This window comes from Vreelandella zhuhanensis, assembly GCF_009793355.1.
GTDB lineage: Bacteria > Pseudomonadota > Gammaproteobacteria > Pseudomonadales > Halomonadaceae > Vreelandella > Vreelandella zhuhanensis.
In genome coordinates this window covers 284,597-340,920 of sequence record NZ_WTKP01000004.1, presented here as the reverse complement: position 1 = coordinate 340,920, position 56,324 = coordinate 284,597, and the positions used below count along the sequence as shown (strand labels likewise).

The 56,324-nt window shown below is 58.5% G+C and carries 55 protein-coding genes (2 of these 55 running past the window's edge); 28 read left to right on the top strand and 27 right to left on the bottom strand.

Going from position 1 to position 56,324, the window contains the following annotated elements; translation table 11 throughout:
• Positions 1-620 carry the 5' portion of a DNA helicase Rep gene (gene rep, locus GPM19_RS07825; RefSeq protein ID WP_160418473.1) on the bottom strand. The gene continues 1,450 nt to the left of window position 1, outside the view, so 620 of the gene's 2,070 nt are visible here — the first part of the coding sequence; the start codon lies at positions 618-620; its stop codon lies off the left edge, out of view.
• A gap of 73 nt (positions 621-693) precedes the next feature.
• Here rep and GPM19_RS07820 point away from each other — a divergent pair, with 73 nt between their 5' ends.
• Complete coding sequence (locus tag GPM19_RS07820) at positions 694-1,173, top strand: tRNA (cytidine(34)-2'-O)-methyltransferase (protein WP_160418472.1); 480 nt, start codon at positions 694-696, stop codon at positions 1,171-1,173.
• Here GPM19_RS07820 and pyrE read toward each other — a convergent pair.
• Complete coding sequence (pyrE, locus tag GPM19_RS07815) at positions 1,158-1,835, bottom strand: orotate phosphoribosyltransferase (RefSeq protein WP_160418471.1); 678 nt, start codon at positions 1,833-1,835, stop codon at positions 1,158-1,160. The genes GPM19_RS07820 and pyrE overlap by 16 nt on opposite strands.
• A 144-nt stretch (positions 1,836-1,979) precedes the next feature.
• On the opposite strand from pyrE, the gene GPM19_RS07810 reads away from it, so the two are divergent.
• A complete protein-coding gene (locus tag GPM19_RS07810; RefSeq protein WP_160418470.1) occupies positions 1,980-2,747 on the top strand; it encodes an exodeoxyribonuclease III in 768 nt (255 codons plus the stop codon).
• Positions 2,748-2,837: 90 nt separating this feature from the next.
• Here GPM19_RS07810 and rph read toward each other — a convergent pair whose 3' ends face one another.
• Positions 2,838-3,575, bottom strand: a complete 738-nt coding sequence (gene rph / locus GPM19_RS07805; protein WP_160418469.1) for a ribonuclease PH — start codon at positions 3,573-3,575, stop codon at positions 2,838-2,840.
• A 117-nt stretch (positions 3,576-3,692) separates the two neighbouring features.
• On the opposite strand from rph, the gene GPM19_RS07800 reads away from it, so the two are divergent.
• Positions 3,693-4,571, top strand: a complete 879-nt coding sequence (locus GPM19_RS07800) for a YicC/YloC family endoribonuclease (RefSeq protein WP_160418468.1) — start codon at positions 3,693-3,695, stop codon at positions 4,569-4,571.
• Positions 4,572-4,876: 305 nt separating this feature from the next.
• Here the strand turns inward: GPM19_RS07800 and GPM19_RS07795 are convergent, their stop codons facing one another.
• The 4 genes from GPM19_RS07795 to GPM19_RS07780 form a co-directional block, all read right to left on the bottom strand.
• Positions 4,877-5,170, bottom strand: coding sequence for a hypothetical protein (locus GPM19_RS07795; RefSeq protein ID WP_160418467.1), 294 nt, complete (start codon positions 5,168-5,170; stop codon positions 4,877-4,879).
• Positions 5,171-5,189: 19 nt separating this feature from the next.
• Positions 5,190-6,275 (bottom strand): DMT family transporter, encoded by a 1,086-nt coding sequence (locus tag GPM19_RS07790; RefSeq protein ID WP_160418466.1) that lies wholly within the window; start codon positions 6,273-6,275, stop codon positions 5,190-5,192.
• A 73-nt stretch (positions 6,276-6,348) separates the two neighbouring features.
• Positions 6,349-7,728 (bottom strand): trimethylamine monooxygenase, encoded by a 1,380-nt coding sequence (locus GPM19_RS07785; RefSeq protein WP_160418465.1) that lies wholly within the window; start codon positions 7,726-7,728, stop codon positions 6,349-6,351.
• Between the two features lie 542 nt (positions 7,729-8,270).
• Positions 8,271-8,882, bottom strand: coding sequence for a DNA-3-methyladenine glycosylase family protein (locus tag GPM19_RS07780; RefSeq protein WP_160418464.1), 612 nt, complete (start codon positions 8,880-8,882; stop codon positions 8,271-8,273).
• A gap of 199 nt (positions 8,883-9,081) precedes the next feature.
• Here GPM19_RS07780 and gmk point away from each other — a divergent pair, with 199 nt between their 5' ends.
• From gmk to thpR, 5 genes are all read left to right on the top strand, one after another.
• Complete coding sequence (gene gmk / locus GPM19_RS07775; protein WP_160418463.1) at positions 9,082-9,714, top strand: guanylate kinase; 633 nt, start codon at positions 9,082-9,084, stop codon at positions 9,712-9,714.
• Between the two features lie 79 nt (positions 9,715-9,793).
• Entirely contained in the window at positions 9,794-10,054 is a 261-nt protein-coding gene (gene rpoZ, locus GPM19_RS07770) for a DNA-directed RNA polymerase subunit omega (RefSeq protein ID WP_114485411.1), read from the top strand.
• A 22-nt stretch (positions 10,055-10,076) separates the two neighbouring features.
• Positions 10,077-12,212 carry a RelA/SpoT family protein gene (locus tag GPM19_RS07765; RefSeq protein WP_160418462.1) on the top strand — a complete coding sequence of 712 codons (2,136 nt, stop codon included), beginning with the start codon at positions 10,077-10,079 and terminating at the stop codon, positions 12,210-12,212.
• 43 nt (positions 12,213-12,255) lie between these two features.
• On the top strand, positions 12,256-12,645 hold the full coding sequence (locus tag GPM19_RS07760; RefSeq protein ID WP_160418461.1) for a RidA family protein: 390 nt from the start codon (positions 12,256-12,258) through the stop codon (positions 12,643-12,645).
• A 5-nt stretch (positions 12,646-12,650) separates the two neighbouring features.
• Positions 12,651-13,172 carry an RNA 2',3'-cyclic phosphodiesterase gene (gene thpR, locus GPM19_RS07755; protein WP_160418460.1) on the top strand — a complete coding sequence of 174 codons (522 nt, stop codon included), beginning with the start codon at positions 12,651-12,653 and terminating at the stop codon, positions 13,170-13,172.
• Positions 13,173-13,189: 17 nt separating this feature from the next.
• Here thpR and GPM19_RS07750 read toward each other — a convergent pair whose 3' ends face one another.
• On the bottom strand, positions 13,190-14,071 hold the full coding sequence (locus GPM19_RS07750) for an SDR family oxidoreductase (RefSeq protein WP_160418459.1): 882 nt from the start codon (positions 14,069-14,071) through the stop codon (positions 13,190-13,192).
• A gap of 124 nt (positions 14,072-14,195) precedes the next feature.
• Here GPM19_RS07750 and GPM19_RS07745 point away from each other — a divergent pair, with 124 nt between their 5' ends.
• Positions 14,196-15,128, top strand: coding sequence for a hydrogen peroxide-inducible genes activator (locus GPM19_RS07745; RefSeq protein ID WP_160418458.1), 933 nt, complete (start codon positions 14,196-14,198; stop codon positions 15,126-15,128).
• Positions 15,125-17,206, top strand: a complete 2,082-nt coding sequence (recG, locus tag GPM19_RS07740; RefSeq protein ID WP_160418457.1) for an ATP-dependent DNA helicase RecG — start codon at positions 15,125-15,127, stop codon at positions 17,204-17,206. Before GPM19_RS07745 ends, recG begins: the two co-directional genes overlap by 4 nt.
• On the opposite strand, the gene yccS is transcribed toward recG, so the two are convergent.
• The 4 genes from yccS to GPM19_RS07720 all read right to left on the bottom strand — a co-directional run bounded on the left by yccS (position 17,197) and on the right by GPM19_RS07720 (position 21,441).
• Positions 17,197-19,431, bottom strand: a complete 2,235-nt coding sequence (yccS, locus tag GPM19_RS07735; RefSeq protein ID WP_202114740.1) for a YccS family putative transporter — start codon at positions 19,429-19,431, stop codon at positions 17,197-17,199. The two genes, recG and yccS, sit on opposite strands and share 10 nt — an antisense overlap.
• A gap of 76 nt (positions 19,432-19,507) precedes the next feature.
• Positions 19,508-19,864: a hypothetical protein gene (locus GPM19_RS07730; protein ID WP_160418456.1), complete on the bottom strand. Its 357-nt coding sequence runs from the start codon at positions 19,862-19,864 to the stop codon at positions 19,508-19,510.
• Complete coding sequence (locus GPM19_RS07725) at positions 19,864-20,136, bottom strand: HU family DNA-binding protein (RefSeq protein ID WP_114485402.1); 273 nt, start codon at positions 20,134-20,136, stop codon at positions 19,864-19,866. The genes GPM19_RS07730 and GPM19_RS07725 overlap by 1 nt, the downstream gene beginning before the upstream one ends.
• A gap of 132 nt (positions 20,137-20,268) precedes the next feature.
• Positions 20,269-21,441, bottom strand: a complete 1,173-nt coding sequence (locus GPM19_RS07720) for an NAD(P)/FAD-dependent oxidoreductase (protein ID WP_160418455.1) — start codon at positions 21,439-21,441, stop codon at positions 20,269-20,271.
• Positions 21,442-21,569: 128 nt separating this feature from the next.
• Here GPM19_RS07720 and GPM19_RS07715 point away from each other — a divergent pair, with 128 nt between their 5' ends.
• The gene (locus GPM19_RS07715; protein WP_160418502.1) at positions 21,570-22,061 is read left to right on the top strand and encodes a chorismate--pyruvate lyase family protein; all 492 of its coding nucleotides are present in this window, start codon (positions 21,570-21,572) and stop codon (positions 22,059-22,061) included.
• Between the two features lie 59 nt (positions 22,062-22,120).
• Positions 22,121-23,011 (top strand): 4-hydroxybenzoate octaprenyltransferase, encoded by an 891-nt coding sequence (gene ubiA, locus GPM19_RS07710; protein WP_160418454.1) that lies wholly within the window; start codon positions 22,121-22,123, stop codon positions 23,009-23,011.
• Positions 23,012-23,034: 23 nt separating this feature from the next.
• Here ubiA and GPM19_RS07705 read toward each other — a convergent pair whose 3' ends face one another.
• A complete protein-coding gene (locus GPM19_RS07705; protein ID WP_227842248.1) occupies positions 23,035-23,520 on the bottom strand; it encodes a copper chaperone PCu(A)C in 486 nt (161 codons plus the stop codon).
• 83 nt (positions 23,521-23,603) lie between these two features.
• Positions 23,604-24,335: a sulfate transporter CysZ gene (gene cysZ / locus GPM19_RS07700; RefSeq protein WP_160418453.1), complete on the bottom strand. Its 732-nt coding sequence runs from the start codon at positions 24,333-24,335 to the stop codon at positions 23,604-23,606.
• Between the two features lie 246 nt (positions 24,336-24,581).
• Here cysZ and GPM19_RS07695 point away from each other — a divergent pair, with 246 nt between their 5' ends.
• A complete protein-coding gene (locus GPM19_RS07695; protein WP_160418452.1) occupies positions 24,582-25,004 on the top strand; it encodes an acyl-CoA thioesterase in 423 nt (140 codons plus the stop codon).
• 77 nt (positions 25,005-25,081) lie between these two features.
• Here GPM19_RS07695 and GPM19_RS07690 read toward each other — a convergent pair whose 3' ends face one another.
• The 4 genes from GPM19_RS07690 to GPM19_RS07675 all read right to left on the bottom strand — a co-directional run bounded on the left by GPM19_RS07690 (position 25,082) and on the right by GPM19_RS07675 (position 31,085).
• The gene (locus tag GPM19_RS07690; protein WP_160418500.1) at positions 25,082-26,170 is read right to left on the bottom strand and encodes a TRAP transporter substrate-binding protein; all 1,089 of its coding nucleotides are present in this window, start codon (positions 26,168-26,170) and stop codon (positions 25,082-25,084) included.
• A gap of 119 nt (positions 26,171-26,289) precedes the next feature.
• A complete protein-coding gene (gene uvrD, locus GPM19_RS07685) occupies positions 26,290-28,491 on the bottom strand; it encodes a DNA helicase II (protein WP_160418451.1) in 2,202 nt (733 codons plus the stop codon).
• Between the two features lie 64 nt (positions 28,492-28,555).
• Positions 28,556-29,410 carry a transcriptional regulator HexR gene (hexR, locus tag GPM19_RS07680; protein ID WP_160418450.1) on the bottom strand — a complete coding sequence of 285 codons (855 nt, stop codon included), beginning with the start codon at positions 29,408-29,410 and terminating at the stop codon, positions 28,556-28,558.
• Between the two features lie 208 nt (positions 29,411-29,618).
• Positions 29,619-31,085 carry a dihydrolipoyl dehydrogenase gene (locus tag GPM19_RS07675; protein WP_160418449.1) on the bottom strand — a complete coding sequence of 489 codons (1,467 nt, stop codon included), beginning with the start codon at positions 31,083-31,085 and terminating at the stop codon, positions 29,619-29,621.
• A 244-nt stretch (positions 31,086-31,329) separates the two neighbouring features.
• Here GPM19_RS07675 and GPM19_RS07670 point away from each other — a divergent pair, with 244 nt between their 5' ends.
• Positions 31,330-31,551: a PA3496 family putative envelope integrity protein gene (locus GPM19_RS07670; protein WP_160418448.1), complete on the top strand. Its 222-nt coding sequence runs from the start codon at positions 31,330-31,332 to the stop codon at positions 31,549-31,551.
• An 83-nt stretch (positions 31,552-31,634) separates the two neighbouring features.
• Here GPM19_RS07670 and GPM19_RS07665 read toward each other — a convergent pair whose 3' ends face one another.
• Entirely contained in the window at positions 31,635-32,978 is a 1,344-nt protein-coding gene (locus tag GPM19_RS07665) for a sodium-dependent transporter (RefSeq protein ID WP_160418447.1), read from the bottom strand.
• Between the two features lie 192 nt (positions 32,979-33,170).
• Positions 33,171-33,632: a DUF72 domain-containing protein gene (locus GPM19_RS07660; RefSeq protein ID WP_371829352.1), complete on the bottom strand. Its 462-nt coding sequence runs from the start codon at positions 33,630-33,632 to the stop codon at positions 33,171-33,173.
• 132 nt (positions 33,633-33,764) lie between these two features.
• Here GPM19_RS07660 and GPM19_RS07655 point away from each other — a divergent pair, with 132 nt between their 5' ends.
• The 6 genes from GPM19_RS07655 to GPM19_RS15225 all read left to right on the top strand — a co-directional run bounded on the left by GPM19_RS07655 (position 33,765) and on the right by GPM19_RS15225 (position 40,877).
• Complete coding sequence (locus tag GPM19_RS07655) at positions 33,765-34,157, top strand: fluoride efflux transporter FluC (RefSeq protein ID WP_319928103.1); 393 nt, start codon at positions 33,765-33,767, stop codon at positions 34,155-34,157.
• The gene (locus GPM19_RS07650) at positions 34,151-34,564 is read left to right on the top strand and encodes a fluoride efflux transporter FluC (protein ID WP_227842246.1); all 414 of its coding nucleotides are present in this window, start codon (positions 34,151-34,153) and stop codon (positions 34,562-34,564) included. Before GPM19_RS07655 ends, GPM19_RS07650 begins: the two co-directional genes overlap by 7 nt.
• A 20-nt stretch (positions 34,565-34,584) precedes the next feature.
• Positions 34,585-35,031 (top strand): type II 3-dehydroquinate dehydratase, encoded by a 447-nt coding sequence (gene aroQ / locus GPM19_RS07645; protein WP_160418445.1) that lies wholly within the window; start codon positions 34,585-34,587, stop codon positions 35,029-35,031.
• Positions 35,032-35,629: 598 nt separating this feature from the next.
• Positions 35,630-37,306, top strand: coding sequence for a ShlB/FhaC/HecB family hemolysin secretion/activation protein (locus tag GPM19_RS07640; protein WP_160418444.1), 1,677 nt, complete (start codon positions 35,630-35,632; stop codon positions 37,304-37,306).
• Between the two features lie 65 nt (positions 37,307-37,371).
• Complete coding sequence (locus GPM19_RS07635) at positions 37,372-40,032, top strand: two-partner secretion domain-containing protein (RefSeq protein WP_160418443.1); 2,661 nt, start codon at positions 37,372-37,374, stop codon at positions 40,030-40,032.
• Between the two features lie 101 nt (positions 40,033-40,133).
• On the top strand, positions 40,134-40,877 hold the full coding sequence (locus tag GPM19_RS15225) for a hypothetical protein (RefSeq protein WP_202114739.1): 744 nt from the start codon (positions 40,134-40,136) through the stop codon (positions 40,875-40,877).
• Between the two features lie 115 nt (positions 40,878-40,992).
• On the opposite strand, the gene GPM19_RS07625 is transcribed toward GPM19_RS15225, so the two are convergent.
• From GPM19_RS07625 to hemC, 4 genes are read right to left on the bottom strand one after another with little or no spacing between them, the layout of a single operon-like run.
• Positions 40,993-42,279, bottom strand: a complete 1,287-nt coding sequence (locus GPM19_RS07625; RefSeq protein WP_160418442.1) for a heme biosynthesis HemY N-terminal domain-containing protein — start codon at positions 42,277-42,279, stop codon at positions 40,993-40,995.
• Complete coding sequence (locus tag GPM19_RS07620) at positions 42,276-43,784, bottom strand: uroporphyrinogen-III C-methyltransferase (protein WP_160418441.1); 1,509 nt, start codon at positions 43,782-43,784, stop codon at positions 42,276-42,278. Before GPM19_RS07620 ends, GPM19_RS07625 begins: the two co-directional genes overlap by 4 nt.
• A gap of 17 nt (positions 43,785-43,801) precedes the next feature.
• On the bottom strand, positions 43,802-44,581 hold the full coding sequence (locus GPM19_RS07615) for a uroporphyrinogen-III synthase (protein ID WP_160418440.1): 780 nt from the start codon (positions 44,579-44,581) through the stop codon (positions 43,802-43,804).
• Complete coding sequence (gene hemC, locus GPM19_RS07610; protein WP_160418439.1) at positions 44,578-45,522, bottom strand: hydroxymethylbilane synthase; 945 nt, start codon at positions 45,520-45,522, stop codon at positions 44,578-44,580. The genes GPM19_RS07615 and hemC overlap by 4 nt, the downstream gene beginning before the upstream one ends.
• Before the next feature lie 255 nt (positions 45,523-45,777).
• Between hemC and argH the strand changes: the two genes are divergently transcribed.
• The 8 genes from argH to phoR all read left to right on the top strand — a co-directional run bounded on the left by argH (position 45,778) and on the right by phoR (position 53,281).
• On the top strand, positions 45,778-47,181 hold the full coding sequence (gene argH, locus GPM19_RS07605) for an argininosuccinate lyase (protein ID WP_160418438.1): 1,404 nt from the start codon (positions 45,778-45,780) through the stop codon (positions 47,179-47,181).
• A complete protein-coding gene (gene lptM / locus GPM19_RS07600; RefSeq protein WP_160418437.1) occupies positions 47,181-47,387 on the top strand; it encodes an LPS translocon maturation chaperone LptM in 207 nt (68 codons plus the stop codon). Before argH ends, lptM begins: the two co-directional genes overlap by 1 nt.
• Entirely contained in the window at positions 47,388-48,659 is a 1,272-nt protein-coding gene (lysA, locus tag GPM19_RS07595) for a diaminopimelate decarboxylase (RefSeq protein ID WP_160418436.1), read from the top strand.
• Positions 48,659-49,492, top strand: a complete 834-nt coding sequence (gene dapF, locus GPM19_RS07590; protein WP_160418435.1) for a diaminopimelate epimerase — start codon at positions 48,659-48,661, stop codon at positions 49,490-49,492. The genes lysA and dapF overlap by 1 nt, the downstream gene beginning before the upstream one ends.
• Positions 49,493-49,539: 47 nt before the next feature.
• On the top strand, positions 49,540-50,250 hold the full coding sequence (locus GPM19_RS07585) for a DUF484 family protein (protein WP_160418434.1): 711 nt from the start codon (positions 49,540-49,542) through the stop codon (positions 50,248-50,250).
• 23 nt (positions 50,251-50,273) lie between these two features.
• The gene (locus GPM19_RS07580) at positions 50,274-51,200 is read left to right on the top strand and encodes a tyrosine recombinase XerC (protein ID WP_227842244.1); all 927 of its coding nucleotides are present in this window, start codon (positions 50,274-50,276) and stop codon (positions 51,198-51,200) included.
• Between the two features lie 97 nt (positions 51,201-51,297).
• Positions 51,298-51,987 (top strand): phosphate regulon transcriptional regulator PhoB, encoded by a 690-nt coding sequence (gene phoB, locus GPM19_RS07575; RefSeq protein WP_160418432.1) that lies wholly within the window; start codon positions 51,298-51,300, stop codon positions 51,985-51,987.
• A gap of 1 nt (position 51,988) precedes the next feature.
• Positions 51,989-53,281: a phosphate regulon sensor histidine kinase PhoR gene (gene phoR, locus GPM19_RS07570; RefSeq protein WP_160418431.1), complete on the top strand. Its 1,293-nt coding sequence runs from the start codon at positions 51,989-51,991 to the stop codon at positions 53,279-53,281.
• A gap of 82 nt (positions 53,282-53,363) precedes the next feature.
• Here phoR and phoU read toward each other — a convergent pair whose 3' ends face one another.
• The 3 genes in view from phoU to pstA are tightly spaced (at most 40 nt apart) and all read right to left on the bottom strand, a layout consistent with a single transcriptional unit that may run on beyond the window.
• On the bottom strand, positions 53,364-54,089 hold the full coding sequence (phoU, locus tag GPM19_RS07565; RefSeq protein ID WP_160418430.1) for a phosphate signaling complex protein PhoU: 726 nt from the start codon (positions 54,087-54,089) through the stop codon (positions 53,364-53,366).
• Positions 54,090-54,129: 40 nt separating this feature from the next.
• Positions 54,130-54,945 (bottom strand): phosphate ABC transporter ATP-binding protein PstB, encoded by an 816-nt coding sequence (pstB, locus tag GPM19_RS07560; RefSeq protein ID WP_160418429.1) that lies wholly within the window; start codon positions 54,943-54,945, stop codon positions 54,130-54,132.
• Positions 54,945-56,324: the 3' portion of a phosphate ABC transporter permease PstA gene (pstA, locus tag GPM19_RS07555; RefSeq protein ID WP_160418428.1), read on the bottom strand. It continues 57 nt past the right edge of the window; only the last 1,380 of its 1,437 coding nucleotides appear in the window; its start codon lies off the right edge, out of view; it ends in the stop codon at positions 54,945-54,947. Before pstA ends, pstB begins: the two co-directional genes overlap by 1 nt.

The following is a 56,324-nucleotide window of genomic DNA, read 5'->3' as shown; positions in this document are numbered from 1 at the left end:
GGGTCGCGTTGCAATAACACCACCGGCAGCAGAATCAGGTCATCGAAGTCCACGGCATTATAGGCCTTCAGATGCCGCACATAGGCTTCATAGACCCGGGCGGCAAAGTGGCTGGCGTCATCTTCGGCATGCGAAAGGGCGTCAGCCGGCAATATCAGGTCGTTCTTCCACTGAGAAATCTGGTGCTGTACGGCGTTGATCTGTTCAGCGTCGACCTGGGCGTCCTTGTTCATCAGGTCGCGCAGCAGCGCCTTGGCGTCTTCAGGGTCGAACAACGAAAACCCCGGCTTGTAGCCCAGCGCCTTCAATTCACCGCGGATGATATTGAGCCCCAGGGTATGGAAGGTGGAAACGGTCAGGCCGTGACCTTCCTTGCCCTTGAGCAGCTGTCCCACCCGCTCTTTCATTTCTCGAGCGGCCTTGTTGGTGAAGGTTACCGCGGTGATCCGCCGGGCACTCATGCCGCATTCCTGCACCAGGTAGGCGATCTTGGTGGTGATCACGCTGGTCTTTCCCGAGCCCGCGCCGGCCAATACCAGGCAAGGGCCGTCGATATAGCGCACCGCTTGTTGCTGGCGGGGATTGAGTCCCTTGATTCGCTGGTTGATGCTGAGCGTCATGGCGGCGGTTTTCCTCTACAATCGACGGCGATTAATGCGAAAGCCCAAGGGCTTATTGACACAGGCGAGTGGCATGTTCGAGATAGCGTTGTTTGAACCCCGGGTTGCGCCCAATACCGGCAACATCATGCGCCTGGTGGCCAATAATGGCTGCCGTTTGCATCTGATTGAACCCCTGGGTTTCGACCTGGAAGAAAAGAAGCTGCGCCGCGCCGGCCTGGACTATCGTGATCTGGACAATGTGACACGTCATTTAGATTATGCGAGTTTTATCGAGGCAATGGCCGGGCGGCGTATCCTGGCGCTGACCACCCATGGCACCCGGGCGTATAGCGACTGTCGGTTCGAAGCCGGGGATGTGTTGCTGTTCGGCTCGGAAACCGCCGGGTTGCCGGCGCATGTGCATCAAAGCCTGCCGGAGCAGCAGCGTCTGCGCATCCCCATGCAGCCCAATAATCGTAGCCTGAACTTGTCCAATGCGGTGGCCATCGTCAGTTATGAAGCTTGGCGCCAGCAAGGGTTTGCCGGCGCGATGGATCACTCGATGCCGTAACGCTCGCGATAAGCGCGGATGGCCTCGGCGTGGGGTTGCATGTCACTCCCGCCCTGGCTTTCCAGATAAGCCAACACCTGCGCCAGGGTGACGATGCTGACCACCGGCATGGCATAAGTGGCTTCGACTTCCTGAATGGCACTACGCTGAAGAAGGCCTTCATTGCCCTGAGCGCGTTCCTGGCGATCCAGGGCGATCACCACCCCGGCCGCGCGTGCGCCGCTTGTCTTGATCAGGTGCATGACTTCGCCGATCGCGGTACCGGCGGTGATTACATCGTCGATAATCAGGATATCGCCTTCAAGCGGTGCGCCGACGATATTGCCGCCCTCGCCATGAGTCTTGGCTTCCTTGCGATTGAAGGCATAAGGCATATCGTGGGCGTGATGGTCGGCCAGGGCGATCGCTGTCGTGGCAGCGAGGGGGATGCCCTTATAGGCCGGGCCGAACAGAACATCGGCCTGAATGCCGCTCTCGATGATAGCCTGGGCATAAAAGCGTCCCAGGCGCGCCAGGGCGGAACCGGTCTGAAACAGGCCGGCATTGAAGAAATACGGGCTGACACGCCCGGATTTCAAGGTAAATTCGCCAAATGAGAGTACGCCCTGTGCAATGGCGAACTCGATGAACTCACGCTGATAAGGCTGTAACGGCTTGACCACGGCTGTCCTCACTGATGGCTGTCCTCACTGATGAGGAGGGCTGGAAATAATAAGGGCTGGAGACTGGGCAAGTTTTGCGGCGGGCGTTTACCCAAACGTCTAAACGTCGGGTATCATACAGCAGCGACGCAAAAGGGACGATCTATGAAAATTGCCAGTATCAACGTCAATGGTATTCGTGACGCCGTCGAGCGAGGCTTCCTGGACTGGCTGGCTCAGCAGGATGCCGACGTGATCTGCGTGCAGAACATCAAGGCCAAGAGCTTCGAACTGGAAGACTATATTCTCTATCCAGAAGGCTACGAAGGTTACTTTCTGGATGCCGAGAAAGACGGCTTCTCCGGAGTGGCACTGTATTGCCGCAAGATCCCCAAGGCCATCATGTACGGCCTGGGATTTTCTCAGTGTGACCATGAAGGCCGCTTTCTGCAGGCCGATTACGACCGTTTCAGCATCGCCACTTTCCTGATGCCCGACGGTAGCGATCAAAAAGCCAAGCAGGCGTTCATGGAGCAGTACCAGGAATATTTGAGCAAGATGGCCAGAAAACGTCGCGAGTACATTATCTGCGGCACCTGGCATGTGGCTCACAAGACCATTGACCTGGCCAACTGGTCCGATAACCAGTTGACCTCGGGCTTTCGTCCGGAAGAGCGTGCCTGGATGGATCAGGTGCTCGGCCCTACCGGTTTCATCGACACCTTTCGCGAGATCAATCGCGATGCCGATGAATATACCTGGTGGCCGAAGCTGGATCAGGAAGTACCGCGCGAACGCCAGGAAGGCTGGCGGATCGATTATCAAATGGTCGGCCCCAATTTCCGCCGCCATGTGGTGGATGCCTGGATCGACTACGACGCCACTTTCTCGGAATATGCTCCGCTGATCGTCGAGTACGACCTGAGCCTTTGAGCTTGTAAAGGCACGAAACACCTTGCGTCGCTCTGCACGCCGGCTGACAGCCGGCGTGCAGCATGATAGGCACAACAGTGGGGTGGTGTTCTAGTGGCGAATGCCCAGGGCTTCCCGCTGATGGTCGCGTAGCTGGCTGCCTGTCTGCTCGGCCAGGTCAAGCATGGCGTTGAGTTCCGCCCGCGAGAAGGTACCCGCCTCGGCAGTACCCTGGACCTCGATCAACGAGCCGTCTTCCGCCATTACCACGTTCATGTCGGTACCCGCGCTGCTGTCTTCCGGGTAGTCGAGATCGACCACCGGCACGCCCTTGTAGATACCCACGGAGACCGAGCTGATCAGCTGCTTGAAGGGGTCGCTCTTGATCTTCTTTTCGCGCTGCAGATAGCGCAGGGCATCCACCAGTGCCACGCAGCCACCGGTAATCGCCGCGGTACGGGTACCGCCATCGGCCTGGATCACGTCACAATCGATGGTAATGGTGAACTCGCCCAGCTTCTTCAGGTTCACCGCTGCGCGCAGCGAGCGTCCGATCAGCCGCTGGATTTCCAGGGTGCGCCCGCCTTGCTTGCCACGTGTGGCTTCACGCCCGCTTCTGGAGTGCGTCGCGCGCGGCAGCATGCCGTATTCGGCGGTTACCCACCCCTGGTTCTTGCCGCGCAACCAGCGCGGTACTCCGGCTTCCACGCTGGCATTGCACAGCACTTTGGTATCACCGAACTCCACCAGCACCGAGCCTTCGGCATGACGGGTGTATTCGCGGATCAGGGTAATTTCACGAGCCTGGTCGGGCTGGCGCCCACTGGGGCGTACAACGTCAGAGCGCATGGAACCTCTCATGATTTGCAGGGAGAATAGCGGAAAACAAAGGAGCGCCATTCTACACACCTTGGGCCGGCCTTATCGGATAGACTGGCGCAAACCGTTGACTGAACAAGGAACCACATGAAGCACACCTTCCCAGTACACAGCATGACGGCATTTTCCCGCACCGAGCAGGCGGCACCGTGGGGCACCCTGCAAGTCGAGCTACGCTCGGTCAACCAGCGCTATCTGGAGCCGCATTTTCGTCTTCACGAAAGCCTGCGTGACCTGGAACCCACGCTGCGCGAAGCACTACGTACTCGCCTGGCGCGCGGCAAGCTGGAATGCAGCCTGCGCTTCGAGCCCGCCGAGACCGCCCAAGCCCCAGCGGTCAACCAAGCGCGGCTGGCGGCGCTGGCTGATGCCCTGAGCGCCGTGCAAGCGCAGGTGCCCAGTGCCGTGGCGCCCACCACCCTTGAGCTGTTAAACCAGCCTGGTGTCATGGAAAGCCAGCATCTTGATCAAGAAGCCATCAAAGCCGCTGCAAAAACGCAGTTTGACCAGGCGCTGAACGAACTGCTCGACGCCCGTGCCCGCGAAGGTGAAAAGCTCGCCGAGATGATTCATGCCCGCCTGAAGGGGGTGCGTGAGCAAGTGGTTGTCGTGCGCCGGTTGCTGCCGGAGATTCTCGAGCGTCAGCGTGCCCAGCTGCTGGAGCGCCTAGAGGTCGCCAAGACCGAACTCGACCCTCAGCGCCTGGAAGCCGAGTTGGTACTGGTCGCCCAGAAAGCCGACGTGGACGAAGAACTCGACCGCCTGGAAGCGCATGCCATCGAGGTGGAGCATCAACTTGGTCAGAAGGGCCCCAAGGGTCGTCGACTGGATTTTCTGATGCAGGAACTCAACCGCGAAGCCAACACCCTCTCGTCAAAATCCGTGGTTGCCGACACCACCCGCTGCGCAGTGGAGCTCAAGGTGCTGATCGAGCAGATGCGCGAGCAGATTCAAAATATTGAGTGACTCCCAATGGTGTCCAGGATTATTCATTAGTTAATGTTTTTATTTATTTTTTTGATATAAATTGCCTGCGTGCTTTCGCCCGCTTATTACTGAATAGGCGGTGCATGGTCAGCAGTGCCATCCGGCTGAAGTGAATGCCCCGGTTAATACTTTAGATCTTGGTGACGAAAGTGCGGGCCTGGTATAAAGCTAGGCCACTCAAAGCAATGATTACCGCCACTGCCAGGATATCGGCACCCGGAAATCCCCAGAACTCAGACATATTATTTCCTCATGAAGTTGAATAATTAGGTAAAGCCCAGTCGTCAGGCCAGTTCGGTGTCCAGCATACGCTGTCGGCCAAAGGCATTGAGCCGGAACTTGAACAGGACCCGGCCTACCCCGAAGTAGCCCTGATCGTCCAGTTGCTCTTCAACGCTTTCGATAATGCCGGTGGAAAATAGGTCCGTCAGGGTCACCCGCGTATTGCCTCTCCAGTAACGACCGGTGAGACCGTACTCACTCATCAGGGCGTCAGTCAGTTCCCAATCCCAGATGCCTTCATCGCGTCTGGCGTTGATTAGCTGGAGAATTCGGCCTTTCATGTGCAATCTTTTCATCTGTTGGCACTCCAGTTGATCAATGGGTGGGAGAGGGGGCCGTCTCGGTGTCGGCGTTTTTCGAGACGGCACGAACGACTTCAAGAACCTCGTCGTTCTCGGTAAACATCACGAAGCCGCCGATCACGAACAGCGCCAGCCCAGCCAGAAAATTCCACTCTGGAAGCTGCAGGGTAAAGGCCGCCAGGAAGATCACGGCGAAAAGACCGTATAACGAGGCAATCGCCTGTCCGCGACCCACCCCGATGAGCGGGAAGGACTTGTACCAGGAGACATAGCAGAAAGCGAAGGTGATCCCGGCCAACATAAGCCAGCCAATGGCGGCCCAATTGAATGTGGCGACGACCAACTCGACAACGGGCTGGTCGGTGAACAGGTAGATAGCGGGCAGAATGAGCGCTACCCAGTAGAATACCTCGGCGGAAAAGCGCACGGTGATGCCCACATCCGGGTCGGCAACATCCAGGCCCCGTCCGGCAATGGCTCCCTCAACGCCCCAACCCAGGGCTGCCATGGCGCCGCCGACGTAGCCGAGCCAGCCGCTCTGACCGGTACCGGTCAGTTCGCCTATGATGCCCGGCGCATAGACTGTTACACCGCCGGCGAGAATAATGAAGATACCGATGGCGGCCCGCTTGGTAATTTTTTCCTGATACCAGAGGCGTGCCAGAGTGGCACCGATGATTGGATACATCAGCGCGGCGATAGCAGCGAAGGCCCCGCCAATGTAACCGATGGCCAGATAGGAGCCGAATATGGCCATAGGACCACCAAAGATGGCGCCGATAAAGAACCACTTGGAGATGTTGCGCATCTGCCGAATGGTGCGGCCGTATTCGCCCCATTTACCCAGTACCCCATTCCAGACAAAGAGAAAGAACAGGACGGCGATGGCATTGAACGTCGTAAGCACCGCTGCCGCCAGCAGAAACTCTGCATTGGTGTCATAGCTCAGGTTGACGTAAGGCGCTTCAAACCAGACGGCGGAACCGGGAATGTACCAGGCGCCCCAGAGCACGGCGCACCAGAGGGCCCACATAAAGCCCCATCGGATGCTGCTGGCGGTAAAGCGTGAACGAGCCTGAGTCAGGCTTGTATCCGTCATGGACGTTTCCTTTCAATAACATTAAATGGCGTGCGCGACAGAAACTACAGCGCTGCGGTGGCGAACGGCCTTCCTAGCGCACCGCGTCCAGGGCCAGATTCTCGACTTCCGGCTCTTCGCTGAGGAAGGTTTCCAGGGAATCGTCCATCGCCTGCATCCACGGTGTGTGGTGGACCGGGGCCAGGGTGCCAGTGAGGGTTGAGCGGTAGCTTTTATTGCGATAACCCAGAATGTCAGCTTCTTTATCGTGCTCCCATTGCTTGAAGATTTCTGCCACGCCCTCGACATCGAAGGCGGGGTAATCGGTAGGCTGCAACAGATCACGGATATAGGCGGCCTGGAAGTCGATTGCCTGGAATGGATTGTCGACTTTCTGTTCCCGGCTGATCCAGTCCGTGCTGTCGGCGGCCATGGCGGTTTCATCCGGCAAGATGATGCGGTCCAGCATGACGTCCCGCGCGTACCAGGCCTGGGCATCGAACATATTGAAGGTGTAGTACTGGTCCTGCATGCCCAGGAATACCAGCTTTGGGTTTTTCTCCAGAAAGATGCCCTTGTACAGGCCTTCTGGATAGAGCCGGTTATGGGTGTTCAGGGTTAGTTCGTCCGGCAGGAACGGGAAGTGGTGTTGGTAGCCGGTGCAGAGAATGATGGCATCCACCTCTTGGCTACTGCCGTCCTTGAAATAGGCCGTCTTGCCGACCACTTTAATGAGCAGTGGCTTTTCGGTAAAAGAGTCTGGCCAGTCGAAGCCCATAGCCTGGCTGCGGTAGCTGAAGGTGACCGATTCCGCGCCGTATTTGTGGCACTGGGTGCCGATGTCCTCGGCGGAGTAGCTGCTACCGATCAGCAGCAGGTCCTTGCCGGCGAATTCGCAGGCGTCGCGAAAGTCATGGGCATGCATGACGCGGCCCGGAAACTGGTTGAGCCCTTCAAAATAAGGTGCGTTAGGCGTAGAGAAATGGCCAGTGGCCACCACCACATAATCGAACTCTTCGGTACATAGCTCATCCTGCTTGAGGTCCCTTACGGTGACCGCAAACTTTCCGGTTTCTTCCGCGTAATCTACCCAGTGCACCGCGGTGTTGAAGCGAATGTACTGTCGCGCACCACTCTTCTCGACTCGCCCCATGATGTAGTCACGGAGCACCGCCCGGGGCGGGTAGGAGGGAATGGGCCGGCCGAAATGCTCTTCGAAGCTGTAGTCGGCAAATTCCAGGCATTCTTTGGGTCCATTGGACCAGAGGTAGCGATACATGCTGCCGTGCACGGGCTCACCGTAGGCATCAAGGCCGGTGCGCCAGGTGTAGTTCCACATTCCTCCTAGGTCACTCTGTTTTTCATAACAGACGATCTCGGGAATCTCGGTGCCGGCGAGGCGTGCCGCTTCAAAGGCACGGAGTTGGGCAAGTCCGCTGGGGCCGGCCCCAAGGATGGCAATTCGAAAACTCATAGTGTTTCTCTGTTGATCGTCTGAACGAGCGAGCGCTTGGCTGGTTCGACGAAAAAATAGTCGTGGCTGGTCACCGCCTTGCTAAGAACAGGACCCGATAACCCCTTGAAAGAGGTCCACGCAAAAGAGGTCCACGCAGGCGCGCGCCAAATACAGGATTAACTGCGGGCGTAAAAATAAACCAGAGGCTCCGTTTGCCAAGAAATTCAGGCAATTCGCTTCAGGGTAGAAAATCATCGTTCTAGCCGTGTTGGCTGTACTGCAAGATGTCGAAGCGTCGCCAGTAGGGGAAGCGCTCGAAGTCGTCGGGAAAGGCAGCGCGTTGCTGCTTTTTGATATGCTTCAGTAATTCAGAGCAGCTACCCTAACACAGAACTGATGTTCTTATGGGTTGTGAGTCAGCATCCGGCGGATCCTTGGCTGCAACGCCAGCAGGGCATTCGGACTGTTTAGGTCCAATCGGTCAGACCAATGACAGTCCGGGTTTTCAGATACTGAAACAGAGGTGTGGGGCACAAGGCTTCACGAAATGCTATTGATCCTTACAGCGGCTCACCGCGGTAGTAGTGCCACAGAAACAGCGAGCCCACGCTGCGCCAGGGGGCCCAGTGTTCCACCAGCTGGCGTGCCTGTTGGGGGGTGGGTTTATCGTCCATGCCTTTCAGGCGGCCCAGCGCCACTCGCAGGGCAAGGTCATCGGCGGGGAAGATATCGGTGCGCCTGAGCGAGAACATCAGGTAGATTTCCGCACTCCAGCGACCGAAGCCGCGTAGCTGGGTAATGGCCGCAATCACCTCGTCATCATTCAGTATGTCCAGTCCCTCGGCATCAAACACCTTTGTATGCACGGCGTCGGCCAGGCCTTTGACGTATTCCACCTTGCGCCAGGATAACCCCGCATCACGCAGGGCTTGACCGTCGACTTCGAGCACTGCTGAGGTAGTTATTTCCGGGATCAGCAGTTTTACGCGGCCCATGATGGCACGGGCGGCTTGCGTGGAAATCTGCTGGCTGACGATAGTCGAGAAAAACGTCGCAAAGCCTGGGTCGCGCTGGCGAGGTGACGGTGCGCCCACCAGCGGATAGGCGCGGGCGATATCCGGGTCGGCGAGTACCAGCGCCTGCATGCCGCGTTCGATAGCTACTGTGTGCATAACCTTTCCGGTTTGAAAAATGAAGGAGAATGAACGTTACGCATCGTTTATCCTTGGACGGTATGGAGGTATCACGGGAAAGACAAGCCCTACAGCTTGAGGGGAATAATGTGCGATACTGCGGGCTTTCCCGCAGCTGATCTGCTTTTCGTCGCCAATATTTTCACAAATACCTTCGCCAATACCAGGGAAGCGCTTCATGTCTCAAGGTACGCTTTTTATCGTTTCAGCCCCTTCGGGTGCCGGCAAGACCAGCCTGGTACGTGAATTGATCGAAAGCCTGGACGGGATACAGGTTTCCGTGTCCCATACCACCCGTGCGCAACGGCAAGGCGAAGTGAACGGGGTGAATTATCATTTCGTTGACGTGCCAGGCTTTGAGGCGATGATCGAGCGCGGTGAGTTTTTCGAGTATGCCAAGGTGTTCGACAACTATTACGGCACCTCGCGCCGCGCCGTGCAGACCATCCTGGATGCCGGTCAGGATGTGATTCTGGAAATCGACTGGCAGGGAGCACGCCAGGTACGTGCCCAGATGCCCGAAGCGGTGTCCATCTTTATTCTGCCGCCTTCGCGCAGTGAGTTGGAACGCCGCTTGGCCAGCCGGGGCACCGACGAGCACGCGGTGATTGCCCAGCGCATGCGTGAAGCCGTCAATGAAATGGCGCACTATGATGAGTACGCCTATCTGGTGGTTAACGATGACTTCACCACGGCACTGCAAGAACTTCAGTCCTTGGTGATCAGCCGCCGCTTGACGCTGGCGTGCATGCAATGTCATCACGCTCCTTTACTGGCTGCGCTCTTGTCACCCGAGCCCGGGGTCGAGTAATCTAGTCAGTTAACTACCCCATTGTTTACTGGGCTGGCCTATCGGGCCAGCCCGGTTTCGTCATTACAGGAAGGTCCCCATGGCACGTGTTACCGTCGAAGATTGTCTTGAGAACGTTGAAAACCGCTTTAAACTGGTGATGATTTCCACTCACCGTGCCCGTCAACTGGCGCGTGGCTCACGCGATGCCATGCTGCCTTGGGAAAACGACAAGGCCACGGTGATGGCTCTGCGCGAAATCGCAGCGGGACTGGTGAATCACACTATTCTCGACGAACCCGTCGAAGCACCGGTACGTACACGCCCGGCGTTGGCCCCCAGCGCGCACATCGACGAGTAACCTTACGACAGAGGCGCGGTGAATGTTTACCATTGATGACCTGGGTGATCGTCTCGGTGGCTATCTTCCCCAGGAAGAGATCCAGCAGGTCAAGCGCGCCTTCTATTACGCCGAGCAGGCTCATGATGGCCAGCGCAGGCGCTCGGGTGAGCCCTATGTCACCCATCCCCTGGCAGTCGCCAACATCCTCGCCAACATGCACATGGACCATCAGAGCCTGATGGCTGCCATGCTGCATGACGTGATTGAAGATACCGGGATTTCCAAGGAGGCCTTGGCCGAACAATTCGGCAAGCCAGTGGCGGAGCTGGTCGACGGCGTTTCCAAGCTGACCCAGATCACCTTCGAGGACAAGGCCGTCGCCCAGGCAGAAAATTTTCAGAAAATGGTACTGGCGATGTCTCGCGATATTCGCGTGATCATCGTCAAGCTTGCCGACCGCCTACACAACATGCGCACCCTGGGCGCCTTGCGCCCCGACAAAAAACGCCGCATTGCCCGGGAAACGCTGGAAATCTATGCACGTATCGCCGGGCGATTGGGCATCAATACCATTCGCGTGGAACTGGAAGACCTGTCGTTCCAGGCCATTCACCCGATGCGTGCCGAGCGCATCAAGCGGGCGGTATCCAGTGCGCGTGGCAACCGTCGCAGCGCCATTCGCGAAGTACAGAGCACCTTGCAGAAAAGCCTGGATGACGAACAGCTTGCGGGGACCGTGATCGGGCGGCAGAAGCATCTGTTGTCGATCTACAAGAAGATGCGCGACCAACGCAAGCCGTTCGCCGAGATCATGGATGTGTTCGGCTTTCGTATCATTACCCAAGACGTGGCCAGCTGTTATCGCATTCTCGGCATCGTGCACAATCGTTACAAGCCGGTGCCGGGGCGGTTCAAGGATTATATCGCCATTCCCAAGGCCAACGGCTATCAGAGCCTGCATACCACTCTGTTCGGCTCAGGCGGCATGCCTATCGAGGTACAGATACGCACCCGTGAAATGGAAGCCATGGCCAACAATGGGATTGCTGCGCATTGGCTCTACAAAGCCGGACAGACCACCCATCCTATCGCCGAAGGCAGCCGCGCCCGGGCGCGGGCCTGGGTCAAGGGGCTGTTGGAAATGCAGCGCCATGCGGGGGATTCGCTGGAGTTCATCGAGCACGTCAAGAACGATCTTTTCCCAGACGATATCTACGTATTCACGCCTAAGGGCGACATCATGGAACTGCCTCAGGGCGCCACGGTGATCGACTTCGCCTACAGCGTGCATACCGATATCGGCAACAACTGCATTGCTTGTCGTATCGACCGCCACCTGGCACCGCTTTCCACGCGTCTGGAAAGCGGCCAGACACTGGAAATCATTACCGCGCCCGGGGCACGGCCTAACCTGGCCTGGCTTAATTTCGTCACCACCGCCAAGGCGCGTTCCGCCATCCGTCATGCGCTCAAGCACCAACGCCAGGCAGAAGCCGGGCAACTGGGCCGCCGTTTGCTCAACAAGGCGTTGGCGGAGTTTGATACCAGTCTGGAAGAGCTGAGCGATGACGTCGTGCCCCGGCTTCTGGCCGAGCTGGAGCTTCCCAACGAAGAGGCGTTGCTGGAGTCGATCGGCCTCGGTACTCGTGTGTCTAAGGTGGTGGCCAGACGCCTGTTGAATATGGAGCAAGGCATGCCTTCCGGACAGGGTTCGGATATGCGTGAAGGACTGCGACCGTTCGTCATCAGTGGCAGTGAAGGCATGGTGATCAACTTCGCGCGTTGTTGTCATCCGTTGCCGGGCGATCCTGTGGTCGGCCATCTTTCGGTGGGTAAGGGAATCGTCGTTCACCGTGCGGAATGCCGCAATATTGCCGAGCACAAGAATGATCCCGACAAGCTGTTTACTCTTGAATGGTCCGATGAGATCAATGAGGACTTCCCGGTAGGGCTGCGCATTGAAATCGAGAGTCGTCGCGGCCTGGTGGCTGAACTGGCGGGGCTGGTGACCGATGCCGATGCCAATATCGAGCATATCGGTATCGAGGAACGCGACGTGCGCTTGTCCACGGTTCATCTTACCTTGGCAGTAAAAGGTCGTGTGCATTTGGCGAGGATCATCAAGCGTATCCGTAATATGCCTAACGTGGAAAAGATTACTCGCGTTGTGAATTAGGCGCTATTTCAAAGACCTTCTCAAAGACTTTCAAGGAGTTAACATGAGCAACAAGGCTGTTATCAATACTGCCAAAGCCCCTGCGGCCATTGGTCCTTATTCTCAGGCCATCAAGGCCGGTAACACCGTCTATCTGTCTGGCCAGATTCCGCTTGATCCCGCCACGATGGAACTGGTTTCCGAGGACTTCGAAGCTCAGGCACGTCAAGTGTTCATGAATATGCAGGCGGTCTGTGAAGAAGCCGCCGGTTCATTGAGTGACATCGTCAAGCTCAACCTCTATCTGGTCGATCTGGACAACTTCGCCATCGTCAATCGCGTTATGGAGGAGTTTTTCTCCTCACCTTTTCCGGCGCGTGCGGCGGTGGGCATCAAGGCACTGCCCAAGGGCAGCCAGGTTGAGGCGGAAGCCGTCATGGTCATCGGTGACTAATCAGGATGCGACTGTTTCTGGCCTTGGTGCCTCCGCCCGAGCTGCGTAAGCGGTTCAAGCAACTTGCCGGTATCGCCCACGCCCGTTGCGGCGGGCGGCGTATTCCTGAGCCGAGTATGCACCTTACGCTGGCTTTTATCGGTGAGGTGGAAAAGGCACGCGCTGTGGAACTTGGGTTCTGGGTTCAGGGACTTTCGATTGAACCGGGCCGCTGGCGTCTGGACAGTTGGGGCAGCTTTCGAGGGCCTCGCATTGTTTGGGTGGGTGGCCAACGCCCTGATTCTGCGTTGACACACTTGCACCAACGGCTATGGGATGCGCTTGAAAGCCGCGGTATCCAAGGACGTCCCGTCGACTATCTACCGCATGTCACACTGTTGCGGCGAGCCAACTCTCTGGAAACCACGCCACTGCCCGAATTCGAGCTTGAGTGGCACTATCACCGGCTTGAGCTTGTGCACTCGGTTACCGATGAACGGGGCGCTTGCTATTCGACCCTGGCCCACTCGAAATCGACTATTGATTGAGTGGCGTTGGGCTGTCGTCAGGCTTTTTCGGAAGTCAGGAAATCGCCTTTCTCAAGCACCTGGCGATAGCCTTCGCGAAACGTCGGGTAGCTGAATGTATAACCGGATTCACGAATACGGCGGTTGTCACAGCGCTTGCTGACTCGCCGACGCAAGGGCGACTGCATGGTGTCGGACGCTTCCACCTTGAGTTGTTGCGCCAGCCAGAGCATGACGTTGTGCAGGGTAACGGGCTCGTTGTCACTGCCCAGATAAAGCGAGGCCACATCCTGGTGGTTTTCCTGGCGCTCGATCAAGTGCGCGAGAATACCGGCGCAGTCGTCGCGATGAATACGGTTGGAGTAGATCACCGGCGTGACCGGCGAGAGCCGGCCTTCCGCTACCTGATGAATCAAACGGTCACGACCCGGCCCGTAAATCCCGGAAAAGCGCACCACCGTGCCGGGCAACGAATGGTTCAACAAGGCCTGCTCGGCCTGACACATCAAGTTGCCGGAAAAGCTGGTGGGGTCCGTGGGGCTCTCCTCGTTGACCACTTCGCCTTCCTGCTGGCCGTAAACACTGGTCGAGGAGACGAAGAACACGCGCTTAGGTGGCGTAGCCTGTTGCTCGAGGATGGAGAGGACGCGTTTCAACCCTTCTGGATAGGCGCTCTGATAAGCGCTTTCCTCGAAGCGGTCGGCACTCACGGCGTAAATCACATAATCGGCGTGGGGCAAGGCGGTGGGCTTGCTGGTATCCAGCGCATCGAGATCCAGCGCTAGGGGCTTGATCCCGGTCTTCTGCAAGGCTTGGGTATTACGGCGTACCCCGATGACGCGATGGCCTTGCGCCACCAGTTGTTTACCCAAGTGGGTACCGATATCGCCACAGCCGATAATTAATGTGGTTAGCTTCACCTTACTTGCTCCCTTGATAAATATTCCCTATCAGATGCAAAGTCTGTATCAGACATCATGTCTTCATCAGGCTTGACCTGCTAACGTCGGTGCTTGCTAAGCGAGGACGCCATTTGGCACTGCTATGACTCTAACAGAACTCCGCTATATCGTAACCTTAGCTCAAGAACAGCATTTCGGCCGTGCGGCGGAACGTTGTCATGTCTCGCAGCCTACCCTGTCGGTGGCGGTGAAAAAGCTTGAAGAAGAGCTGGGCACCCCGCTTTTTGAGCGTTCCAAGTCCACGGTGCAAGTCACCCCTTTGGGTGAAAAAATCATTATTCAGGCGCAACGGGTGCTGGAGGAAAGCAGCGCCATCTATGAGCTGGCCAGTGCGGGCAAGGACCAACTGGCCAACCCGCTGCGCATCGGTGCGATTTATACCATCGGCCCGTATCTTTTCCCCCATTTGATCCCGGCGCTGGCCAGAGCCGCTCCGCAAATGCCGCTTTACATCGAAGAAGGCATGACCGGAAACCTGCGGCGCAAGCTGAGAAGTGGCGAGCTGGATGTGATCATCATTGCCTTGCCGTTCACCGAGACCGATGTGGTGACCAAGCCGATTTACGATGAAACTTTCGAAGTGCTGATGCCTGCCAATCATCGCTGGGTGGAACGCCAGACCATTAACAAGGAAAACCTGCTGGAAGATCGCCTGTTGTTGCTGGGAGAGGGTCATTGCTTTCGCGATCAGATACTCGAGGCCTGTCCGGCGATTACCCAAAAGCTCAATAGCCCCACCAACACCCTGATTGCCGAAGGGGGATCGCTTGAAACCATTCGCCATATGGTGGCCTCCGGTCTGGGTATTACCGTGCTGCCGCAATCGGCATTGGGCACCGAGCAGTATGAAAACGCCATGCTGGTGAGCCGGCCGTTTGCCGAGCCTTCACCGTCGCGTACCGTGGCGATCGCCTGGCGAGCGAGCTTTCCCCGGCCCAAGGCCATTGATGCCTTGGCCAATGCGATTGCGCATTGTCGTCAACCCAAAAAGACCACCACCTCGGCGCTGGCATGAATTCCCTTCAGGCGCCGGTCACCTCACTCAAGGGCGTTGGTGACGCCCTGGCGCTGAAACTGGCGCGCCTGCGCCTGGAAACGGTCGCCGACCTGCTGTTTCATCTGCCGCTGCGTTATCAGGACCGTACGCGTATTACGCCAATCGGTATGTTGAAGGCCGGGCAGGAGGCGGTGGTGGAAGGGGAGGTGACCGCCTGCGATGTGGTCAAGGGGCGCAGGCGCAGCCTCCTGGTGCGCCTGCGCGATGGCGCCGGTATTCTCAGTCTGCGGTTCTTTCACTTTTCCCCCGCCCAGCAGCAGCAGTTGCGCCCGGGTGCTCAGGTGCGGGCCTTCGGTGAAGCCCGCGCCGGTGCCACGGGGCTGGAAATGTATCACCCGGAATATCGCCTGACGGGCAATGCCGAACCGCCGGTGGAGGAATATTTCACGCCGGTCTATCCCACCACCGAAGGATTGAATCAACCACGGTTGCGGGCCTTGGTTCAACAAGCATTGGCACTGCTGGAAGCTGAGCCTCAGGCCTTGCCGGACATGATTCCCGAGCCGCTTCGCGAGCGTTTTCGCCTGCCTGAACTGCAGCGATGTTTGCATCTTCTGCATCAGCCGCCGCCGGATACCGACCTTTCGAGACTCGCCAGCGGCCATCACCCCGCGACCCGGCGCCTGGCACTGGAAGAGTTGCTGGCCCATCAACTCAGCCTGCGAGAGGTAAGGCGGCGTATCCAGGCGGATGGCGCCCCGGTATTGCCGTCGGGGCGTAATCTTCAGGCGCGCTTTCTGACGCAATTGCCTTTTTCGCTGACCGGTGCCCAGCGTCGCGTCCTGGATGAAATCGCCCATGACCTGGCATGTCCTGCGCCCATGCTGCGCCTGGTGCAAGGCGATGTGGGGTCGGGCAAGACCGTGGTGGCGGCGATGGCGGCGCTTTCCGCGCTGTCAGGCAACTGCCAGGCGGCGATCATGGCCCCCACGGAAATTCTCGCCGAGCAGCATTACCGCAACTTTTGTGCCTGGTTCGAGCCCCTGGGGATCGACGTTGCCTGGCTTGCCGGCAAGCTCAAGGGCAAGGCGCGGCTGGACGCCAAGGCGGCGATTGCCGACGGGCGCGCCCGAATGGTGGTGGGCACCCATGCGTTGTTTCAGGGCGATGTGCATTTCCACCGTCTGGGTCTGGCGATTATCGACGAGCAACACCGCTTCGGCGTTCACCAGCGCCTGGCGTTGCGCGAAAAGGGTGAAGCCGGGGGGCTGACGCCGCATCAATTGATCATGACCGCCACGCCCATTCCGCGCACCCTGGCGATGAGCGCCTACGCCGATCTGGATGTCTCGGTGATCGATGAACTACCGCCGGGGCGTACCCCGGTCAAAACCGTGGTGGTGCCGGATGAACGCCGCCCTGACGTGGTCGAGCGCATTCGCAACGCTTGCAGCGAAGGTCGCCAGGCGTACTGGGTGTGTACCCTGATCGAAGAATCCGAGGTTCTGCAATGCCAGGCTGCGGAAGCCACGCTTGAGGAACTGACCCAGGGCCTTCCCGAGCTTGTCATCGGCTTGGTGCATGGGCGCATGAAGGCGGCCGAAAAAGCCGCGGTGATGGAAGCGTTCAAGGTGGGCGAGGTGGATCTGCTGGTGGCGACCACCGTGATCGAAGTGGGGGTGGACGTGCCCAATGCCAGCTTGATGATCATCGAAAATCCCGAGCGGCTGGGGCTTTCCCAGCTGCATCAGTTGCGTGGCCGAGTGGGCCGGGGAAGTACCGAAAGCTTCTGTGTGCTGCTTTATCATCCGCCCCTCACCAACGGTACCCGCAAGCGGCTAGGGGTGATGCGCGAAACCACCGATGGTTTTCGTATCGCCGAAAAGGACCTGGAAATACGCGGCCCCGGCGAAGTGCTGGGTACCCGTCAGACAGGCCTTGCCCAGATGAAAGTCGCCGACCTGGAACGCGATGCTGACCTCCTGGATCAGGTGAGCGCGCTGGCCCGGGCAATGCAGGCGCAGGCGCCGGAGGCTGCCCCGGTGCTGATTCGCCGCTGGCTGGGAGAGGAAGCAGGGCGCTACGGTCAGGTGTGAGAGGTGTCGAGGTCGGGTGAGGGGTTGGCTTCTGGCTTGAGAATCAAGCGATTTGCCGCATCGCTTAGCGGGATCAGTTGGCGGCAAATCAAGCGGAGTTGGCTCTGCACCGGTCGATAGGCGACAACTGCCTGGTTCTTGTCTGGAGAAGGCGTCCGGGGCGGCTCGCCATCCAGCTGTACCAGCAACGTTTCCACATCTCCTTCCAGCGTTCTGATGGGTTGACGATGCAACAGCTGATCGGCGCAGTACGCCAGTAGCTCGTCGATGCGCCGTGCCACCGGTATCAGGGTGGCCTTGTCTTCCTCTTGGGTAAGACGATGACGGTGGGCGCCCAGCGCTGAGAGATAACTCAGCAGGGTATGATCCAACACCAGAAAACGAAGGCCGTCGTCGGCATCGTGTTTACGATAATGCCCGGGTTCATGCAGCATATTGGTGAGCATGGTAGACAGGGCGGCATCGGCGTTATGGGCGTCACGTCGCGCCAACCGATAGGCCAGATCATCCTGCTTGCCGGCTTCGTATTGATGAATGATCTCTTCCAGATAACGCCGGTTGGCGTTCAAGGCATCCGCCGCCTGACGATACAGGCGCCGCCCCTGCCAATCGGGAAGGATGAAGAACACCGCAAGACCAGCGATCGCGGCGCCCAGCAGGGTGTCGAACAAACGCGGCCAGATCAGATCGAAACCGCTGCCTACCTGATTGAAACTGCACAGTACCAGCAGGGTGATCGAAGCCGTCGCGATGATGTAGTGTTCCTCGCGGTTGGCGAAAAACGCGACACCGGCGATCAATGCAATCAAGCTCTGGGCCAGCGGATGGGGAAACAGCGTGATCGAGGCCCAGCCGGCGACCAGCCCGAGCACGGTGCCGATGATGCGTTGAGTGAAAAAACGCCGGGTGGCGGCGAAATTAGGTCGGCACACGAACAGGGTGGTCAGCAGTATCCAGAAGCCTTGTTCGGGATCGATCAGGCGCATCAAGCCGTAGCCTGCCAACAGAGCGATTGAAAGGCGCAGCGCGTGGCGGAAGGTCGGCGAACTCAGCGTCAGGTTCAGCCGAATGCGCTCCCAAGCATCGCTCAGGCTGGAAGGTGAACGGTCGAACAGGCCCTCATTACGTCGGGTGTCGCTGACATCGGGGTTATGCGCGGTGGCCAGCTGTTCTTCGAGGGTGGCGAGGTTATCGGCCAGTGCCTCCAGCGGAAACAGCAGCTCGCGCCAGCGTGGCTCACGCATGGCATGCAGATTGTCGATCGAAGCGCGCAGATCCAGGAGGGCTTGTTCGCTCTGGCGATGATCGAAAGGGCGGTTGAGCAGCAGCGCCTTGCCCAGACGCTTGCAGGCCAGCCCTTGTTGGTCGAGCAGCCGCTGGCAGCGAAACAGAACGTCGTGATGAAAAAAGGCTTCGGTCAGGGCGGCGTAAGGGTAGTGGGTTGAGCTTGCCCGTTCGTGAATGTCCTGGGCGGCGAAGTAAATGCGCAGATAACGGTTGAGCTTGTGGTCACCGCGCTGGCCTTCGAGACGGCGAAAGATCATCTCCTTGGCCTGGTTGAGTGCCTCGACCACCTGGCCGTTCTGGCGCGCCAGGGCCAGGCGTCGCCCTTCGATATCCACATCGCGGAGTGGTTCGAGCAGCGCCGATTTGAGGATCAGATACTTGCCCAGTTCCTTATAGACCCGCGCCATGCTTTGCTTGAGGGGCTGGCGTTCGAACAGCGCACACCACACTACCGAAATCACGCCATACCAGGCCGCGCCGGCAAGCAGCAGCAATGGCTGACGCCAGGGAGTTTCCTCGGGCACGCCGCCATGATGTTCGATATTGATCATCGAATAGATGGAGAGAATCAGGGTGCCGGCGGCGATGGTGGCGAAGCGTTGCCCAATCGCCCCCAGCATGATCAGAGTGAACGTTGCCGCTCCCAACCCAAGGGCGAATAACCAGGGCCAAGGGTAGAGCCATTGCACGCTTAGCGAGGCAATCGCAAAGCATCCAAGTGTCACCAATAATGCCTGGAGCCGCCCTTGCCAGCTGTCGTCAGTTTCCGAAAGGGCACTGGCGCTGATCCCCAGAAATAGTGGAATCACCAGTGCTGCCTCGTCCAACGCCCAGCCCAGCGTGATGATACCGCTAAACGCCAGGAAAACCCGCAGGCTGTAGGCGAACTTGTCGAGCGTCCAGAGACGCCGCAAGGACAATGAGAGCGAAATCGACATGCTAGTTAAGTGGCACTTACGTATAGCCCTTGAGGACGGGTATGGACGACTCGAGCATTCACAACTGCTTGAACGTTCACAAGTGCTTGAGTAGTTTCTGTAGCTTGGTCATGTCGGATGAATCGCCGACTAGGCGGACCTTGCCTGTCATCATGCCATCGAGAAAGGCTTTTTGGGTGGGTTTCTTGAGAATTTCTAGTGCGGTGTCCTGGTCATCGAAGCGTAGCTCGAGATCAAGATCCACCGGCAGTCCTTTGCCGGTGATAATACCTCTGGGCGTCATGCGGTAATAACGGGCGATCGTCAGATCTTCCGTAGCAATGCCCCAATCCAGGCCGCGCATGCGCTCAAGTTGCTCGCGAAAGCGCGGCTTGCGGCGCAGGGCTCGCTTGAGCAGAAAGCCCAGGAACCACAGCGTCAGTTTCAGCTTCATCAGGAAACCGCGTCCTTGAGCGCTTTGCCGGGCTTGAACGCTACGTTCTTGCTGGCGGGGATCTGCAATGGCTCGCCGGTTTGCGGATTCTTGCCGGTACGAGCGGCACGTTCACGCACGGTGAAAGTACCAAAGCCGATCAAGGCCACGTCATCGCCCTGGGCGACACTGTTGGTGATTTCGTCGAGGATCACGTTAAGTACCTGGCCGGCTTTATCCTTGGACAGATCGGCACCTTCGGCAATGGCAGCAGCGAGTTCGGGTTTGCGCATGGGGGACTCCGTTGTAGCGATGGCAGTGGTTAAATAAAATGCTTGTTGCTAACGAGGCGTTGGAACGACAACCCGGTAACAGCAAGTCGAGCGTAACAGGCTTACCCAGCCTAGCCTTGAATGTAACGAAAATCAGCCTAGCAGTGCTGGTGCCGCTCTGGAAAGCTCCACTTTCCTTCTCACGCAGCTGCCTGTCAACGCAAAACCAATCAAACGTCCGTCTTTGTCTTCGGCCAAGGCACTGAAATTGCGTTCTTCGCCTTCGATTCGCCAGTGCGCAGGCGTCTGAAGTGGTGGCAAGGCAACTACCGGTAGCAGCGGCGTTTTCACGATGACCGGCCAGGCGCCGAAACTTACCTCGGTGGGCGTGCCGCTCAGGGTGGCTGCCAGTGCCTTGGCGCTGGCTTGTAGCGGCTGAACGTACATGGCATTGAGGCTATCCACGCAGGCTGCATCGCCTAACGCATAAATCCCGGGCTGGGAGGTTTGTAGAGTACGATCCACGTGAATGCCGCTGGTATCGGCATGGATGCCGGCACGTTGCGCAAGCTCGCTGCGCGGTGCAAGGCCGGTGGCCATGAGCACGATATCCGCCGTAACGATGGCCGCATTATCCAGGTGAATGCTGACGTCGTTGCCGGAGAGGGCCAGCTCGGTGATGGTGCGTCCCAATTCAAGATGAATACCGGCCTCGACGAAGGCACTGCCCAGTGCCTTGCCTAACGGAGGTGGCAATAAACGAGGTAAGGGCGCGGCCTCCGGGGCGATAATACGTACCTGATGCCCACCGGCATGCAAGTCGTTGGCGAATTCACAGCCCACCAAGCCGGCCCCGATGATCGCCACCCGCACTGAACCGTTGATTTGGCTCAGGGCTGTGTGAAATCGATGGTAGTCGTCAAGGTCGTTGATCGTGAACAGGCGCGAGGTTAGCGTTTCAGGAATCACAAAAGGCACCCGCGGTGCGGCACCGGTGGCCAGCACCAGGTCGCTATAGGCTTGGTGCGTATTATCGGCGAAAAGCAGTTCACGCCGCGCAACATCGATCGCGCTGACCGAGGTATGGGTGAGTACGTTGATATCGAGTTGTGCCGCGAGGTCGGTGGCTGAACGTACTGCGAGGCTTTCAGGCGAAAGCCCTTTGGCGAAACCGGTAGAGAGCAGCGGTTTGGAATATTCGCTGCCGCTGTCCCGGCTGACCAAAGTGATCGGACGCTGGGTATCCAGTTTCCTGAGGGCGCGTACCAGGCCGACACCGGCCATACCACTGCCGACTATCACCACGGGGTGGTTGGAAGCGTGCATAGTTTCACCTGAAAAACCTGTTTGGCCACCATGTTACACTAGGCGCACGGCTATTTTTTGCGGAGAGCGCAGTGACGCTTGATGTTATTTTTCCTGTCTGGCGTCCGGTGGCAGCGGCGCGACCGGCCATGAGTCATGCTTGGTGGCAGTGGGTTGCATCCACCGATTCGCTGACCACACGCTTGACCCGAGCGGGCAAAGAACGAGCTTTTCGCGTCAAGCTGCTGCGCCAGGAAGTGGGGCGCCCTTTACCCGATGAGGCTCGGGCGCTGGGAATTCCCCTGGGCCGGCATGCCTGGTTGCGTGAAGTGGCGCTGTGCCTGGACGAGACGCCTTGGGTGGTGGCTCGCTCGGTGGCGCCGCTTTCCCAATTGCGCGGGCAACGCCTGGAGCGGCTTGGGGAGCGTTCGCTGGGCAGCTGGTTGTTCCAGCAGCCGGATCTGGTGCGCGGCCCCCTGGAGGTCAGCAATCACTCGGCCCGCTTTGCTCAGGCGGAGCTTGTTCAGGCAAAAGGCCCTTGGGCACGGCGTTCGGTGTTTCGCCATGGCGCTCTGTCGTTACTGGTGCAGGAATATTTTTTGACCGAAATGGCGGATGAACTGGCGCTGCCTTCGCGCTAGGCTACTCTCTCGATGGGTTTTTCTATTCACGCTCAATGGTTTTTATTCACGAGGTAATCATGGATCGTTCCCTGCTGCGGCCTTTGGGACTGGCGCGCGTGCCCGATTTCTTGCACCTGATGCGCCTGGATCGCCCGATCGGCACCTGGCTTTTGATGTGGCCGACGCTCTGGGCGCTGTGGGTGGCCGCCGAGGGGATTCCAGGTCGCGATGTATTGCTGATCTTTATCGTTGGGGTTTATCTGATGCGTGCCGCCGGTTGCGTGATCAATGATTACGCCGACCGACACTTCGATGGCCACGTCAAACGCACCAAGCATCGCCCCCTGGCGACCGGGCGTATCGGAGAAGGTGAGGCGCAGGCATTGTTCGTCATGCTGGTGCTGGCGGCCTTCGTGCTGGTGTGGTTCACCAACCTGTTTACCGTCATGCTGTCGCTGGTAGGGGTGGTGCTGGCGTTCATCTACCCGTTCATGAAGCGCTATACGCATTTTCCTCAGGCATTTCTGGGGGCGGCGTTCTCCTGGGCGATTCCCATGGCCTTCGGCGCCGTTCTGGGGCACGTGCCTCTTGAAGCCTGGCTGTTGTTTGCCGCCAACGTCGCCTGGACGGTGGCTTACGATACCCAGTACGCCATGGTCGATCGTGAGGACGACCTGAAAATCGGCATCAAGTCGACGGCGGTACTGTTCGGCCGGGCCGATCGCTTGATGATCGGCGTACTGCAGTTAGTCACCTTGCTATTGCTGGGTTGGGTGGGTGTTCGCCTGGCGCTGGGCGGTTTCTTCTGGCTGGGGCTGGCCGCCATGGCGGCGACCTTTGTCTATCAGCAGTACCTGATTCGTGATCGTCAGCGCGACCATTGCTTTCAGGCGTTCTTGAACAACCACTGGTCGGGTCTGCTGGTCTTTGCCGGCATCGCTCTGAGCCTGTGGCCGAGCGGCGCATAACAACCGCTCGGGCCTGGTATGCCTCAGTGCTGAGCGTGTTCCATACTCATTGAGCTATCTTCCGGTGGGGCCTGTACGTCAACCTCCACTTCAATATCGCCGCGGTGAGCAAACTCAAGCGTCAGCGGAAAGCGCTCGCCTGCCTGGAGTGGGCTGACCAGGTTCATCAACATCAGATGATAGCCGCCGCCGGGGCGCATAACTTGGGTCGTGCCGGGTTCCACTTCGAGCTGCTCGATACGGCGCATGCGCATGATGCCATCGTCCATGCTCATGTCGTGTATTTCCACGCTCTCACTGACGGGGGTACGGGCACCGACGAGGACCGCCGGGGTATCGTCTTCCACGCTAATGGACAGGTACGCCGCACCATGAGGCACGCTGGGTGGCGTAGGGGTGGCAAACGGGTGCAACAGATGTAGCCCTTCAGGGCTTACATCCTGAGCCTGCGCGCCACCCGCGGCGAGCAGGCCTGCGGTGACAAGAGTCACAAGAGAAAAGCGCATCATGAATTGTCCTGGGTAAGTGAGCTTGAGCAAGTGAGCAGTGAATTGCCAGACGACATCATAGCGCTGCCATCCAGAAAAAGGCGTTACTGGGTCACCATGTCGCGTTGCTCACGATAATGGCGATCCCACATCAATACCGCACCAGCCACGGCGCCGGGAATCAGAAAGAGGTTGGCCAAGGGTAGCCAGGTAATCAGGATGACCAGCCCGCCGTAGCTTAGGCTCTGCCACCAATGGGCGTTTAAACGTTTGCGCATCTCGGCGAAGGTAACCTTGTTGTTATCCATCGGATAGTCAAGGTAGGTGATCGCCATGACCCAGGCGGAAAACAGTGCCCAGAGCAAGGGGGCGAACAGGTTGAGGCCGGGAATCCAGCTAATAATGAACAGCAGGACGGCCCTTGGTAAAATATACGCCAGCTTGACCAGTTCGCGCCCCAAGGCATCCACGGCCGTTCTGGCTAGACCGCGATCATCCAGAGGCTGACGCCCGGTCGCCTGAATTTCTACCTTGGCGGCCAGGAAACCGTAAAAAGGGGCGGCGATAAAATGCGTGACCAAGGTAAAGGTGAAGAACACCACCACCACCAGGCTCAGCATGAATAACGGCCAGATCAGCCAGGATAGCCAGTCGAGCCAAGCGGGCACCATGGCCATCCATCCTTCGAGCCAGCCGCTGAAGTGAGTGATGACATAGTGCAGCATACTCACGTAGACCAGCAGATTGACCAGGATGGGAATGAAGACGTAACGGCGTAGCCCCCGACTATAGACCAGGCGGGTTCCCCTAAGCAGGGCGGTGGAAGCATTCAGCATGGGTGGTGTCCCAGAAGATGAGCAATATAAATACATCGAGCACTAGCCGTGTGGGATGGAAGGTCTTCACCACATCTGGATCCTGTGCTTTACTGAAGACTCAGCTTACTGCAATGCAGCAAATCGAGCCAAGAGGCGTCTCGCCACACTTTTACGCCATGTTGCCAGAGGTTGTGATAGTCTCGCGCCCGATTTGGATTACCCTTTTTCTCTTTTATAACAATAACCTTGTAAAGCGAAGCGACCATGAACGTTCTTGAAACCGATCTGGATGATGCACCGGCTCCCCAAGGGCAGCTCACCTTGAAGCTTCTGGCAGCGCGCCAGGATACCAATTTATACGGCGATATTTCCGGGGGCTGGCTTGTCAGCCACATGGATCAGGCCGCAGAGCTTGCCGCGGGACGCAAAGCCGGTGGGCGTACCGCAACGGTGGCTATCGAAGCCATGGATTTCCTGAGCCCGGTGCGGGCAGGGTCAATGGTAAGTGTTTATACGGCAGTACGTGAGATTGGCCGCAGTTCAATCAAGATAGACGTAGAAGTGTGGGTGCGTCCGCCTCATGGATGCAGCCTGGACGAACGCCAGAAAGTCACCGAAGCCCGCTTCGTGATGGTGGCGCTGGATGATAATGGTCGGATTCGCGCTGTACAGGATGACAACGCTTGAGCCACCAATAAGGGCGCCCGGAAGGCGCCCTTGGATGCTCTGCCATGGCGGAGCCTCTACTGACTGTCTCGCTAGTGTCAGGAAATGACGTTATCGCGGTTTTTCAGGTAAGCGTATTCACTTATGTCGGTGAACGGACGCACCAGCTTCTGGAATGCTGCGTAGGACTCGTAGACCATGCGTGATTCCTCGTCGGCCTCGACCTGCTGTTGAATCGCCTCCTGCGATGATTCATACAGGGCCTGCATGACGTCTTCCGGGAAAGTGCGCAGCTGGACGTTGTGTTTGTTGACCAAGGCGTCCAGGGCCTGCGCATTGCGGAAGGCAAATTCACTGATCATTGCCAAGTTGGACGCGCGAGCGGCTTCAGTGACAATCGCCTTGAGATCGTCGGGTAAGGCGTTCCAGGCATCCAGATTGACGGTGCCTTCCAGAATTGCGCTGGGTTCGTTCCATGCCGACGTATAGTAATAATCCGCCACCTGGTGCAGGCCGAAGGCCAGGTCATTATACGGACCTACCCAGTCGGCAGCATCCAGTACCCCGGTCTGCATGGAGGTGAATATTTCCGAGCCCGGCATATTCACGGTGGTAACGCCGATGCCGTTCATGGCTTCGCCGGCAAGCCCGGGCAGGCGGAGCTTGAGTCCCTGCATATCGTCGAGCGAGTTGATTTCCTTCTTGAACCAGCCCGCCATCTGGGCACCGGTATTGCCGACCGCAAAGGGTTTGAGGTTGTGCTTGGCGTAGATCATGTCCCACAGATCCTGCCCATCGCCATGGTACAACCAGGAGTTGGTTTCGGTGGTATTCATCCCGAAAGGCACGGCGGTGAAGAACTGGGAAGCGGCGACCTTGCCGCGCCAGTAATAAGAAGCCGAGTGCCCCATTTCAGCGGTGCCCGCCGCCACGGCGTCAAAGACTTCCATCGCAGGCACCAGTTCACCGGCGCCGTGTACGCGAATACGCATGCGTCCGCCTGAAAGCGCTTCGATACGTGCAGCGAAATCATTGGCACCGGTGCCGAGCGCCGGAAAGTTCTTGGGCCAGGAAGTGACCATATCCCAGGTGATGGTTTCCTGGGCACTGGCAGTGGAAACAAAGGGCGCGGCAGCGACGCCGGCGGCGCCGATGCCGACGGTCTTGAGGAAATTGCGACGTTGCATCATGGCAGAGTGACTCCGGAAATTGTCTGATTTTTTATACATATGCATAAGGTGGCATGCCTATGTCCGGCGGTCAGTATGCGTCATGGTGGTTTTGTCGGGCAAGCGGGTTGCCCCGTTTAAAGAGGCGTCAGCTTGGCAAAGCCCAGCACCAGCCACTTATCGCCTTCGCCTTCGAAACTGACGTGAACCCGCGCTCGCGCCCCTTCGCCTTCGGCATTGAGAATCACGCCTTCCCCGAACAGGGGATGGCTGACCCGTTGCCCCACGTGCAGGCTGGGCAAGTCATCACCGCCATCCACGCCTTGCTGGGCAAAAGGCGACGGGCGGGAGGCGGTGACCGGCCGAGAGATCTGGCCGCGCAGGCGTACTTCCTCCAAAAGATGCTCGGGAAGTTCGCGCAAAAAACGCGAGGGCCGCGGAAAAATCTCCTTACCGTGCAGGCGGCGCGTTTCAGCATGAGTCAGGTAAAGCTTATGCATGGCGCGGGTCACACCCACGTAACACAGGCGTCGTTCCTCTTCGAGGCGGCCGGGTTCCTCCAGCGACATCTTGTGAGGAAATAAGCCTTCCTCGACGCCGGCGATGAACACCACGGGAAACTCCAGGCCTTTCGCCGAATGCAGTGTCATCAGCTGGACACTGTCCTCGAACTCATCGGCTTCATGATCGCCGGCATTGAGTGCCGCTTCCGACAGGAAGGCTTCCAGGGCGGCCATGCCTTCCCCCGCCACCGGTGGTTCGAAGATATCGCCCTGGGTGAAGGCCCGACCGGCGGTGACCAGCTCTTCGAGGTTTTCCACCCGGGCCTGGCCTTTCTCACCGCGCTCGCTCTTGTGATGTTCGATCAAGCCGGTATGGGTGATCACATGATCGATGATTTCATGCAGGGAGAGTCCGGCACAGTCGTTGTCCAGGCGTTCGATCAGATTGGCGAAGGCCTGGATGGCATTGGCGGCGCGGCCCTTGAGGGTGGCGTCGGCCAAGGCATCGTGAAGCGCCTGCCATAACGAGACATTTTCCGTGCGGGCACGAAAGCGCAGAATTTCCACCGTGCGGGTACCGATACCCCGGGTGGGCACGTTGATCACTCGCTCCAGCGAGGCATCGTCGTCGCGGTTGAGCAACAGGCGCAGGTACGCCAGGGCATTCTTGATCTCGAGGCGCTCGTAGAAACGGTGGCCGCCATAGATGCGATAAGGCACCCCTTGGCGGATCAGGCTTTCCTCCAACAGGCGAGATTGGGCGTTGGAACGGTAGAGAATGGCAATCTCGCGGCGCAGGAAACCTTCGGCGACTTTTTCCTTGATCGTCTCGACGATGAAACGCGCTTCTTCCAGGTCGTTGAAACCGGCATAGATCGAAATCGGCTCGCCCTGGGCGCCTTCGGTCCACAGCTTCTTGCCCATGCGCTCGCTGTTGTGGCTGATCAGGGCATTGGCGGCATCCAGAATCGCACTGGTGGAGCGGTAATTCTGTTCCAGGCGCACGGTATGGGTGCCGGGAAATTCCTGCTCGAAGCGGCGGATGTTTTCTACCTTGGCGCCGCGCCAGCCATAGATCGACTGGTCGTCGTCGCCCACCACCGTCATCGGCGTCTGTTGGCCGGTAAGCAGCTTGAGCCAGGCGTACTGCAGGGTATTGGTGTCCTGAAACTCGTCCACCAGCACATGGCCGAAACGTTCGCGGTAGTGGGCCAGAAGCGTAGGGTTATCGCGCAGCAGCTCCAGGCTTCGCAGCAGAAGTTCACCGAAGTCGACCAGCCCACCCCGCTCACAGGTCAGCTGGTAGCGTTCGTACAATTCGACCATCTGGCCCAGATAGGCATCGCCGTGAACGTCCACCTGTTGGGCGCGCAGGCCTTCTTCCTTGCAGCCGGAAATGAACGACTGCACCTGGCGTGGCGGAAAGTTCTCCACGTCGATCGAATAATCCTTGAGCAGCCGTTTGACCAGGCGTAGCTGGTCGTCGGAATCGATGATCTGAAAATTTTGCGGCAGACGCGCCGCCTGCCAGTGAGTACGCAAAAAGCGATGGGCGATGGAGTGAAAGGTGCCCACCCATACATGGCGCAGGGATATGCCGAGAAGTACTTCCAGGCGGGTGCGCATCTCGCGGGCGGCCTTGTTGGTGAAGGTCACCGCCAGCAACGCATAAGGCGAAAGGCCTTCGGCCTGCATCAACCAGGCAATGCGATGTACCAGCACCCGGGTCTTGCCCGAGCCTGCACCGGCCAATACCAGAAGATTACCCTGGGGGGCGCTGACCGCCTCGCGCTGGTCGGGGTTCAAGGAATCGAGAATCGCCGTGACGTCTTCCATACAGGCCGCTGCCGGGTCGAAAATGGGCGCTCATTCTAGCACAGACGCCGTTGGGTCTTGGCGTTCATCCTTCTTCGGGAAAGCGCAGCGGGGTGAGGCTTTTCTTCACTGCCTTGAGCTGTTGCGCCAACTTGGGTCCGCGGGTTTTGGCCACGCCCACGGCAAGCACGTCTATCAGTACCAAATGCGCAATGCGTGAACTCATGGGAGTGTAGATTTCCGTGTCTTCGTGGACGTCGATATACAGCGGCAGGCTGACTTCCTCGGCCAACGGCGAGCCACTGGGGCATAGGCCAATCACTGTGGCACCCGCTTCCCGTGCCAGGCGCACGCTGGCGACCAGTGCCTTGGTGCGCCCGGTCTGGGAAATTGCCACCACCACATCGCCTTCCTTGAGGGTCACCGCCGACATGTTCTGCATGTGCGGGTCGGCGTAGGCGGACGTGAAAATCTGCAGCCGAAAAAACTTGTGCTGGGCATCAAAGGCCACTGCGCCCGAGGCGCCGAAGCCGTAGAATTCGACGCGGTTGGCCATGGCCAATGCATTGACCGCACGTCCCAGGGCATCGTTATCCAGGCGGTCACGTATGGAAAGCAGGGTGCCCACGGTGGAGTCAAAAATACTGTAGGAGAATTCTGCCACCGAGTCGCTATCGTTCATCGAGAATTGGGCGAACTGGCTGCCGGTGGCCAACATCTGGGCCAGTTGCAGCTTGAAGTCCTGAAAACCATTGCAACCCAATGCTCGGCAAAAGCGCACCACCGTGGGTTCGCTGACCTTGGCCTCGGTGGCCAGGTCGACAATCCGCATGTGGATAACGTCATCGGGGTTGCGCAGCACAAAGCGTGCTACCTTCTGCTCGGAGCGGCGAAAGTGCTCCATGCGGCGTCTCAATTCATCGAACAGGGCGCGACTCACGTTCAGCTCCTCGGTAATGATACATAAGCGACGCCGGTCAATCGGCGCCCCGTCACAGTATGCCTGACTGATAGACGAAATGGGCAGGGAAAGTGGCCGCTTGGAGGAGACAGCGACATGGGCAGCCGCTGTGCACAAGGGCGTTGCTGTGAGGTAATGCAAGGTTCTTTCGAGTCGCGGGGACCAGACGGTGACGTTCTGCTATCGCTCAATCCCCCGGTCCGCACTCCATGCAGTGCTCGATGATTTCCGGCCCTTTGCGGAGGTCGGCATTGAGGTCATACAGGGCGCTACGCAACCCTTCTTCCAGCACCGGGTGATAAAAGGGCATCTCGAGCATCCGGCTCACGGAAAGCTTCTGTTCCAGCGCCCACGCCAGCAGGTGCGCCATATGTTCGATTTGCGGGCCGAACAGTTCCGCTCCCAGAAACTGGCCGCTGCCATGTTCTGCATAGAGGCGCAGCATGCCACGTGTTTCGCGAATGACCTTCGCGCGGCCCTGCTTCTTGAACGTGATTTCCCCCACCGCAATGCAGCCATGACCGCCATAGCACTGTTCCAGCTCCTCGCGGCTGGAACCTACCGTGGCTATCTGGGGGTCGGTGAAGACGATAGCCAACGCCACATTGCGTTGAGTGACTCGGCAGTCCGGGTAGCGTCCGGCATTAGCGCCAGCAATGCGTCCCTCATTGATGGCTTCATGCAACAGGGGAAGTTCCTGGTCGGAATCGCCGGCAATGAAAATATGGCTTGGCTCACCGCTGGCATCCAGGCATTGCAGAGTGAATCGATTGAAGCTGGGGACTCCCTTGTCATCGAGCGCCAGGCCGGCATTTTCCAGCGCAAGCTTATCGAGATTAGGGCGTCGGCCGGTAGCGGCCAACAAGTAGTCGAAGCGTTCAGTCAGGCGTTGGCCAGTATCGCGTTCAAGGAAGGTAACCACGACTTGGTCGCCTTCCCGCTCGATGCTTTCCACCTTGGCATCCGGGTCGAGATAAAACTCCGCCTTGAAGGTCTGGTCGGCGTAGTCACGCAGGGTGTCGTCCTGAAATGGCCCCAGGCTGCCACCGATACCGAACATGCGTAACCGCACTCCCAGACGATGCAGGGCCTGGCCCAACTCCAGCCCGATGATACCGGGGCCGAACACCGCCACTGATTCGGGTAGATCGTCCCAGTCGAAGATATCATCGTTGACGATCAGCCGGTCTCCTGCGCCTTCGAAGCTGCCTGGCCAGGTAGGGCGTGAACCGGTGGCGATGATAATGTTACGCGCCCGTACCCGGCTATGCTCACCGACGGCCAGGGTATGGGCATCGATGAATCGGGCATGACCTTCCAGGCGTTTGGCTGCATCAATACGTTGCATGGACGTCAGGACGCTATCGACAAAACCGTCACGCTCATGCTTGACGCGTTCCATCACCGCGCGACCATCGATCGTTACGTTATCCACCTTTACGCCGAACCCTGCTGCATCACCCACCTGATGCGCCCTTTCAGCAGCAGCAATCAGTAACTTCGAGGGCATGCAGCCTACCCGGGCACAGGTGGTGCCGTATTCTCCTTCTTCAATGATCACCACGTTATCCGTGTATTTATTGGCAGCATGCCAAGCACTCAATCCGGCGCTGCCGGCTCCGATGATGGCGATATCGACGTCTCGTTGCTGCATTTGACCTCCTCTAGCGTGACATGACTTACCTGACGATGGCATTGAAAAAAATCGCTGAACGCTATGACGAATAAAACGTTAGGGGGCGAATAGCGAAAACGTGCGTTGACGGAATATCCTTTCCCGGAACGTCATCATTTCGTCAACTGGATTATAGTAAAAATGACGTGTCACGCTGCATCATCAGTAAATGATGCTACGCGGACAGGTGAATACAGGAATAGGCATCTGGAGGAGCGACGCTATGCGTAACGTCGAACGATTAACTTCAGTCAAAAGTGAGCTTCTGGATATCTTCATGACGCTGGGGCTCGATGAACATATTGAACGCCGTCGCCACGCCGCACAGCGCAATTCTCGCGCACGCCGAGGTATAGAGTTGCATCGGGAATTTCAACAACTCTCGCGGGATATCGAGTTGCTACCCGAAGAAGAGGAAGATGCGCTGGAAAGCGAATTGCATTGAAAGGAGGCCTCGCCCGCTGAGTGACGAGGCCCTTTGTAGCCCGATAACTAACCTGGTAGTTAGCGTTAGAGCTTGTGAGGGCTTTAGATAAGCCCGGCGACAAACACGATGATCACGCCGATTGGCGCAATGAAGCGTGCCACGATATTCCACAAGCTGATGCCGGTGGCGGATAGCCCCAGTTCAGTTTCTACACTTTCACGCTTGAGGCACCAGGCGACGAAGACAATGGCACCCAGGCCGGTCAACGGCAGCAAGATCTTGCTGGTGAAGGTGTCCAGAAGATCGAAGATATTTAGCCCGATGATCTGGAAGTCCGCCCACACATTGAACGACAGCAGTGCCGCAACCCCCAGCATCCATACCGCAACGCCGCTGACCAGGGTGGCGCCGACACGTGCCAGGGAGGTGCGTTCCTCCATCATTTCCACTACCGGCTCAAGCAGCGAAATAGCCGAGGTCAGAGCAGCGAAGGTAAGCAGCAGGAAGAACATCAAGCCAAGTATGGTGCCGCCTGCCATGTTACCGAAGGCCAGCGGCAGGGTGACGAAGATCAACCCCGGCCCTTCACCGACACCCAAGCCATTGGCAAACACGATGGGGAAGATGGCCAGACCCGCAAGCAGGGCGATACTGGTATCCAGGATGATGACGGTACGCGCCGTGCTGATCAGATTGACGTCTTCTCCCAGGTAGGAGCCATAGGCCATCATGATGCCCATGCCCAATGACAGGGTGAAAAATGCCTGGCCCATCGCGGCCAATACGACGCCGCCATTCACAGCGCTCCAATCGGGGCGGAACATGAAGGCCAGCGCTTCGCCGAAGTGACCGCTAGCCACCCCATAACCCACCAATACCAACATCAGCACGATCAAGGCGGGCATCATCAAGCGTGCCGCGCTTTCCAGCCCTTTGGTCACGCCACGCGCCACAATCCCGATCACCAACAGCATGAAAGCCGTGTGCCACAGCAGCAAGGTGCCGGGGCTTGCCAGCATGCCGCCGAACAAGTCGCTGATGCTCTCGGCATCCTGACCATCGAAGGTTCCGATGACCGTGCCGAGCGTGTAGTTGAGCGACCAGCCGCCAATCACGCTGTAGAACGAGAGTATCAAGAATGCGGCCAGTACACCGCTGATTCCTACCAGCGCCCAGGCCGGCGACTTGCCGTGTTTACTGGCCAGCTCAGCCATGGAATTGATCGGGTTTTTCTGTCCCCGCCGCCCGATCATCCATTCGGCAACCAGCACCGGTAAACCGACCAGTGCTACGCAAGCCAGGTAGATCAGCACGAACGCTGCGCCGCCGTTGTCGCCCACCATATAAGAAAAACGCCAGATATTGCCCAGGCCGACCGCCGAGCCGGCAGCGGCTAGCACAAAGGTCATCCTGGATGACCATTGCGCATGTGCAAGCTTCGCCATACATCACCTTCTTGTTAGTTGAGTATCGAGTACTGTTTAGTTGGATAGTGAATTGCGTACCTCGGGCCAACGCCATAAAGCGCTGCGAGGAAAACAACGGTTCGGAACGTCAAATTGAGATTAATTTCCGAAGTGAAGGCAATTTATCCGATCAAAGCAGTGTATGCCAGCGAAGCGGCCTGAAAATTTAACTTAAAACAGCCGGGTTTGCTGTTCGTCAAAAAAAGAGGGCAAATCGGGAAGGTGTGAGTTCTTGGCCAGTGGCTCGTAGAGGCTGCGTGCCATATCGGGAGCTTCGCGGTTGTCTGCGGTATGCACAAGCAAGAAAATGGTTTTCCCCTGACTTATCCACAGGTTCAGGCGTTTTTCCCAAGGCGCGAGATAACGCTTATTGATTAATTTGTCAATATGGCCAATGAACCTGATCACCGGCGTATCACCCGTGGAAAGCACGTGTAATGGGAGTTTGGGTTTTTCTTGTTGCGCTTTGGTCAGGCCGGAATGGCCATGGAATGGCGTGGAGAACAAGGGGTATACATCCAGCATTACCCGATTGGCCTGATAAGTTATCAACAATTGGTTGAAGGCTTTTTCAGTCTCTCCCTTGTGGAAAAATTCCGGGTGACGTACTTCCACGGCACCGGGGTAGTTCACGCGGCCAAGCTGCTGCGTCCAAGTCGCTACAATGTCACTTCGTGGCGCGCCGCTATATCAAAGGTAGTATTGCCTTCTACGCTGGAAAACACCTTCATCAATTCCAGCGCAATGTAGCACGAGGAGACAAGGGTGGGGATCAACTGGCAATGGCTGGGCATGATAATGATAGGGGGCGCACTGGGCGGCATGCTACGTCTGGCGGTTTCCAATGCACTGGCACGCCTGGCGGGCAGCCACTTTCCCTGGGGCACCCTGGGAGTCAACCTATCCTCTACCGCCGCGATCGGGCTAGTGGCGGGGATGATGCCAGCGCCTGATCTCAGTGCCCGGAGCCTTATGTGGTATATGCTGGTCGCCGGCTTGCTGGGAGGCTATTCCACGGTATCGTCATTAAGCCTGCAAACACTGAGCCTATGGCAAAGCGGTAGGCATCAGGCGGCTATCTTCAATATGGGGGGTACCTGTCTGGGAGGACTGATGTTGTTGGCGCTGGGATTCTGGTTGGGGCGAGCTCCATGGTGACGGCTACTGCCCTGAGGCGCCGTCGAGAGGTGATGATTTACCTTGCCGTTGGGCTGGGTAGCGCCCTGGGAACAGGCAGTCGCTATCTGGTAAGCATAGTTTCACTGAATCTGTTCGGTGCTTATTTCCCCTGGGGCACCTTGGGCGTCAATCTACTCGGGTCAGCCCTGATTGCTGGCGTGGTCACCGCTGCTTACAGCCAAGGCTTCTTGACCCGCTGGCAGCCCTTTCTGGTAGCGGGGTTCTGCGGAGGCTTCACCACCTTTTCATTGTTCAGCCTGGAAGTCTTCGTGCTGTGGCAAGGCGATGATGCCTTCTTGGCAGTGATCTACGCCCTGGGCAGCCCTTTTTTGTGGCTGGGAGCGGCTTGGTGCGGGCAACGTTTAGCCAAGCGACAAGCAATCTAGTGAATTCGGAGACTAAGACGATGAGTCAAGACAAAGTGCTGGTGCTTCACGGCCCCAATCTCAACCTTCTGGGAAGCCGGCAACCGGAGATTTACGGTTACGAGACCTTGGCCGACGTCAATCACGCCCTCTATGAGAAAGCCGCTCTCAATGGATGGGAGATCAAGGCGTTGCAAAGCAACCATGAAGGTGAGCTGATCGATGCCATCCAGGCGGCACGCCTTGATGAAACCGCTGCCATCATCATCAACCCGGCCGCCTATACCCACACCTCGATTGCGATACTCGATGCGCTGAATGCATTCGAGGGGAGAGTCTACGAGGTGCATATTTCCAACGTGCACAAGCGTGAAAGCTTTCGACATCACTCCTATGTCTCGCTACGTGCCGATGCTGTGATCGCGGGTCTGGGTACCCAAGGCTACCAGGCGGCGCTGGATGCCCTGATCAAGGCGGCGAGAAACTGAACCTCGTCACTCTGATTAACTGACTGGCGCTAAAGGCTTCGTCTTCCAAGCCGAACGAGATAAAAAGGTGCTTTGCGGCACCTTGGGTCGATTGCATTTTCTTGATCTGAGCCAGTTGCTCGCGGAACCGTTCCGGCAGGCGCTCGAGAAAAACTCGCCAAACACTAGACTAAGACTATGAAGTTACAGCGTATTATCTGAAAAGCCTCTTCCGCACTACAGTTTCGATGATTTTATGAGGAGTGTGAAACTCGTGATGTCAAAAACGTAATCTAAAATAATTAGTATTTTTATAATAATAAATAAGACTTTCTAGCTAAAGCGGAATACACTCCGATTCGGTGAAGTGCGTATTTTTTTAGCTAGCGCCCTCTCTTTCACTGCTTTTTTCCTGTTCCCGTAATGTCTTGCCGGCTGTGGCGAGAAGATAAAGGCTTCAAAACAATATCATTTGCTCTCCGGCGCTTTAAAGGGTCGGAAGTCAGTGAGTGCGCCTGACAGTTTTATAAAAATTTCCTAATAAATTAATCAACAAGAGCCTGTGTTTGCCTACAGGCTTTAATCAATTCGAATATAAAAATGCTAAGGAAAAATTAGTATGGCGCATAAAAAGCTTATCCCCTTTGCACTACTAGTGTTAAGTCCAGGAGTTTTTGCCGCACAAGTTCCCGGTGCCACTCTACCCAATGCCGGCAGCCAGCTTCAACAGATCTCGCCAACACCGACCGTGGAGAGAGTTGCACCGGAAATTGATGTGCAACAGCCACAAGTACCGGTGATGGGGGCTGCCAGCACAGCAAAGATCGAGGTCAATTCACTGCACCTGAGCGGGCAGAGCCTGTATTCCGAGAAGGAGCTGGTCTCCCTCACCGGCTTCAGGCCAGGGGCGCAGCTCAGCCTTGGCGATCTACAGGCAATGGCTTCCCGGATCACCGACTTTTATCACCAGAACGGCTATTTTGTCGCGCAAGCTTACCTGCCTGCACAGAGCATCGAGGAGGGTGCGGTGACGATCGCAGTGGTGGAAGGCCGCTATGGCGATGTCACCCTACGCAACCAGAGCAATCTCTCGGATGGGCTGGCCGATGGCTTGCTCAGCGATCTCGAGAGTGGCGAGGTAATCAATCGTGTGCCTCTTGAGAACCGGCTTCTGCTGATGTCGGACATCGCCGGTGTCAACGTCCAATCGACTCTGGTGCCGGGTAGGACGGTGGGCGCGGCTGACCTGATCGTTGATGTCACCCCCGGACGGCGGGTGACAGGCAGTATCGATGCCGACAACGCTGGCAACTACTACACCGGCGAGGAGCGTCTGGGCGGAACGATTCATATCAACAATCTGGCAGGACGAGGCGATGTGGCCAGCCTGCGCGTGCTGAGCAGTTTCGACGGCCTTGATTATGCTCGCGGTGCCTACCAGATGCAGTTCGGCCGGGCAACGGCCGGAGTGGCCTACAGTCATCTGGAATATGAATTGGGCAAGGAATTTAGTGATCTGGGTGCCGATGGCGATGCACAGATTGCTAGTTTATTTGGACGTTACCCGCTGATCCGCTCACGCCAGAGCAATCTCTACGCGCAGCTTGGCTACGACTACAAGACCTTCGAAGACCGCTACGATCGTTTCTCCAGCGAAAAGAATGTCAATGTGGTGACGGCGAGTCTCCACGGTGACCACCGTGATGGATTGGGGGCCGGCGGCCTGACGGCTGCTTCCGTCACCTTGCATGCCGGCGAAGTCGATATCGAAACGCCCTCCGTTCGCGATGTAGATGCCATTACGGCAAAGACCAACGGCGATTACGAGAAAGTGAGCTTGAGCGTCATGCGCGTGCAGCAACTCACCGACATTTTCTCTCTCTATGGGTCGGTCGGTGCCCAGTTCGCCTCGGGAAATCTCGATAGCTCGGAGAAGATGTCACTCGGCGGCATGTATGGTGTGCGCGCCTATCCCCAGGGCGAAGCCTTTGCCGATGAAGGCTATCTGGCAACCCTTGAAGCCCGGCTGCTGCTGGCGGGCCTTTCCGAGCAGGTGCCAGGCCAGGTACATCTTATCGGCTTTGTCGATGCGGGTACTGTGACTGTCCACAAGGATCCCTGGGATGATGCTGACAATGACCGGACCCTGAGCGGAGCTGGCGTGGGTGTCAACTGGGTCGACTACAACAACTTTTCCGTCAAATCCTACTACGCCCATAAGCTGGGTAACGAAGAAGCCACTTCAGCACCGGATTCGGACGGTCAATTCTGGTTACAGCTGGTCAAGTATTTCTGATCGTTTTTTCGACACCTTGGTACTCATCCGTTAAACCAGTCGTGCAACATACTTGGAAAAACATCATGAACAGGATCTTCCAATCCATCTGGAACCAGAAAGTCGGCACCTTTGTCGCGGTATCCGAGTGTGCAAAAAATGGCGGCAGGAAAATCGCCAGTAGTTGCTATAGCACTTCTGCAGGTGGAACTCGATTCATACTCAAGCCTCTTGTCGCTTCGATGCTCCTGGTTGCCGGCGGCAATGCCTGGGCCTTGCCGGTGGGAGGCGAGGTGTCGGCCGGCGGTGCCACTATCGGTGGCGACGCTACTGCGATGGAAATCACCCAGACCACCCAGAATGCCGCCATCAACTGGCAGGCGTTTGATATTGCCTCGGGAGAGGCGGTGAACTTTGCCCAGCCCAACAGTAGTTCGGTTGTACTCAACCGAGTGCTGGGGTCAGACCCCTCGGCCATCATGGGCACTCTCACTGCGAACGGTAACGTGTTTCTGATCAATCCCAACGGCGTGCTCTTCGGTCAGAACGCCTCGGTCAACGTCGGCGGCCTGGTGGCCTCCACCCTGAGCCTCAGCGACAGTGACTTCATGGCCGGTCGCTACAACTTCGCGGGCACAGGTGACGGCAGCATCGTCAACCAGGGTGCAATCAATGCCGACGGCGGCTATATCGCCCTGCTCGGCGCCAATGTCAGCAACCAGGGCACCCTCCAGGCCAATCTCGGTACCGTGGCGCTGGCAGCGGGCGACGCCATCACCCTCGACGTGGCGGGCGACGGCCTGCTGAATGTGGCCGTCAACCAGGGCGCGCTGGATGCGCTGGTGCAAAATGGCGGGATGATTCAAGCCGATGGCGGCACGGTCCTGATGACCGCCCAATCGGCGGGCGATCTGTTCCAGTCCACGGTCAACAACACCGGGATGATCCGCGCCCAGAGCATCGAAAACCGCAATGGCACCATCATGCTGATGGGCGACATGCGCAGCGGCACGGTGAAGGTCGGCGGCACACTGGATGCCAGTGCGGCCAATGGCGGCGACGGCGGTTTTATTGAGACCTCCGCTGCCCATGTAAAAATTGCCAATGATGTACAGATCACCACTGCTGCGCCGCTCGGCAAGACCGGCACTTGGTTGATCGATCCCGTCGACTTTGTTATTTCGAGCGATGGCGACATCGCCGGGAGCACCCTCAGTGCTCAGCTGGTTACCTCCAATGTGCGCATCGAAAACGTTCCGGGTGCGGGTAATGGCGACATTTTTGTCAATGAAGCGGTTACCTGGACTCCGACGCCCAACCCAACGACGCTGACCTTGAATGCTTCTCGTGATGTCATCGTAAATGAAGCCATCACAACTACAGGGGGAAATCTCCAGTTGTTCGCCGAACGGGATGTGGTTCTGAAAGCACCTATTACCACAACATCGGCCGGTGGCGGTGGCGACCTTACGGCAGTTGCCGGACGCAATATCGAGGTCAATGCGCTTGCTGCCCTCACCACCACGGGCGGCGATATATTACTGCTAGCTGCTAATGATGGGACTGGCGTCGGCACAGTCAACTTTGCTCCCGGCGCGCCCCCTGTAGCCGTCACAGGTCCGCTGTCATCCGTCAATATTTTCTACGCGCCGGTTTCTTACGACACGCCTACCGATTTTTCGGGCAACTTCACGTTGACCGGGGGGGCTACGCTGACCACCCACATGTGGGTGTTCCCGGAAGGCGTCAATAAAATGTACGACGGCAACACTGATGCCACGCTGGAGTTGATGGGTAATCCCACCCGCGCGGGTGATGTTAGCCTGCAATCCGGTGCGGCCTCCTTTGATTCGGCCAACGTTGGCACCGACAAGACCGTGACCTATAGCGGCTACTCCCTTGGCGGTGACGATGCCGGATTGTTTGCCTTGTTTGCCCCGTTCAACACCGTGACAGCAGAACAGGGTGTCCCCGGCGCAGGAGTTACTACGGCCAATATCACCCAAGCGCCGCTGACCATCACGGCTATCGGTGCCGACAAGGAATTCGGCGTGGAGCTGGATCCGGAAACCTTGACTTACGAGCAAGAGGGCCTTGTGCCAGGAGAGACTATTGGTGACGTCACCCTGACCAGTCCCGGCACGGCCGCCACGGCTGATGTTGGTGATCATGACATCAAACCCAGTGATGCGGAGCCAGGCTCTTTCGATCCGAATAATTACGAGATCGACTATAAGTTTGGAACGCTGGAGGTCTATCTGGTAGAGACGACTGATCCGGTTGATCCAATTCCCGATCCAGTTGATCCGGTTGATACCACTGTTCCTGGCGACACGATTGATCCGATAGATCCCAGCACTACTGACCCAAGTACAACGGATCCAAGCACCACTGACCCCGGCGACCCTGTCGCCCCGACTCCGACAGATCCGGAAATCACTGACCCCAGTACGACGGATCCAAGCACCACCGATCCCGACGGATCGGAGCCGAGCTTGCCGTTGGCAGTAGCATTGTCTGAATTGCCTGAGGAAGCCCTCAGGCCAGTCATCTCTTTTCCAGATGAGAACGGCGACTCGCCCGAGAATATCAGCGAGGGACTGGAGCTGACCTTCGCAACCGCCGCCGTTAATATGCCGACATTGCAGCTAGAGCGCCTGGATCCGCCAGCGGAAACCGACCTCTTAGCGCCTCAGGTCGAAGCCTATGTACCGCCGGTGTATGAGCCCAAGCAGGACCGCTTCTAAACCTGAAGCATGAGGGGAGCAAGTTGCTACTAGCGCTACCAAGGCGCTGGTAGCAGTTGTGCGTGACCAAACCGTTGGAAAATCGCCGCAGGAGCATGTCTTTGAGTCGCATGAAAACCCTACATCTGTGGTGGCTGATAATTGTCCTTGTCGCGCCTCAGCTAGCTCAAGCGAATACCTCCGGCCAATCTATCGCCAAGGGTCAGGCCGCATTTTCCTGGCACCTTCTGGTGCAGACCGACGCAATTGAAAAACCGGCATCCCCCCTACATTCGGCGCAAAGCGTCAACTCCCTTGGCGAAGGCGCATCAAAGGAGGTGCGGGATACCATCAACTGGATCATCGACTCGGCGGATAATCTCGGCATGCCCTTCATGATTATCGACAAGCGAGAGGCCAAGGTTTTCATGTTCGATGCACAAGGCCAACTCCGGGGAGAGGCCTCCGCCTTGCTGGGCATGGCGGTGGGAGATGATTCCGTTCCGGGCATTGGTGAACGAGCCCTGGCTAGCATTCCGCCGGACGAGCGCACGACGCCGGCGGGCCGCTTCGTGTCCTCACTGGGGCGCAACCTCAAGGGCGGCGAAATACTCTGGTTAGATTATGAAGACGCTCTTTCCCTCCACCCGGTCGTTGCCGGCACTCCCAGGGAGCGCCGGGAGGAGCGACTGGCGTCACCTCATGCAAAAGACAAACGGATATCCTATGGCTGCATCAATGTCCCGAAAACGTTCTATACCACCCTGGTAAGCCCCGCCTTCAAACACTCCAATGGCGTCGTTTATGTGCTGCCTGAAACCCGCTCGAATCATGCCGTATTTGCCTCCTACTATGATGTGAAGTGATTCATTTGGGGGCTCCCCAAACGACGAACCCCACAAGAAGTGGGGTTTTTCAGTCGCCTGAAAGGCCCCGTAGGGCCTTTTTTGGCTATTCCTTTGCCTTGGCGGAAGCACGCCTTCAAGCGCTCTTTTTCGGCTTGTCCTTGTTTGTCTCCTCCTTGTCCTTGCCTTTGTCGGCTTTGCTCGCTTCGGCGTCGCTTGGCTGGGGCAGCGAAGGTAACGACTTGGCCAGCATTTCCACACTGTGGCGGTAGTAAAGCTGGCTTTTGTGATGCTCGCCGAGGCTGGCGAACAAGCGAGCCAATTCCGCACATACCACGCCGTTGGGCCGCTGGCGCTGGCTGGCTTCGAAGTACTCCTGCGCCTTGCCCCATTGGCCGGTACGCAGTGACAAACGTCCCAGTGCCAGCAGCAGTTCCGGGTCGTTGGGCCGCTCCTGCAGCCATTTCTCCGCTTTTGCCAGCTGGCGGGCGGCGTCCACGTTGATCAAGCCGTAACGGGTTACCAGGCGCGTATCCCAGTGCTGATCCAGCGAATGGCTGAGCAAGCGCTCGGCAATCGGCTCTTCACCCGCACGCACCAGCGCTTCGGTGTAGAGCATGATCAGTTCGCTATTGGCGCGCAGGTAATCGGGCATGTCCGCCCACAAGCTGCGAACCCGCTCGATGTCGCTGGGATTCTGCGCTTCGAAAACGATCAGTTCACGGTAGGCGCGGTATTCCAGTTGCTCACGTTCCTGTAGCGAAATCAGTCGCTTAGCGGCGAGCCGGGGAAGCAGATGACGCAAGCCTTCCCAGTCACTGACGCTGAGATACACCTGCTTGAGCAGCTTGAGTACCTGGGGGTGGTTGGTGAGCTTCTTGTCCAGCCGGGTCAGGATGGCCAGCGCCTCTTCGGGTTGCTGACGATCGATCATCAGCTGAGCCTGCATCAGGCCCACCGCGGTATCTGCGCCCGGCGTGGTCACCTGGGCCTGGTTGAGATGCTCTTGGGCTTTTTCATAATGCCCCTGGTAATGCGCGGCCAGGGCGGCGGAGAGGTAGTTGACCAGCGGCGTGCTGGAATCATCAGCCGCCTTGACCAAGGATTTTTCCGCCCGTTTCCAGCGGCCTTCGGTCAGTGCCACCAGGCCATGCACGGTCTTTTTCATCGCCCGATGATTGCGCGCGCGCATGTTCCAGCGCTTGAAGCGGCCTGCCGGACGAATCAGTCCGCCCAGCAGGCGCAAGGCGAAGTGCAAGATGATGAAGGCACCCAACAGCAGTACCAGGCCGAACCAGAACGAGGTCTGCATTGAGGTATCGCCGATACGGATCAGCCAGTAGCCGGGCACCGACATCATGAGATGCCCGAACAAGGCCCCCACCGCCAAGCCGAGGACTATCAGCAGTAGCAGTTTTCTCATGCATCACCTCCATCATCGCTGCGCGATTGGAACCGGCGTTCGATGAAACGCGCCAAAGCTTGCTGAGACGCGCTGATGTCCGGCAGTTCCGGGCGAATTTGAGTCTGCTTGAGTTCCTCTAGCCGATCGATCACTGCCTGGGTTTCGCTGCGGCTGGTGTCATAGTAGCCATTGAGCAGTTGCAGGGCCTTGTCGATGCTGGCTTCGAACAGTTCCTGTTCTTCCTTGAGCAGGGCCAGCTGCGATTGCTCAAGTACCAGGCGCAGGCTCTGGCGCAGGTAGGATTCCTGTTCCGGGGTGATCAAGGCTTCCAGCGCTTCATCATGATGACGAATTACCACCAGATCTTTCAGCTCGGCACCGAAGCGGGCCAGCTGGCGCTGGAAAGACCCTTCCGGCGGCTCCTCGATCTGCTGTTCGGCAGTCACCGCCGGCTCTTCGATTTCCTGGGAAAGCGGCAGCTTGGCGATGCGTTCCTGCTGGGCGTTGAGGGCAAGATAAATACCGGTACGGTCCAGCTCGGGCACGGCTTCCAGAGCGGCCAGTTCACGGGCGATTTCGCGGCGAACCGGCGTCAATGCAGGATTGTCGGCTTCTTTCAAACGCTGATCAGCGGTACGTAGCAAGGCGGCGGCGCCTTCAACGTCACGTTCGAGTTGCAGACGCTGGTTGGCCAGGCGTAGCAAGTAAGCGGCTTCGGCATGCAGCCACTCGCGCTCGTCAGTGTCCTGTTCGCTGGAAAGCTCATCCAGCACTTGATCCAGGGTTTCATTGACGTCACTGCGGTAGCTGGCGAAATCGTCACGCAATTCCTCGACCGCGCTATTCAACACCTGGTTGCGCTCGGTTTCGCTGCTTTCCAGGCGAGCTTCGAGTTCGTTCAAGGCCTGCATGGAAGCGCTGTCTTCCGCCTGCTGAGCCACGTTTTCCAGGCGCTGTTGCTGTGTTTCAAGGCGCTGCCACCCTTGCCAGGCAAAAAATGCCAGGATAATGGCCAACAGAATGACCAACACCAAGGCCAGAACACCGCTCTTGCCGCCGCTACCCCCCTTGCCGCCATTACTGGCCTGGGAGGAGGTGGAAGCCGGTGGCGGCGTCGAAGCGCCCTTGGCGCTGGCGGTCTTCTTGTCGCTATCACTACCGGTAGCCGCAGAAGTTGCGCTGTTAGCGGACGGGCCGCTGGTAGAAGAGCCACTGCTGGAAGAACCGCTGGCAGAAGAGGACGGAGCAGGCTTGGTACTGGGTGTCGTCGGCTCAGTGCTGTGTTCCGCCGGCTTGGCATCAGCGTTGCTCTCGGACCGGTTACGTCGCCGGGAGCGCTGGTTGCGCGATGAATTGCCTTTGCTTGTAGCCGTATCGCTTTTGGCAGCGGTGTCGCTGCCCGGCTCAGTGGCGGAAGAAGAAGAGGGTGACGCCTTGGCGGTATCCCCGCGTGGCTCTGAGCTTTCGCTACGGGCGTCGGACGTCTTCTTTGCGTCGTCCTGTTCGTTTGGTTGTTTGCTCATTCTGTCGCTAGCCCTTGTTAAGTTCCTGGATCGACATCGGCACCCTTCGGGTTACAGGCCCGAGCCAACGCGGCTGTCAGTGCATTCGGTGTTGCTCCCGACGCCACCATGGGGGCACGAAAGCCCAGTGTGTCGGCCAGTGTAGCCAAACGGCGACTGGAAACGATTAGCGGTTGGTTCAAGGCTGCCTGATTGCACCATTTTGCCAGATGTTCAAGCAATTCGCCGCTAGTGACGACTAACGCTTGATAATTTCCATCTTGAAGACGCCGCTGCAAGTCGATAGACGGTGCTTTGAAACAGCGCCGATAGACCGCCAGGCGCGTCACGTTTGCGCCACGTTCGGCTAATGTTTCGCCAAGTAAGGCGCGGCCGCCTTCCCCCGCCACCAGCAGGATGCGCTGGTTAGCCAGCGCTTGCAGCGACCCCAGCGCTAGCAGCGCTTCGCTGGTGTCTTCCCCAGCTTGGGGAGGCGGCACATGTACCGCCACGCCGAGAGTTTCATGCAGCCTGGCCGCTGTAGCGTTACCTACTGCATAGTAGTCGATCCCGACAGGCAACTGTGGCCAGTAACGGTCGAATGCCTCGCTCAGAGATTGGGCGGCAAAGGGGCTGACCACTACAACCTTATGAAAATTGTCGATGTTTAGCCAGGTGGTACGTAAGGCGGGGGTCTCGGGCAGGGCTTCCAGGGTCAACGCCTCGAGGCGCTCGACCTCGAAGCCCTGTTCGATAATGGCGTCAGCCAATACCTCGCCGCGCTCACCCGGGCGGCAGATCAACACCGGTGCACTCATTCGCTGGCGCCGTAGACCTCAGCGAGTATCTCGCCGGCGCCCAGGTCAAGCAGCTCTTCGGCAACGCGAATGCCCAAGGCTTCAGGTTCGTGCATCGAGCCACGGCCTTCGGCGCGTAGCACTTGGCTGCCGTCCGGGTTGCCCACCAAACCGCGTAACCACAGGGTCACATTGTCGGTCTCGATGATGGCATGACCCCCGATGGGTACCTGGCAGCCGCCTTCCAGCCGTGTGTTCATGGCACGTTCGGCGCGCACGCGGGTCGCGGTATCCGGGTCATCCAGCGGTGCCAGCAAATGTATCAACTCGGGGTCGTGCAGGCGACACTCGATGCCCAGCGCTCCTTGGCCGCAGGCGGGCAGGCAGACTTCCGGCGGGAGTGCCAGAGCGATGCGCTCTTCAAGTCCCAAACGCTTCAAGCCGGAGGTGGCCAGAATGATCGCCTCGAATTCACCGGCATCGAGCTTGCTCAGGCGAGTCTGGACGTTACCACGCAAATTCAGGATCTCCAGATCCGGGCGGGCTTCGCGCATCTGTAGTCCACGCCGCAAACTGGCGGTACCCACGCGGGCGCCTTCCGGCAGCTCATCCAGGCTGGCGTAGTGGTTGGAAACGAAGGCGTCGGTGGGGTCGGCACCTTCCAAGATCACCGAGAGCCCCAGGCCTTCGGGAAAGTGCATGGGCACGTCTTTCATGGAGTGCACCGCGATGTCGGCACGACCGTCGAGCATCGCTTCTTCCAACTCCTTGACGAACAAGGCCTTCCCGCCGATTTTGGAAAGCGGTGTATCCAGAATCTTGTCGCCTCGGGTGGAAAGGGGAACCAGCTCCACCTCAAGCCCCGGGTTGGCCGCCATTAAGCGGTCACGAACGTATTCAGCCTGCCACATGGCAAGTTGGCTTTTACGCGTGGCAATGCGTAGCTTGGTAATGGTTTGCACGTGATTCTCCCTTTGCCGCTGACACGGCCAGTCAACCTCTGATAGATCTCATCATAAAGCACCCGGCCACACAGTAAAAACTGTAGTAAAAATAGTAAGTGCGGTTCCCCACCGTAGGATGGTTTTGCGATGAGTAAATCGGCGTGCCGCGAGAGGGGGTGACTCTGGTACACTTTCCGGCAATTTCCATGATCATTTTTTGTGATTATTTTTCATGCGTGTTTTCGACTTCATTGTTTGCAGGATACCCGCCAGATGAGCCAAGTCACTAACCAGTCCTGGGGCGGTCGCTTCAGCGAGCCCACCGATGCGTTTGTCGAACGCTTTACTGCCTCGGTCACCTTCGACCAGCGCCTGGCGCGCCAGGATATTCGAGGCTCGATCGCCCACGCCACCATGCTGGCACGCGTCGGTGTGCTGAGTGACGAAGAGCGTAATGCCATCGTTGAAGGTCTCAACGAGATCGCCGCCGAGATCGAGCGCGGCGAGTTCCAGTGGTCGGTGCCGCTGGAAGACGTTCATATGAACATCGAGGCGCGGCTGACCGACAAGATCGGTATCACCGGCAAGAAATTGCACACCGGGCGTTCACGTAACGACCAGGTAGCCACCGATATTCGCCTGTTCCTGCGTGACGAAATCGATGTGATCGAAGTCGAGCTGGTGCGCCTGCGTGAAGGCATGATCGAGCTCGCCGATCGTGAAGCCGAGACCATCATGCCCGGCTTCACTCATCTCCAGACCGCCCAGCCGGTTACTTTTGGTCATCATCTGCTGGCCTGGCAGGAAATGCTGGCCCGCGACCACGAGCGCCTGCTCGATTGCCGCAAGCGAGCCAATGTGATGCCCTTGGGCGCTGCCGCTCTGGCCGGCACCACCTACCCGATCGACCGCCACGTTACCGCGGAATTGCTGGGCTTTTCGCGCCCGGCGGAGAACTCCCTGGATGCGGTGTCGGATCGCGATTTCGCGATCGAATTCACCAGCTTCGCCAGCATCCTGCTGATGCACCTGTCGCGCATGAGCGAAGAACTGGTGCTGTGGACCAGTGCCCAGTTCGATTTCATCGATTTGCCGGACCGCTTCTGCACCGGCTCTTCGATCATGCCGCAAAAGAAGAATCCCGATGTGCCGGAACTGGTGCGCGGCAAGACCGGGCGTGTCTATGGCCACTTGATGGCCTTGCTGACGCTGATGAAATCCCAGCCGCTGGCCTACAACAAGGACAATCAGGAAGACAAGGAGCCGCTGTTCGATGCCGTCGATACCGTGCGCGACTGCCTGAAAGCCTTTGCCGACATGGTGCCCGCCATCGAACCCAAAAAGGCCAACATGGAGGTCGCGGCGCTCAAGGGGTTCTCTACCGCCACCGACCTCGCCGATTACTTGGTGCGCAAGGGCGTGGCGTTCCGTGATGCCCATGAAATCGTCGGCCAGTCGGTGGCGTTTGGGCTACGCGAGGAAAAAGACCTTTCCGAGATGAGCCTTACTGAGCTCAAGCAGTTCTCCGACATCATTGAAGAGGATGTCTTCGAGGTATTGACCCTGGAAGGCTCGGTCGCGGCGCGTAACCATATCGGTGGCACCGCCCCCAATCAGGTGCGGGCAGCGGCGCAGCGTGCGCGTGATGCAGTGAGCGTGCTCAAGGACGCGATGTGATGCGTGTTGTCAGCGGCTTGGCAATATTCGTCGTGGCGATGATACTGCTGGCCGGCTGCGGCCAGAAAGGGCCGCTGTACTTGCCTTCTCCAGAGCAGCCATCTCCAGGGCAGCCTTCTCCAGAGCAGCCATCACAAGAGTCGTCTTTACCAGCGCAGCCCGAGCAAGCGCCATCCACCTCGCCAGCGGTCGAGCAGGAGACCTGAATGGATTATTTCAATTATCGCGACGGCGTGCTGTATGCCGAAGAGGTTCCGCTTTCACGCATTGCCGCCGAGCATGGCACCCCGTGCTATGTGTATTCCAAGGCCACACTTGAACGGCATTTTCGCGCCTATACCGAAGCCCTGGGCAGCCATTCGCATCTGATCTGCTATGCGGTGAAGGCCAATTCCAACCTGGCGGTGCTGGGGCTTCTGGCGCGGCTGGGGGCGGGGTTCGATATCGTTTCCGTCGGCGAGCTCGAGCGCGTCCTGGCGGCGGGCGGCGACCCGGCCAAGGTGGTGTTTTCCGGCGTAGCCAAGCAAGAAGCGGAAATGGCCCGCGCCTTGGAAGTGGGTATCAAGTGCTTCAACGTGGAATCGCGCCCGGAACTCGAGCGCCTCAATGGCGTGGCTAGGCGCCTGGACAAGGTTGCCTCGGTATCGTTGCGCGTCAATCCGGATGTCGATGCCGGAACCCATCCCTACATTTCCACCGGCTTGAAGGACAACAAGTTCGGCATTGCGGTGGATGACGCCCTGGATGTGTATACCCAGGCGGCGGGGATGACGCATCTGAAAGTGGTCGGGCTGGATTGCCACATCGGCTCCCAGTTGACGGAAACCGCGCCCTTTCTGGATGCTCTGGAGCGCCTGCTGGTGTTGCTCGAGCGTCTGCGCGACCAGGGAATCGAGATCGACCACCTGGATCTGGGGGGCGGTCTGGGCGTGACCTATCGCGATGAACGGCCGCCGCAGCCGTTCGATTACGCCACCGCCTTGCTCGAGCGGCTTTCGCGCTGGGAGGGTGGCAAGCGTCTGACGCTGCTGTTCGAGCCCGGTCGCTCGATTGCCGCCAACGCCGGGGTGCTGCTGACCCGGGTCGAGTTTCTCAAGACTGGAGAGACTAAGAACTTCGCCATCATCGATGCGGGCATGAACGACATGATTCGCCCGGCGCTGTACCAGGCGTGGCAGGCCATCGTGCCGGTGGACACACGCAATGCCCGGGAGTCGGCGCTTTACGATGTGGTCGGTCCGGTATGCGAAACCGGGGACTTCCTGGGCAAGGAGCGTGAACTCGCGATTGCCCCGGGGGATCTTCTGGCGGTGCGTTCAGCGGGCGCCTATGGCTTCGTGATGGCCTCGAACTACAACAGCCGCCCCCGCCCAGCGGAGCTGATGGTGGATGGCACGGAGTGTCATGTGGTGCGTGCTCGCGAGCGCCTGGCGGATTTGTGGGCCGGCGAAACCTTGCTACCGGCAGGGAGCGTTTGATGCTGCTGCATTTCACCAAGATGCACGGGCTGGGCAATGATTTCGTGGTGGTCGATCTGGTGACTCAGCGCGCCCGTCTGCGCAATGAGCAGATTCGCCAGCTTGCCGATCGTCGTCTGGGGATCGGCTTCGACCAGCTGTTGATCGTCGAGCCGCCTCGTGACCCGGAAATGGATTTTCGCTACCGCATCTTCAATGCCGATGGCAGTGAAGTGGAAAACTGCGGCAATGGAGCGCGCTGTTTCGCCCGCTTCGTGCGCGATCAACGTCTTACCCACAAGCACGAGATTCGGGTCGAGACCGCTGGCGGCCCGTTGGTTCTCAAGGTACAGCATGACGGCATGGTGCGCGTGGACATGGGGCGGCCGCGCTTCACACCCTCGGCATTGCCGTTCGAGGCGCCGGGCGACCAACCGCTGCATACTCTGGCGGTCGGCGACGAGACCCTCGAACTGGGGGTGGTGTCGATGGGCAATCCGCATGCAGTGATCCAGGTCGATGACGTGGATACTGCGCCGGTGGAGCGTCTCGGTCCCCTGGTGGAAGCGCATCCGCGCTTTCCCCAACGGGTCAATGTGGGTTTCATGCAGGTGCTCTCGCCCTGCGAGATTCGTCTGCGCGTGTATGAGCGTGGCAGCGGCGAGACCTTGGCCTGCGGTACCGGCGCCTGTGCCGCCGTTGCCAGCGGGATTCGCCAAGGGCTATTGAAAAGCCCGGTCAAGGTGACGCTGCCGGGCGGTGACTTGATGATCGAATGGCCGGACCCGGAAGCTGCGTTGATTATGGTCGGCCCGGCAACCCGTGTGTTCGACGGTCGCGTCGCGTTAAGCTGACGCGGTCAAGCGTAAACCGTTGCGATAGCGTAAACAGGAGTAAGGTGATGTCTTCAGCCCCCGAGCCGCGCAAAACCCTCGACCCCGATCAGGTAGCCTTCTGGCTGGCGCGTCACCCCGACTTTTTTGTCGGGCGTGAAGGGTTGCTGCAGCAGCTCAAGGTTCCCCATCCGGATACCCAGGGTGCGATCTCGCTATTGGAGCGTCTGGTGCTCGACCTGCGCCGGCGTGCCGAGCATGCCGAAAGCCGGCTGGAACACCTGCTGGAAACCGCGCGCCACAATGAGACACAGTATCGGCGCCTGCGGGAAACCTTGCTGGCATTGGTCGAAGCCGAGGATCGAGATACCTTGGCCCAAGCCTTGGCCACCCAGCTCAGCGAGCGTTTTGCAACGCCGGCCATGGCGCTCTGGTGTCCGGCGGAACTCAGCGATAACGAACCCGCTCCGCCACAGCCACCGCGTCAGGTGCTGGACCAGCATGCCACCAAGCGCCTGACCGCGCTGCTTGATGGACGCACCAGCCGCTGTTCCAAGTTGAGTGTCAGCGACTGGAAATGCCTGTTGCCGCATACCAAGCCACCGCGCAAGGCGGGTTCCTGCGCCATCACTCGACTTTCCGCCGGGCAGCCGCTGGGCTATCTGCTGCTCGCCAGTCCCGACCCGGCAAGTTATTGCGCCAGCATGGACACCTTGTTCACTGAGTATCTGGGCGATGTCATGGCCCGCTTGCTGACGCGGCTGGGCCCTTATGCTTGATACTCTCTATGCTTGTACCCCCTATGCTTGATACTCCGCTCGAGGGAAGTATCACGGCATTTCTGGCGCAGATGCGACGCCATGCCAGCCCCGCCACGCTGAAAGCCTATGCTCAGGATCTCAGCGCCTTGCAGGCCTTCACGCTGAGCCGTGATGTGCATGCCGCGGAAGCACTGGATACCGCCCTGTTGCGGGCTTTTCTGGGACGTGAACGTAGCCGCGGGCTGGCTCCCAGCAGTTTGGCCCGGCGCCGCGCGGCACTCTCGCGTTTTGCCGATTACCTAGTCAAGCAAGGAATCCTGGCGCATAACCCGGTAACGCTATTGCGCACGCCGCGCCAGCCCAGCCACCTGCCGCGCCCGCTGGATGTGGATCAGCTCAGCCAGTTTCTGGATACCCCTCATGATGGCTCGCCGTTGGCATTGCGCGACCAGGCCATACTGGAACTTTTCTATTCCAGTGGCTTGCGCCTGGCCGAGCTTGCCGCTCTGGATGAGCCTGACGTTCACGGCCATCAGGTACGGGTGATGGGCAAGGGCAGCAAACCCCGCCAAGTACCGGTGGGCCAGCGTGCTCAGGTGGCGCTGGGCCATTGGCTGGCGCAACGCCCATTGCTTGCCGGCCAGTGCGAAACTGCGCTGTTCGTCGGGGTGCGCGGGGCTCGCCTGGGGCATCGCGCGATTCAAAAGCGTCTGGCGCACCTGGCCGTGGCCCGCGGTTTACCGGAGCACTTGCACCCGCACCGATTGCGTCATTCTTTCGCCAGCCATCTGCTCGAGTCCAGCCAGGACTTGCGTGCAGTGCAGGAGCTCCTCGGCCATGCCAATCTGGCCACTACACAGGTGTATACTCGGCTGGATTGGCAAAGCCTGGCGGCCAGTTACGATGCGGCCCATCCGCGAGCCAAACGTTCTTCGACCGCAACTGAACAGAAACCCGGCAAGCCGTAACGTCCGCTTGGGAAAATCGGTCTTGTCATGGAATTGTCATCAGGGCATGGTGTGATTGTCATTGACCTGTCATTGTTCGATCACGAGGCCGCCCATAATGACCGCCAAGACCGTTCTGATTGTCGATGATGAAGCGCCGATTCGCGAAATGATCGCGATCGCCCTGGAAATGGCTGACTACCACGTCCTTGAAGCGAGCAATGCTCAGGATGCCCACGCCATGATTGTGGATCATCAACCGGACTTGCTGCTGCTGGACTGGATGATGCCGGGCATCAGCGGTATCGAGCTTGCTCGTCGGCTCAAGCGCGAAGAAGCCACCGCCGAGCTGCCCATCATCATGCTTACCGCCAAGGGTGAAGAGGACAACAAGATTCAGGGTCTCGAAGCCGGGGCCGACGATTACATTACCAAGCCGTTTTCCCCTCGTGAGCTGGTGGCAAGGCTCAAGGCCGTGCTGCGTCGAGCGACACCGCGCGGTGTCGAAGAGGCTGTCGAGATCGACGGCCTCCTGCTGGATCCCATGAGTCATCGCATTAGTGCGCATGGCAAGGCCTTGGAAATGGGGCCTACCGAGTACCGCCTGTTGCAGTTTTTCATGACTCATCAGGAGCGCGCCTACACCCGTAGCCAGCTGCTGGACCAGGTATGGGGAGGCAATGTCTATGTCGAGGAACGCACCGTGGACGTGCATATCCGCCGCCTGCGCAAGGCATTGGGCGATGCCCATCAGCACTTGATTCAGACTGTACGCGGTACCGGCTACCGGTTTTCGGCTAGAGGCTAGGGTGCGATTGTGGAGCCGTGAGCTGTGGCGTCTGGTATGGCCGGCAACCCTGGGAACCTTGGTCGGCTGGCTGTTAGTGACACCGGGGCTGGGTCTCGCAGCGGGCTTGGTGCTGTGCCTGGTTTACCATCTGCGCCAGTTACGCGCCCTGTATCGCTGGATGACGTTGCACCCGGAGCAGGAGCCTCCTGCCGCGAGCGGGATGTGGGGCGAGCTGTTCGACCAGCTTTACCGTTACCAAAAACGCCAGCGCATCACTCAGCAACGCTTACGCGCGATACTCGCGCGGATACAGGAATCCTCGGAAGCCATGCGCGACAGCGTGGTGATGCTCGACCGTCATGGTGACCTGGAGTGGTGGAACAGTGCTGCCAGCGACATGCTGGGGCTGCAAGCTGCCCATGACCGCGGCCAGCACATTACCAATCTGCTGCGCGACCCGCACTTCGTCAGTTACTTCAAGGCCCAAGACTATCGCGAACCCCTGACCTTGACGTCTCCCATCGACGAGCGTCGTATCCTTCAATACCAGCTGACGCTCTATGGCGATGACGAATGCCTGCTCATGGCTCGCGATATCACCCGGTTGCATCGCCTGGAACAGATGCGGCGCGATTTCGTGGCCAATGTTTCCCATGAATTGCGCACACCCCTGACGGTACTTTCCGGTTATCTGGAAACCTACAGCGACCTGGCTGAACAGATGCCGCCGCGCCTGGGCCGCGGGCTTTCGCAGATGCAGGCGCAAACGAGCCGTATGCAGAATCTGGTCAACGATCTGCTGATGCTGTCACGCCTAGAGATCGACCAGGGTGGCGAAGATCACCGGCCGCTGCTCATGGAGACGTTGCTCGACGGCATCCGCCGCGATGCGCTGGCCCTTTCCCATCACCGCCATGAAGTGACTATCGAGCTTGAGTGTCATGCTCAGCTGGTAGGCAGTGAGCAGGAAATTCGCAGCGCGGTTTCCAACCTGGCTTTCAATGCCGTGCGCTATACCCCGGAAGGTAGCCATATCACACTGCGTTGGAAGACTCACTCTCAGGGCGCCTGCATTGAAGTCGAGGATAATGGGGAAGGCATCGATCCGGTGCATATTCCGCGCCTCACCGAACGCTTCTACCGTGTGGACAAGGGGCGCAGCACTGAAACCGGCGGTACCGGACTGGGGCTGGCAATCGTCAAGCATGTACTATTGCGCCATGAAGCGCACCTGGAGATCGACTCCCACCCAGGCGAGGGAGCCCGCTTTCGTTGCGTGTTTCCCGCCAAGCGCCTTGTCTCTTCTACCTAGTTCTGGTTCCTAGGCATCTGTCCTTGGTGCGTGGCGGGTTTCAGCCTTATCGTTGTAATCTCATCGCTTTTTTAATCTTAGGTCAGGACTTCTTCAGCATGTTTTCATCGAGCTCTTCCGGGGCGATGTGCCGGATATCCAGGCCCTTGACCAGATAGACCACGTATTCGGCCAGGTTGTTGGCATGGTCACCCACCCGTTCTAGGGCGCGCAACACCCACATGACGTTGAGTACTGAGCTGATCGAACGGCTGTCTTCCATCATGAAGGTCATCAGCGAGCGCATGGCGCTGCCATATTCGTCATCCACCAGCTTGTCTTCGTGCACCACCTGCATGGCCAGATCAGTATCGAAGCGGGCAAAGGCGGTGAGCGAATCGCGCAGCATCTTGCGCACATGCTCGCTGATATGCCGGACTTCCACCAAGCCTTTTACATTATTGCTGCCTTCGCTCAAGCTGAGGGCATTGCGAGCGATCTTGCTGGCTTCGTCGCCGATACGCTCAAGATCCGAGGTGGCGCGAATTACCGCCACCACCAAGCGCAGGTCGGAAGCGGCCGGCTGGCGGCGTGCCAGTATCCGGGTGCATTCATCGTCAATTTGAATCTGAAGGTCGTTGACTTGGCGGTCGTTGTCACGGACCTTTTCCGCCAGGTGAGAGTCGTTCTCCAGCAGTGCCTTGATCGCCTCCTGTACCTGCTTTTCCACCAGGCCACCCATGGCCATCAGGTGGGTCTTGAGCTCTTCGAGCTCCTGATTGAACTGGCGGGAAATGTGCTGGCTATGCGTATCGCTGGTGATATCCATTGTATCGCTCCTGGGCCGGTAGGCCTGTGTTAGCCGCTGGTTACGCCATACGGCCGGTAATGTAGTTTTCGGTGCGCTGCAGGCGCGGATTGGTGAATACGCTATCGGTGGGGCCGTATTCCACCAGCTCTCCCCCTTGGAGAAAGGCGGTGTAGTCCGAGACTCGGGCAGCCTGCTGCATGTTATGAGTGACCAGCACCAAGGTCAGTTGCGACTTCAGGTTGCGTATCAGCTCCTCGATCTTGAGTGTCGAGATAGGGTCGAGTGCCGAGGCCGGCTCATCCAGCAGCAGGACATCTGGTTGCACCGCCAGGGTGCGGGCGATGACCAGGCGCTGCTGCTGCCCACCCGACAGGGTCCAGGCAGAGCGGTACAGGCGATCCTTTACCTCCTCCCACAGCGCGGCGGACTGCAGCGCCCATTCGACGGTGTCATCGCGTTTGCGTTTGAGCATTCGACCTTGCAGACGCAGACCAAAGGCGACGTTTTCATAAATCGACATGGGGAAAGGATTGGGGTTCTGGAACACCATTCCTACCCGTCGACGCAATTCCGCCACGTTCAGCTGGGGGGCGTGAATGTCCCGGCCTTCCAATTGAATGTTCCCGCTGAGAGTCACCGACTCGTTCAGGTCGTGCAGCCGGTTGATGGCCCGCAACAGGGTCGACTTGCCACAGCCAGAAGGTCCGATGAACGCCGTGACCCGGTGGCGCGGTACCTGCAGGGATAAGCCCTGCAAGGCGGGCACGCCGGCATAGGCCAGACTGAAATCATTGATCTCCAGACAGCTCTCGGCCGTGGCGAAATGCATGACCGCAGCATTTTCGGGAGCGGATTTCGGTAACGACGCTTGCATCAGTTTCCTCGTTGGCGCCTGAGATGATGACGCAGAAATATGGCAGTCAGGTTAAGCACCAGCACAATCAACACCAGAAGTAATGCCGTGGCGTAGACCAAGGGCAAAGCAGCCTGGACATCTTCGCCGTGAAAGGCGGTATCGAAGATATGGTAGCCAAGGTGCATGAACTTGCGCTCTAGGTGCAGGTAGGGAAATTCACCGTCCAGAGGCATCTGGGGTGCGAGTTTGGCGACGCCCACCAGCATCAAGGGCGCGACTTCGCCGGCGGCGCGCGCCACGGCGAGAATCACCCCGGTCAGCATGGCCGGAGCGGCCATCGGTAGCACGATCCGGGTGAGCATTTCCAGGCGGGTGGCGCCCAGGGCCAGCGCCCCTTCGCGCTGGGCATCGGGAATTCGCGCCAAACCTTCTTCCGTCGCCACGATCACCACCGGCAAGGTCAGAAGCGCCAGGGTCAAGGAGGCCCACAGCAAGCCCCCTGTGCCGAAAGTGGGCGAGGGCAGGGTATCGCTGAAGAACCATTCATCGAGGCTTCCCCCGATGCCGTAGACGAATACCCCCAGCCCGAAGACACCGTAGACGATCGAAGGGACCCCGGCGAGATTACGCACCCCGATGCGCACCAGCCGCGTCAGGCGTCCTTGATGGGCAATTTCATTGAGATAGATCGCTGCCAGCACGCCGAAGGGAGTCACCAGAAGTGACATCAGCAGTACCATCAGGACGGTGCCGAAAATGGCCGGCCAGACGCCGCCGCCGGTATTGGCCGCTCGCGGCCCTTGGCTGAGAAAGCGCCATACGGCGCTGCCCCACGTCTGGATCTTCTCACCCATGGACATGGCATTGGGGCGCTGGGCCCGATGAATGACATGTAAGGGTTGCTGTCGTTGACGCCCCTCGACGCTTTCCACTATTAGATAAGTATCTCCGGGCACATAGCTGTCACCGGAGGCGGCCCTGGAGGGTGCGCCATTGGCTACCGTGTTTCTCTGGTTCAGGTGCTGCTGCAACGCCTGCCAAGCAGCTTCGCCTTCCAGACGCTCATTCGGCATCACCACGGCCACCAGTCGGCCGATGAAATCTCCCCAGGAAGCGCGGTCGAGAAGCACCAGTTCGACCGGGGTGGAGCGCGTTTGAATGGTATCCAGCGCCACCCATTGCCAGAGGGCACCGTCGAGGTCGCGATTGGCGGTATAATACAGCCGTTCATGGCCGGGGCGGTCAGGCAGAGGGGCTTCGCGTACGGCATGTCCGGCAATGACCTGGCCGTCGGCGAGCGTGACTTCTTCAATCGGCGCCGGCCAGAAATGGCCCAAGCCGCGCACCACCAGCAAGCTCACCAGTGCGGCCAGCATGAGCAGCGAAAGCGCAACGCT

What these genes read in the sequence shown, in the direction of transcription:
- GPM19_RS07820 (WP_160418472.1), top strand. Translation starts at nt 694, where the DNA reads ATGTTCGAGATAGCGTTGTTTGAACCCCGGGTTGCGCCCAATACCGGC.
- GPM19_RS07810 (WP_160418470.1), top strand. Translation starts at nt 1,980, where the DNA reads ATGAAAATTGCCAGTATCAACGTCAATGGTATTCGTGACGCCGTCGAG.
- rph (WP_160418469.1), bottom strand. Translation starts at nt 3,575, where the DNA reads ATGCGCTCTGACGTTGTACGCCCCAGTGGGCGCCAGCCCGACCAGGCT.
- GPM19_RS07800 (WP_160418468.1), top strand. Translation starts at nt 3,693, where the DNA reads ATGAAGCACACCTTCCCAGTACACAGCATGACGGCATTTTCCCGCACC.
- GPM19_RS07795 (WP_160418467.1), bottom strand. Translation starts at nt 5,170, where the DNA reads ATGAAAAGATTGCACATGAAAGGCCGAATTCTCCAGCTAATCAACGCC.
- GPM19_RS07790 (WP_160418466.1), bottom strand. Translation starts at nt 6,275, where the DNA reads ATGACGGATACAAGCCTGACTCAGGCTCGTTCACGCTTTACCGCCAGC.
- GPM19_RS07785 (WP_160418465.1), bottom strand. Translation starts at nt 7,728, where the DNA reads ATGAGTTTTCGAATTGCCATCCTTGGGGCCGGCCCCAGCGGACTTGCC.
- GPM19_RS07780 (WP_160418464.1), bottom strand. Translation starts at nt 8,882, where the DNA reads ATGCACACAGTAGCTATCGAACGCGGCATGCAGGCGCTGGTACTCGCC.
- gmk (WP_160418463.1), top strand. Translation starts at nt 9,082, where the DNA reads ATGTCTCAAGGTACGCTTTTTATCGTTTCAGCCCCTTCGGGTGCCGGC.
- rpoZ (WP_114485411.1), top strand. Translation starts at nt 9,794, where the DNA reads ATGGCACGTGTTACCGTCGAAGATTGTCTTGAGAACGTTGAAAACCGC.
- GPM19_RS07765 (WP_160418462.1), top strand. Translation starts at nt 10,077, where the DNA reads ATGTTTACCATTGATGACCTGGGTGATCGTCTCGGTGGCTATCTTCCC.
- GPM19_RS07760 (WP_160418461.1), top strand. Translation starts at nt 12,256, where the DNA reads ATGAGCAACAAGGCTGTTATCAATACTGCCAAAGCCCCTGCGGCCATT.
- thpR (WP_160418460.1), top strand. Translation starts at nt 12,651, where the DNA reads ATGCGACTGTTTCTGGCCTTGGTGCCTCCGCCCGAGCTGCGTAAGCGG.
- GPM19_RS07745 (WP_160418458.1), top strand. Translation starts at nt 14,196, where the DNA reads ATGACTCTAACAGAACTCCGCTATATCGTAACCTTAGCTCAAGAACAG.
- recG (WP_160418457.1), top strand. Translation starts at nt 15,125, where the DNA reads ATGAATTCCCTTCAGGCGCCGGTCACCTCACTCAAGGGCGTTGGTGAC.
- yccS (WP_202114740.1), bottom strand. Translation starts at nt 19,431, where the DNA reads ATGTCGATTTCGCTCTCATTGTCCTTGCGGCGTCTCTGGACGCTCGAC.
- GPM19_RS07730 (WP_160418456.1), bottom strand. Translation starts at nt 19,864, where the DNA reads ATGAAGCTGAAACTGACGCTGTGGTTCCTGGGCTTTCTGCTCAAGCGA.
- GPM19_RS07725 (WP_114485402.1), bottom strand. Translation starts at nt 20,136, where the DNA reads ATGCGCAAACCCGAACTCGCTGCTGCCATTGCCGAAGGTGCCGATCTG.
- GPM19_RS07720 (WP_160418455.1), bottom strand. Translation starts at nt 21,441, where the DNA reads ATGCACGCTTCCAACCACCCCGTGGTGATAGTCGGCAGTGGTATGGCC.
- GPM19_RS07715 (WP_160418502.1), top strand. Translation starts at nt 21,570, where the DNA reads ATGAGTCATGCTTGGTGGCAGTGGGTTGCATCCACCGATTCGCTGACC.
- ubiA (WP_160418454.1), top strand. Translation starts at nt 22,121, where the DNA reads ATGGATCGTTCCCTGCTGCGGCCTTTGGGACTGGCGCGCGTGCCCGAT.
- GPM19_RS07705 (WP_227842248.1), bottom strand. Translation starts at nt 23,520, where the DNA reads ATGATGCGCTTTTCTCTTGTGACTCTTGTCACCGCAGGCCTGCTCGCC.
- cysZ (WP_160418453.1), bottom strand. Translation starts at nt 24,335, where the DNA reads ATGCTGAATGCTTCCACCGCCCTGCTTAGGGGAACCCGCCTGGTCTAT.
- GPM19_RS07695 (WP_160418452.1), top strand. Translation starts at nt 24,582, where the DNA reads ATGAACGTTCTTGAAACCGATCTGGATGATGCACCGGCTCCCCAAGGG.
- GPM19_RS07690 (WP_160418500.1), bottom strand. Translation starts at nt 26,170, where the DNA reads ATGCAACGTCGCAATTTCCTCAAGACCGTCGGCATCGGCGCCGCCGGC.
- uvrD (WP_160418451.1), bottom strand. Translation starts at nt 28,491, where the DNA reads ATGGAAGACGTCACGGCGATTCTCGATTCCTTGAACCCCGACCAGCGC.
- GPM19_RS07675 (WP_160418449.1), bottom strand. Translation starts at nt 31,085, where the DNA reads ATGCAGCAACGAGACGTCGATATCGCCATCATCGGAGCCGGCAGCGCC.
- GPM19_RS07670 (WP_160418448.1), top strand. Translation starts at nt 31,330, where the DNA reads ATGCGTAACGTCGAACGATTAACTTCAGTCAAAAGTGAGCTTCTGGAT.
- GPM19_RS07665 (WP_160418447.1), bottom strand. Translation starts at nt 32,978, where the DNA reads ATGGCGAAGCTTGCACATGCGCAATGGTCATCCAGGATGACCTTTGTG.
- GPM19_RS07650 (WP_227842246.1), top strand. Translation starts at nt 34,151, where the DNA reads ATGGTGACGGCTACTGCCCTGAGGCGCCGTCGAGAGGTGATGATTTAC.
- aroQ (WP_160418445.1), top strand. Translation starts at nt 34,585, where the DNA reads ATGAGTCAAGACAAAGTGCTGGTGCTTCACGGCCCCAATCTCAACCTT.
- GPM19_RS07640 (WP_160418444.1), top strand. Translation starts at nt 35,630, where the DNA reads ATGGCGCATAAAAAGCTTATCCCCTTTGCACTACTAGTGTTAAGTCCA.
- GPM19_RS07635 (WP_160418443.1), top strand. Translation starts at nt 37,372, where the DNA reads ATGAACAGGATCTTCCAATCCATCTGGAACCAGAAAGTCGGCACCTTT.
- GPM19_RS07625 (WP_160418442.1), bottom strand. Translation starts at nt 42,279, where the DNA reads ATGAGAAAACTGCTACTGCTGATAGTCCTCGGCTTGGCGGTGGGGGCC.
- GPM19_RS07620 (WP_160418441.1), bottom strand. Translation starts at nt 43,784, where the DNA reads ATGAGCAAACAACCAAACGAACAGGACGACGCAAAGAAGACGTCCGAC.
- GPM19_RS07615 (WP_160418440.1), bottom strand. Translation starts at nt 44,581, where the DNA reads ATGAGTGCACCGGTGTTGATCTGCCGCCCGGGTGAGCGCGGCGAGGTA.
- argH (WP_160418438.1), top strand. Translation starts at nt 45,778, where the DNA reads ATGAGCCAAGTCACTAACCAGTCCTGGGGCGGTCGCTTCAGCGAGCCC.
- lptM (WP_160418437.1), top strand. Translation starts at nt 47,181, where the DNA reads ATGCGTGTTGTCAGCGGCTTGGCAATATTCGTCGTGGCGATGATACTG.
- lysA (WP_160418436.1), top strand. Translation starts at nt 47,388, where the DNA reads ATGGATTATTTCAATTATCGCGACGGCGTGCTGTATGCCGAAGAGGTT.
- dapF (WP_160418435.1), top strand. Translation starts at nt 48,659, where the DNA reads ATGCTGCTGCATTTCACCAAGATGCACGGGCTGGGCAATGATTTCGTG.
- GPM19_RS07585 (WP_160418434.1), top strand. Translation starts at nt 49,540, where the DNA reads ATGTCTTCAGCCCCCGAGCCGCGCAAAACCCTCGACCCCGATCAGGTA.
- GPM19_RS07580 (WP_227842244.1), top strand. Translation starts at nt 50,274, where the DNA reads ATGCTTGATACTCCGCTCGAGGGAAGTATCACGGCATTTCTGGCGCAG.
- phoB (WP_160418432.1), top strand. Translation starts at nt 51,298, where the DNA reads ATGACCGCCAAGACCGTTCTGATTGTCGATGATGAAGCGCCGATTCGC.
- phoU (WP_160418430.1), bottom strand. Translation starts at nt 54,089, where the DNA reads ATGGATATCACCAGCGATACGCATAGCCAGCACATTTCCCGCCAGTTC.
- pstB (WP_160418429.1), bottom strand. Translation starts at nt 54,945, where the DNA reads ATGCAAGCGTCGTTACCGAAATCCGCTCCCGAAAATGCTGCGGTCATG.